Source organism: Pseudonocardia yunnanensis (assembly GCF_039534065.1).
In the GTDB taxonomy this organism is placed as follows: Bacteria; Actinomycetota; Actinomycetes; order Mycobacteriales; family Pseudonocardiaceae; genus Pseudonocardia; species Pseudonocardia yunnanensis.
Genome location: NZ_BAAAUS010000036.1, coordinates 114333 through 170971, shown reverse-complemented (window position 1 = coordinate 170971; position 56639 = coordinate 114333). Strand labels below are relative to the sequence as shown.

The following is a 56639-nucleotide window of genomic DNA, read 5'->3' as shown; positions in this document are numbered from 1 at the left end:
CAAGGAGTTCGACGAGCACTTCTTCGACGGCTGCGAGGTCGTCGTCACGCGCGACATCGTCAACCAGCGGCTCGCCGCCGCGCCCCTGGAGACGCGCGCCGCCGCGGCCGTGTGGGGCGACGACGGGCGCGTCACGCTCTGGGCGTCCACGCAGAACCCGCAGTCCGCCCGCGACGAGATCGCCGGCTGGCTGGGTGTCGACGCAGCGCTGATCCACCTGATCGCTCCGGACGTGGGTGGCGGCTTCGGCGCGAAGATCGGGGCCGACCCCGAGTTCGCGCTGGTGGCGTGGTTCGCGCAGCGTCTGCAGCGCCCCGTGCGCTGGAACGAGACGCGCTCGGAGAACCTCACCGGGATGCTGCAGGGCCGGGCGCAACTGCAGACCATCACGATCGGTGGCAACCGCGACGGCGATGTGCTCGCCTACCGCCTCGACGTGCTGGCCGACGCAGGTGGCTACCCCCGCCTGGGCGTCTTCCTCCCGTTCTTCACTCGCCAGATGGCACCGGGCGTCTACGACATCCCCAAGGTCGAGTCCCGGGCGCGCACGGTCGTGACCACCACGACGTCCACGGGTGCCTACCGGGGCGCCGGTCGTCCCGAGGCCACGGCCGCGATCGAGCGGGCCATGGACCTGTTCGCCGCCGAGATCGGCATGGACCCCGCCGAGGTCCGCAAGCGCAACGTCGTGGCGCCGGACAAGTTCCCGTTCGAGACCAAGGGCGGTGCGATCTACGACAGCGGCGAGTACGCGAAGGCGATCGACCGCGTGCTGGATGGGGCGAACTATGCCGAGCTGCGAGCCGAACAGGCGCGGCGCCGCGAGCGTGGCGACGTCGTCCAGCTCGGCATCGGGGTCTCGGCCTACGTCGAGATCACCGGTGGTGGCGCGTTCGCCGAGGACGCCTCCGTCGAGGTGCACGCGGACGGCACGGTCACGGTCCTGACGGGCACGTCGCCCCACGGTCAGGGCCACGCCACCGCGTGGGCGATGCTCACGAGTGACCGCCTGGGCATCCCGATCGAGAAGATCACGGTCAAGCACGGCGACACCGACCTCATCCCGCGCGGCGCGGGCACCATGGGTTCCCGGAGCCTGCAGACCGGCGGAGTCGCCGTCCACCAGGCGGCGGGCGAGCTCGTGGAGCTGGCGAAGCAGCGGGCCGCCGACGTGCTCGAGGCGAACGTCGACGACCTGGAGGTCGCCGACGGCGCTGTGTCGGTCCGGGGCACGGACACCAGCGTCTCGCTCGCGCGGCTCGCGGAGCGGGAGCAGCTGAGGGTGGACAGCGTGTTCGACAGCGGGGCGCCCACGTTCCCGTTCGGCGCGCACGTCGCCGTCGTGGAGGTGGACGTCGAGTCCGGCAAGGCCGTGGTCGACCGGGTCGTGACGCTCGACGACGCCGGGCCGGTCGTGAACCCCCTGCTCGCCGAGGGCCAGCGCCACGGCGGCATCGCCCAGGGCATCTCCCAGGCGTTGCTGGAAGAGGTCGTCTACGACGAGGACGGCAACCCGCTGACGGCAACCTTCGCCGACTACGCGTTCCCGTCCGCGGCCGAGCTGCCCAGCTTCACGCTGCTGAACATGGAGACGCCGACCACCCTCAACCCGCTCGGGGTGAAGGGCATCGGCGAGGCCGGCACCATCGGCGCCACTCCCGCGGTGCAGAGCGCGGTGGTCGACGCCGTGTCGCACCTGGGCGTCCGCCACATCGACATGCCGACCAGCCCGCTACGGGTCTGGGAGGCGATCAATGCCGCGCGCAGCGAAGGCGGCACGCGCAACGACCGCTCCGGGGGAGCGCAGTGACCACATCGATGAACCAGACCGTCAAGGTCGGAATCACCGTCAACGGCTCGGAGACCACGGCCGACGTCGAGCCGCGGCTGCTGCTCGCGCACTACCTGCGTGACGTGGTCGGGCTCAAAGCCACCAACATCGGGTGCGACACCACCTCCTGCGGCGCGTGCACCGTGCTCGTGGACGGCGAGTCGGTCAAGTCGTGCACCGTGCTCGCGGTGCAGGCCGACGGGCAGTCGGTCACCACGATGGAGGGGCTCTCGGCGAACTCCACCGAGCTGCACCCGGTGCCCGCGGCGTTCCGCGCCGAGCACGGCCTGCAGTGCGGTTTCTGCACGCCCGGCATGGTGATGGCGACGGTTAGCCTGCTGGAGGAGAACCCGAAGCCCACCGAGCGTGAGGTGCGCGAGGGTCTCGAGGGCAACCTCTGCCGGTGCACGGGCTACCACAACATCGTGCGCGCGGTGCTCGCTGCGAGCGGGCAGAACCCCGACGCCGCGCAGACCACCTCCGTCGCTGCGGACGCCGACCAGTCCCCGGCCGGCGGCGTCGAGTCCGCACCGGGCTTCTCCACCGGGAGCGGTGCATGATCCCCGTCGCCTTCAACTACGCCCGCCCCGACTCCCTCGACGGCGCGCTGGCGCTGCTCGCGGAGCACGGGGAGGACGCCACGGTGCTGGCCGGTGGCCACTCGCTGCTGCCCGTGATGAAGCTCCGGCTCGCCGCCCCCGAGGTCGTCATCGACATCGGGCGGCTGCCCGAGCTGCGCTACATCGAGGTGCGGGGCAACGAGGTCGCGATCGGTGCCGGCACCCGGCACCGCGCAGTGGAGTCCTCCGAGGTGCTGGCGGCCGAGGTGCCGCTGCTGGCGGCGGTGGCCCGCACCGTCGGCGACCCGCAGGTGCGCCACCGCGGCACGCTCGGCGGTTCGCTGGCCCACGCCGACCCGGCGTCCGACCTGCCGGCGGCGGTGCTCACGCTCGGCGGCACCATCGTGTTGCGCGGCCCCCAGGGTGAGCGCGAGGTGCCGGCCACCGACTTCTACACCGGGGTGTTCTCCACGGTGAAGGAGCCGGGCGAGCTGATCGTCGAGATCCGGGTGCCCCGCACGGGGAGCGCCGGGTGGGCCTACGAGAAGTTCGTTCGGCGTGCCAACGACTGGGCGATCGTCGGGGTCGCCACGGTGGACGGCCGTGTCGGGCTGGTCAACATGGGCGCCACCCCGCTGCGGGCGACGGCCACGGAGGCCGCTCTCGCGGACGGGGCGTCGATCGAGGACGCCGCCGCACTGGCCGCCGAGGGCACCGAGCCGTCGAGCGACCTGGCTGCCACCGCGGAGTACCGCCGCCACCTGGCCAGGGTCCTCACCCGCCGAGCGCTCACCACGGCTGCTGCCCGCTGACCCGTCCAGGGGACGATCCGCCGTTTCGCGCATGACGTGGGCGAAATGGGGGAACCGGGGGAAATGGGCCTCGAGGAGTCCGCGCCGGCTGGGGATCGGAATGGAGCCTCCCCGGACGGTCGACGGCTCATCGCTGGTCGCTATGCCCTCGGCCGGGTGCTCGGTATCGGGTCCTCGGCCGTGGTGCATCGCGCCTGCGACCTGATGAGCGGCGCCGAGGTGGCGGTCAAGCACTTCCACGCAGGCGCCTCCGCGCACGACCGGCGCCAGCAGCGGCAGGAGATGAGGCTGCTGGCCCGGCTGCGCCACCCCGGCCTGGTCGGGCTGCACGACGGTGGCTATGCGGACGGCAGGCCGTTCGTCGTCACCGACCTCGTCGAGGGGCCGACACTGGCGCAGCGGATCAGCCGGGGCCCGCTGGCACCGGGCGCGGTACAGATGCTCGGCAGGCAGCTCGCCGAGGCGCTCGCCCACGTCCACGACGGCGGGATCATCCACCGTGACGTGAAACCGGCCAACGTCCTGCTCGACGGCCTCCGGCCGCGTCTCGCCGACTTCGGCATCGCCCGCACCGTCGACGCGACCGTGGCGACCGCGAACGGGTGCGTGGTCGGTACCGCTGCATACCTCGCGCCGGAACAGGTCCGCGGGGAGCATGTCGGGCCACCCGCGGACGTCTACGCGCTGGGGCTCGTGCTGCTGGAGGCTCTGACCGGGCGCCGCGAGTACCCCGGCCACGCCGTGGAGTCGGCGACCGCACGGCTGCACCGCTCTCCTGTGGTGCCCTCCGGGCTGCCTCCCGGGTTCGGTGAGCTCCTCGAGGCCATGACGAGGGACGACCCAGCCCGACGGCCTACGGCCGCCCAGGTCGCTGCTGTGCTGGCGGCCGACCCGTTCCTGCGGCCGCGCGGTTCACCGGCGGGTCGGTTGCACGGGCGCCACCGGCAGCAGTCGAGCCGCTGGTGGCAGCGCAGGCCACTGGTGTCCAGGCTCGTGCTCTGCGTTCTCACCGCAGCGGTCGCACTGCTCACCGTGGCATCGACGTCGGCTTCGGACACTCCTGCCGCAGCCGACGCGGAGCAGTCGCACACACCCTCCGGGGCCACGAAGTAGGCCCTCAGCCCACCAGGCCCGCATCCTGAGCTGCTATCGCGGCTTGTACGCGGGAGCGCAGGCCGAGCTTCGTCAGCACCCGCGACACATGTGTCTTCGTGGTCGCCTCCGTGATCACCAGCGCCGCGGCGATCTCGGCGTTCGACATGCCGCGCCCCAGGCACGTCAGCACGTCGGTCTCCCGTGGGGTGAGGTCGCCGAGGCCGGCCGGCGGTTGCGGGCGGCGAGCCGGTGGGGCGAGACGTGCGATGACCCGGCGGGTGACCTCCGGCGCGAGCACCCCGTCGCCCCTGGCGACGGCCCGCACGGCGGCGAGCAGCGACGGCGCGTCGACGGACTTGAGCAGGAACCCGGCCGCCCCGGCGGCGAGCGCGCTGTCGACGTACTCGTCGAGGTCGAAGGTCGTGAGAACGAGAACCTCACACGTCCGGTCCGGCGTCCCAAGGATGCGGCGGGTCGCCTCGATACCGTCGATGCCCGGCATCCTGATGTCCATCAGCACCACGTCGGGCGCGGTCTGCCGGGCCATCGCGACGGCCGCGAGTCCGTCGCCCGCTTCACCGACGACGGTGATGTCCGCTGCGGAGTCGAGGATCATCATCAGCCCGGTGCGGATCGCCGCCTGGTCGTCCGCCACCACCACGCGCACCGTCACCTCGGCACGCCGTCCGGGATCGGCGTGGGCAGCGTCGCGCGCACGCTCCAGGTCCGTCCGCGGGCGCCGGCCTCGACCGTGCCGCCCACCGCGCTCGCGCGTTCACCGAGTCCCAGCAGACCGGTACCGGTACCGCCGGCCGGTGGGGCGTCGGCGACGAGTTCGTTGTGCAGCTCGATCACCAGTTCTCCGTCGTGGTGCAGCAGGGTCATCCGCACGGTGCTGCCCGGTGCGTGCTTGGCCGCGTTCGTCAACGACTCCTGCACGATGCGGTAGGCCGTCTGGTCGACGGCGGCCGGAATCGGCTCGGGTGCCGAGCGTCGGTCGTCCACGTCGATGCGCAGCCCGTTGGCCCGTCCTGCGTCGAGCAGGGCGTCGAGCCGGTCGAGGCCGGCAGGAGAGGTGCGCGGGTCCGCATCGGCCGGGTCGTCGGCCCGCAGCAGGCCGATCATGGTGCGCATCTCGGCGAGCGAGGCGACGCTGTTCTGACGCACCGACGTGAGCACCCGGCGCAGGGTCGCCGGATCCGCATCGGGCAGCGTGAGAGCCGCCTCGGACTGGATCGCGATGGCCGAGAGCTGCCCCGCGATCACGTCGTGCAGGTCGCGGGCCATCCTGGTGCGCTCCGCCGTGACGGCGGCAGCGCGGTCCAGCTCGGCGACGCGGCGGGTCTGCTCGGCACGTTCGCGCTCGGCGACGGCCTGCTCGCGGTGGTGGCGCACCTCGTGGCCCCACAGCACGGGCACCGCCAGCACCAGGCCGAGGTTGAGCACGGTGAGCAGGGCCGCCCGGCCACCTTCGGAGATCAGGCTGGCCAGTCCGAGACCGCCGGCCACGGTCGCCGCGGCGCCCGCCACCATCTGGCTCGTGCGCCTCGTGCTGAACAGGACCGCGCAGTAGATCATGTCGCCTGCCACCAGTACGGACCCGAGCGGGCTGGTCCCGTAGGCCAGCAGCCCGGTGAGCACCGCGGCGCAGGCGACTGTCAGGCCGAGCACCGGCCGCTCGCGCCGCTGCGACTCGCCGAGGCACGCTGCGGCGAGCACAGCCAGCCCCGTCCACAGTGGCTGCGCGGCCTGTCCGGGTTGCACGGACACCGCGACCTCGGGCACGACGAGCAGCAGGAGCGATCCGACCACGAAGTAGGCCACGGCTCTGAGCGCGTCCTGCGCACGCTCCCGCCCCGACAGCCGCACGCGCCCATCTCAGCATGCGGGGTTCACCGTGCGCGTCAATCGAAGGTCGTACGCCCCCGGCCGTGGAGATCGGTCCGAGGGCCGACGACCGGAGCGTCCCCGGCGGGAACCATCTCCCGGCATGGGGGATTTTCTGTCCGACAACCCGTTGGTGCTGCTCATCGGCGCCTGCGAAGTGGGTTTCTGGGTGCTGCTCGCCGCCGGCCTCGCCGCGCGCTATCTGCTGCGGGCCCACCGGCTCAGCACCGTGCTGCTGCTGCTCGTGCCCGTCCTCGACGTCGTGCTGGTGTCGGCGTCACTCGTCGACGTGGCCGGCGGCTCGCCACCCGGCCTCACGCACGGGCTGGCCGCCGTCTACCTCGGGGCCACCGTTGCGTTCGGCCATTCGATGATCCGGTGGGCCGATGCCCGGTTCGCGCACCGCTTCGCCGGAGGACCGACGCCGCCGCGACCACCCCGCTACGGCGCCGCGAAAGTGGCGTACGAGTGGCGGGAGTGGAGCAAGGCCGCGCTGGCCTGGGGGATCGCGCTCGGCGTGATGCTGCTGACGGCGACGGTGGCCGGCACCGGTGTGCCCCAGCCGCTCGAGTGGTCCGCCGACCCGATGTGGGGCTGGGGTAGCCGAATCACGGTGGGCGTGCTGATCTGGTTCGTCGGATGGCCACTGTGGACCACACTCGCCCCGCCGCGTGCCCCGGAGACCACCGATGTCCGCGGCTGAGCCTGCTCCGGCCGGCGGTCGCATCGCCGCGCTGGACATCCTGCGCGGGACCGCGATCCTGGGCACGTTCGCCTCCAACGCTTGGCTTTTCGCCGTTCCGGGTGGCGCGACCGTCTGGTTGACAGGTGGGCTGCTGCCGCAAGACCCCGTGGGGGCAGGCCTTCGGCTGCTGTCCAACGGGAAGTTCCTCGCGTTGCTGACACTGCTGTTCGGCATCGGGATCGAGCTGCAGTACCGGTCCGCGCTACGCCGCGGCATTCCGTGGCCGGGCCGGTACCCGCTGCGGGCGCTGATCCTCTTCGTCGAGGGGGCGCTGCATTACGTCCTCGTGTTCGAGTTCGACGTGCTCATGGGCTACGCGGTGGCCGCGCTGCTGGTGGCGTACCTGATCGGGCGCAGTGACCGGGTGCTCCGGGCGTGGATCGCGGTCGTCGGCACCGTGCTCGCCGTGCTGCTGCTCGGAATCACCGCGCTGCTGCTCGCGGTTACGGACACACCGGGCCCGCCGCCCGTGGCCGACCCCTCGGCCACCGCGAGCTGGACTGCGCAGGTGGCCGCCCGTCTGCAGTTCTTCCTGCTGTTCCGCATCGAGATCCCGCTGATCATCCCGACGGCCACGGTGCTGTTCCTGACCGGAGCGTTGCTGCTGCGTGCGGGTGCGTTGACCGACACCCCTGCGGGCTTGCGAATCCGCCGCCGCCTGATGGTCGCCGGGTTCGGCGTGGCACTCCCGTTGAACGCACTCACGGCGTTCGGCAGCCCGGACTGGTTCCTGGTCGACCGTTATCTGCTGCCGCCGGTGGTGGCGCTCGGCATCCTCGCCCTGGTGACCACCCTCGTGCTGAGGTCGCGGCGCGCGCCAGGGCCGGCCCGGCGAGGACTCGCCGCCGTCGGGCGGACGGCGCTGTCCTGCTACGTGGCGCAGAACGTGCTGGGTGCGTTCATCTGCTACGGCTGGGGCCTCGGCCTCGCAGCCCGTTTCGCCGACGCGCCGTCGTGGTGGGTGGTCGGCTTGTGGGCAACCGTGTGCGCGGTGCTGATGGTGGGCGCATCGCTGTGGCTGCGGCGGTTCGACCGCGGGCCGCTGGAGCTGATCGCGCACCGCGTGCAGCAGATCGGACGCGTGCCCGCGCGGGCCGGGAGCGGGTGAGATCAGTGCACGCCGGCCCGCCAGGCGTCGATGTGGACGGTGGCCCCGTCGATGACGTCGAACGGGGCGGGCCCATCGCTGAGTGGTACGGAGCTCGGATCCGCCGCTCCCGGCAGCACGACGTCGAGCGTCTGCGGGGTCGTCTGGTCCGCCGCGGCGCCGTATCCCTTCCAGAACACGGCGAACGAGGCCGTTCCACCGGGGGCGACGCCCACCCGCTGGGCGGCGACCGGCAGGCCCGGCTGTGCGATGGATGCCGGCTCGACCACGAGTTGGAGCGGCCGACCGCCATGCGTGATGGTGATACTGGCGAACCCATCGAGGTAGCAGGGACGGCGCCCGTGGTGGGTCGCGACGACCGTGACGGCTCGGGAGCCCATGGTCGCGTCCCAGCCGGTGGTGCTCCACGTGAGGTCGCCGGGCGCGCACGGGGTATCGGCCTCGACCGGTGGCGTCGGCGTAGGGACGTTCGATGTGGTCGGCAGTTTCTCGGGAGGGCGCGTGGCCGGCTGCAGCTGCGGCGAGGGCAGCGGGGTCGCGTCCGGTTTCGGCCACGGCACCGCCGTGTACACCACGTGTCCCACGACCGCCACGGCGAGCGCGGCGATCACCGTTGCGGCCCTTCGCTGCACCGGGCCGTACTCGCCCAGGCGCCCGGCCCGCGGCGGCAGGGCCTGATCCAGCAGGACGGCGGCGACGAGGACCCCGGTGTTCGCGATCGCGAACGGCTCCAGCGCGCGGTAGAGAACCGCCGGCAACGCCCCCACCGTGATGGCCACGGCGCTCACCGAGAGCCCGATCGTCCAGTCGGCCCGCACCGACCGGCGGGGTGGTGCGGTCCGGAGTTGGACCCAGACCAGCGCGTGCCCCTGGAGCAGCCAGAAGACGCAGAGCGCAACCGGGAGGGCCTGGACGGCGAAGAACATGGAGACCAGCACGAAGAACCCGAGCACCCCGCCGAACGTCACACCCACGATGGCGGCTGCCCCGGCCCGGCCCCACACCGGCAGTGGATAGGCCGTGGTGGGCTCTGGAGTCCGCGGCAATGCGCGCCAGGTGAGGGCGAGGCCGGCCAGAACGACCACGATGCCGACGCCCACCACCCACCACATCGCCTGCAGCATCGCGGTCGACTCCGGCGTGACGCAGCGGTCGTGGAGGCCGCACTCGGACGGGTCGAACCAGAAGGGGGTGTACCGGGCAGCGATCACGGCGCCGACCAGCATCACCAGCAGCCCGGTGACCGTGACCGTCCAGGCGGTCCGGAGCGGCCGTGCGGTCGTGGCGACATCGATGTCCAGCACGGAAAGGCACTCCTCGTCCCGCGCGGGACGGGGCCGCGCCCGGCGGCACTCTATGGGGCGCAGGGCGGGTGATCTCCGGTCGCCCTCCGTTGCCGCCGGGATGCGTTCCCTTCGTCCGATCCGACCCGGCCGACATTTCTTCGAATGGTTAGGATCATTGCGCGTGACCGGTCGGCACGGTCGGTAGCTTGACGAGGTGGCGCTCGATACCGAAATGGACGACGTCCCCGGTCGCAGCGTGGTACGCAGCGTTTTTGCGCTCTTGCGTGAGTTGCGGGAGGAAACCGGGCCGATCGGCGTGAGCACGCTGGCCCGGCGCACCGGCATGCCCAAGTCCACCGTTCAGCGGCTGCTGGTGCAGATGGCGGCGGAAGGCGCGGTCGAACGCGTGGGCCGGGCCTGGACCGTGGGGCGGTCCCTCGGGCGGCCCGGTCCGGGCTCGCGATCGCTGTCCGGGTTGAGGCACCTCACCCGGCCGCGCCTGCGGAGGATCGCGATGTCCACCGGTGCGTCCACATTCCTCCTCGTCGGTGACGGCGCGGGGCCGGTGACCCTGGACCAGGTCAGCGGCTCGCTGGTGGATCCCGCCATCCCCCCGGAGTGGCAGATGCGGGCTGCTGCGCACCCGGCCTCGGCCGCGTCCCTGGCCCTGACGGTGGGAGGGACGGCCGTCGAGCACGGCTCGGTCGTGCCGGGGTACGAATGTCTCGCCACGGTGTTCCAGCTCGCCTCCGGCAACGCCGGCCTGCTGAGCGCCGCGCTTCCTCTCGGGAGTGGGATCGATCGGCTGGCGAGAACAATGGACCGGGTAGCCGAAACGATCAACGCCGAAGCCGGCCGGCTGGCGAGCGACGGCTGGTGACGATTTCTCGTTCCGCTCAGTGGCACAGCGCCGCTGCGTTTCCGGAGCCGGTCGGCAAGCTGAATAGGTACGGCGCGCCCGATTTCTCGGGAGGAGCCGATCGAACATCGCTTCATCCGGAGGGCTCGGCGCAATGGTTCCTGCAACATCGGTGCACGATTTCATCGTCGTGGGCGGCGGCAGCGCGGGCTGCGTGCTCGCCGCTCGGCTGTCGCAGGACGAGAACTCCCGTGTCCTCCTGCTGGAGGCAGGCGACCGCGTCCCGCTGGAGCGCGCGGCCGTTCCACCCGCGTGGCCGACCTTGCTGGGGTCGTCGATGGACTGGTGCACCAGCACCGTCGAGCTCGACGCCACCGGGGGCCCGATGCCGTGGCCGCGCGGGCGCGGGCTGGGTGGGTCGTCGGCCATCAACGGCATGGTCTTCGCGCGCGGAGTCTCGTCGAGCTACGACGCGTGGGTCGACGCCGGAGCCACGGGATGGGGGTATGCCGACCTGCTCCCGTACTTCATGCGCACCGAGAACGCCGAGGCCCGCGACTCGGAACTGCGGGGCGTCGGCGGTCCGCTGACCGTCGCTCCGGCACGCCCGCCGCATCCGGTGATCGGGGCGCTGCTGGACGGGGCGGCCGAGCGCGGTCACCCGACGGCGATCGACGTCAGCGCAGGCCGGTACGAGGGGTTCGGCCTCGCTGACCTCAACATCGTCGACGGAGTCCGGCAGAGCGCCGCGGACGCCTACCTCACGCCGGTGATCCGGCGGCCCAACCTCGACGTCGTGACCGGCGCGCATGCCTCCCGCGTGATCGTCCAGGATGGACGCTGCGCAGGAGTGGAGTACAGCGTCGGCGCCGACGTCGTCACCGCCGTCTGCACGGAGGAGGTGGTGCTGGCGGCGGGTGTCGTCGGGTCCGCCCAGTTGCTTCTGCTGTCGGGCATCGGACCGCAGGCCCACCTGCGCGACGTCGGGGTCGACGTGGTGCTGGATCTCCCAGGAGTCGGGGCGAACCTGCACGACCATCCGATGTCGAGCGTCGTCTACAGCGCCGGGCGGTCGATGCCGCCTGGTCGGCACAACCACGGCGAGGCGTGCGGTCTGGTGCGCAGTGATGCCGCGTCCGACGTCCTCGATCTGCAGATCCTGTTCGTCGCCTGCCCGTACCACAACCCGACGATGCTCGGGGCCGACGTGGGCTACTCGATCGCGTTCTCGGTGATGGACCCTCGCAGCCGGGGAACGGTGCGACTCGCCTCGGCCGACCCGGCCGCGGCCCCCCTCGTGGACCCTGGCTACTACACCGACGAACGGGACCTGCAGGTGATGGTCACCGGCCTGCGGATCGCACGGGAGATCGGCACGGCGACCGCGCTGGATCCCTGGCGCGGCGAAGAGGCGCTGCCGGGTCCCGGCGTGCACGACGACGACGGCGCCCGCGACTACCTCCGTATGAACCTCCTCCCGTATTTCCACGGCGTAGGGACGTGCCGGATCGGGGCCGTCGTCGACCCGGACCTCACGGTGTACGGCATCGACGGGCTCCGCGTGGCCGACGCGTCGGTGATGCCGTCGATCGTCTCCGCCAACACCCAGGCCACGGTCTACGCCATCGCGGAGCGCGCTGCCGTCCTGCTCGCGGGATGATCCGCCATCCGGTCAGGGGGTGAGGCGGGCCGACCAGGAGCGCGTGACCTCGACGAAGCCGCGGCGCGTGTACCAGTTCCGGGTCCAGTCGTCGGCCGCCACGTCCAGGAAGACCAGGTCGCAGCCCGCCTGCGCCGCGAGAGCCATCCCGGTGCGCAGCAGCGCGTCGCCGTGCCCCTGGCCACGGTGGTCGGGCTCGGTCGAGATCGCGTCGATCAGCGCGGTCCCGCCGTCGATCTTGACGACCGCCGAGGCGACGAACCGCCGACCGGCGGGGACGGCGAGGTGGCGCACGTCGAGCACGGCCTCTTCGAGACGCCGGCCGTCGAGGGCCTCGACGATCCGGGCGGGATCCATCCCGGGCAGGTCCCGCCGCCAGGCGGCATCAGCCAGGGGCCGCAGCTCGGCGGCGTCGACCTGCTCCACGCGGGCGACCGGCTCACCACCCGCGGGCGCCGCCATCCCCACCAGCTCCTGCACCTCCCAGCCACGCGTAGCGAGCTCCGCGGCGGTTTCCGCCAGGTGTGCCCCCGTGAGCAGGACCCAGCGTTCGGCTGCGCCGTCGAGGACGCGCTCGGCGTCGGCGGTGACCTGCGCGGCGTCGGCGCTGCCGCTCACCAGGAGCTGGTTGTGCTCGGGAGACCCCGGCACGGTGGCCGTGCGGACCGCCACCCCGCCCGTCACCGGCACCTCCGTCGTGGCGATCCGGCGCAGCAGCGAAGGCTCGAGCACCGCGTGGCGCCAACCCGGATCGACGGTGCCGAGGACAGGGGCGTCGAACCCGCCGTCGGGACGCGGACGGTAGGGCAGCACGCCGAGCACGGCCGCGGCGGGCACCGGGCCGTAGGCGTGGGGGAAGCGCATCGAGGCAGGGTCGGTCGGAAGCCCCGGTTCGAAGCGGACGGGAACGACGATCCGGTCCGGGTCGAGCACGAGGAGCACCAGGTCGGTGCGGCCCGGGAAGAGCCGCCCGGCGGGCAGGGCAACCTGGTCGGGGGTGGACAGGTGGACGAACCCCACCTCGTCGAGCGAGGGCGGCGCGATGACGCCGGCGGTGAGCGCGGTGCGCCACTCGGCGGGCGTGGCCAGGTGCAGGAGGGGAACGGACACGAAGGCAGCATGCCTCGCCGGTCGCGACGAGGAGCGCCCCGGTCCTGATCGCGGCGTTGACGAACACGAGCCTTGTCATTGGCACCGGGTGCCAATTAACGTGCGGGCCGGATCATCCCGTCGACGGCAGGAGACGCCATGTCCCCCATCGAGCAGTCCGAGTCCGTGACCGAGGAGCCCGTCGTCGAGGAGACCCTCGTCGAAGAGGTGTCGATCGACGGCATGTGCGGTGTCTACTAGCGGCCCGATGTCCACGAGCGACACGGCACGCGCCGGGTTCGATCCCGCCCTGCCCTATCGCTGCAGCCCGCAGGTGGCGGTGCGCCCCGAACCCTTCGGGGCGCTCGTCTACCACTTCGGCACCCGCAAGCTGTCGTTCCTGAAGACCCCGCAGCTCGTCGCCGTCGTGTCCGGCTTGGAGCAGCACGACTCCGTCAACGCCGCGATCGACGCGGCGGCCGTCGAGGAGGCACAGCGCCCGGCGTACCTGCGGGCCCTGGCCGGACTGGCGGCGAACGGCACCATCGAAGAGCGTTCCTAGAGATGGAGTGGCAGTGAAGCTGGTCGATCACTTCCAGTACGGCCTGAACTCGCCGATCTGCCTGACCTGGGAGCTGACGTACGCCTGCAACCTGGCGTGCGTGCATTGCCTGTCCTCATCCGGGCGCCGGGATCCGCGCGAGCTCACCACCGCCGAGGCCAAGGGCGTGATCGACGAGCTGCAGCGGATGCAGGTCTTCTACGTCAACATCGGCGGCGGCGAGCCGACCGTCCGACCGGACTTCTGGGAGCTGCTCGACTACGCGGTCGGCCACGACGTCGGCGTCAAGTTCTCGACCAACGGGATCAAGCTCGACGCGAAGCGGGCGCGGCAGCTCGCGGCCACCGACTACGTCGACGTCCAGATCTCCCTCGACGGCGCCACGGCCGCCGTCAACGACCACGTGCGCGGACCCGGCTCGTACGCCACCGCGATGCGCGCGCTGGAGAACCTCGCCGAGGCCGGCTTCGGCCAACCGAAGATCAGCGTCGTGATGACGCGGGAGAACGTCGACCAGCTCGACGACTTCGCGGCCATCGCCGACAAGTTCGGCGCCCAGCTGCGGATCACGCGGCTGCGGCCGTCGGGACGCGGGGCCGACGTGTGGGACGAGCTGCACCCGACCGCCGAGCAGCAGCACCAGCTCTACCAGTGGCTACTGGCACACGGCGACAACGTGCTCACCGGCGACTCCTTCTTCCACCTCTCCGCCTACGGCGAGGCGCTTCCCGGGCTCAACCTCTGCGGCGCGGGCCGCGTCGTCTGCCTGATCGACCCGGTCGGGGACGTCTACGCGTGCCCGTTCGCGATCCACGAGAACTTCCTCGCGGGCAACGTCCGCTCGCCCGGCGGGTTCCAGCACGTGTGGCGGGAGTCGGAGCTGTTCGCGGAGCTGCGGCAACCACAGACCGGTGGCGCGTGCCGTAGCTGCGGCTTCTACGACTCGTGCCAGGGCGGCTGCATGGCGGCCAAGTTCTTCACCGGCCTGCCCCTCGACGGCCCCGACCCGGAGTGCGTGCGCGGCTTCGGCGAGCAGGCCCTCGCCGCGCGCGACGAGGCCGTTGCCGTCCCGCGGTCCGACGTGGACCACTCGCGCTCCGCCCCGCGGAACTCGCGGCGCCCCGTCCCGGTCACGATCGGGCGCCGTCCTGACAAGGCGTGCGAGACGAGCCCGCTCGCCGGGATGGCCGGTGACGCGTCCGACTCGCGCCTGCGGATCCCGGTCGCGGGGTCCTGAGGAGCCGTCCCCTCGGTGTCCGGCGCGAGCCTCGTCCAGCCGGTCGTCCTGAGGGGACGGACCGCGCCCAGCCGCGTGCTGTTCGGCCCGCACGAGACCAACCTCGCCCGCGACCGCGAGATCTCCGATCGGCACGTCGCCTACTACGCGCGGCGCGCCGCGGGCGGCACCGGTGTGATCGTCACCGAGGTGGCGAGCGTGCACGACTCCGACTGGCCCTACGAGCGCGCGCCACGCGCCGCCGACGCCGTCACTGGATGGGCCGCGGTGGTGGACGCCTGCCGCCCGCACGGCACCCTCGTGCTCGCCGGGCTCGGGCACGCAGGTGCGCAGGGCAGCTCGGCGTACGGGCAGCAGGCGCTGTGGGGGCCCTCGGGCGTCGCCGACGCGGCGAGCCGCGAGGTGCCGATGGAGATGGAGCAGCCCGAGATCGACGAGCTGGTCTCCGGGTTCTCCGCAGCAGCCGTGCTGGCCGCGCAGGCCGGGCTCGACGGCGTCGAGATCAACGCCGGGCAGCACTCGATCCTGCGCCAGTTCCTCTCCGGGCTCACCAACCGGCGCTCGGACGGCTACGGCAAGGACCGCACCCGGCTGTTGTGTGAGGTGCTCGCCGCCGTGCGGTCCGGGCTGGACCGCGACGGGACCGACGACCGCATCCTCGGCCTGCGGCTGTGTGTGGACGAACTGGCCCCATGGGCCGGGATCACGCCGGAGCAGGGCGTGGCGACCGCGCTCGCGGTGGCCGGGGCGATCGACTATCTCGTGGTCGTCCGCGGCTCGGGGATGTCGGTCTTCGCGACGCGGCCCGATCTGCACGTCCCGCCGGGGTTCAACCGCGCGCTCTGCGGCACCGTCCGCTCGGCACTCGGCGCGGCGGTGCCGGTGGTGTTGCAAGGCAGCGTCGTCGACCCCGCGTTCGCCCAGGCGGCGCTCGACGAGGGCGTCGCCGATCTCGTCGAGATGACACGAAGCCAGATCGCCGAACCCGACCTGGTCACGCACGTCCGTGCGGGGACCCCGGAACGCATCCGGCCGTGCACCCTGTCCAATCAGCACTCCGTCGTGCGCGACCCGCGCAACCCGATCGTCTCCGACGAAGCCGAGCCACGGGCCGGTCACGAGACGGAGGACCCGCCGGTCGACTCGCGCACTCGTACGGGCCGGGCGCGGCGCTCCGTGCTCGTCGTGGGGGGTGGGCCGGGCGGCATGGAGGCCGCTCGGATGCTGGCGTTGCGTGGGCACCGCGTGCGGCTGGTGGAGCGCGCCTGCCGGCTCGGCGGGGCACTGGTGCTCGCCGCGGCCGTCGGAGGGCGGGAGCGGATGGGTGTGCTCGTGCCCTGGTGGGAGCGGGAGCTGATCCGCTTGGGCGTCGACGTGGAAACCGGCGTCGAGGCCGACGTCCCGGAGCTGGACGCCGCTGAGCGCGCCGGGACCGGCGTCCTGCTCGCGACCGGTTCCCGGTCCGGACCACGTTCCTATGTCAGCGACGCGCCCGTGCTGTCCGCAGCAGAGTTCGGGGCCGGCGTGCTCGCGGCCGGATCCACGGAGACGGCGCTGGCCGGGCTGCCCGCGGGCGACGTCGTCGTGCACGATCCGATCGGCGACTGGACGGGCGTCGGCGTTGCCGAGCAGGTTGCCGCCGCGGGGCGCCGGGTCGCGATCGTCACCCGGGATGCGGTGGCGGGCGTCCAGCTCTCCCGCACCGGTGATCTGGTGCCCGCCAACACGCGCTTGCAGCGGGCCGGGGTGGCGCGTGAGCTGTACTCGCTGCTGTGCGGCGTGCGTGGTGGCCGTGCGGTGCTGGAGCACGTCTGGACAGGGGAGCGCCGCGAGATCGACTGCGCCGTGGTGATCGACTGCGGGCACCGGCTCCCGGAGGACGGCCTGTGGTCCGCGCATCCCGGTCTGCCCCGCGTCGGCGACTGCATCGCCCCTCGCACCGTGTACGAGGCCGTGCTCGAGGCGCGGCGGGCGGCGGCCGAGTTCGTGACGGTCTGATGCTGTTCTCACCACTGCGACTGGGGCCACTGACCCTGCGCAACCGGATCGTCTTCTGCGCGCACCTCACCAACGCCGCTCGCGACGGACGCCCGACGGCCCGGCATGCCGCCTACTACGCGGCCCGGGCCGCAGGCGGAGCCGGGTTGATCATCACCGAGGAGCACTCCGTCCACCCGGCCGACCGGCCCTACGAGAAGCTGATCGACGGCGCCGATCCCGATGCGATCGACGCTCACCGCGGGATCACCGAGGCGGTTCACGCACACGGCGTGCCGGTGCTGGCGCAGCTCAACCACAACGGCGCCCAGTCCTGCGGCATGTACTCCCGGCTCCCCCTGTGGGCGCCGTCGCCCGTACCGGATCCGATGTTCCGCGAGGTTCCGAAGGCCATCACCGCAGCGGAGATCCAGGAGCTGGTCGCCGGGTACGCACTCACCGCCGGACACTGCGTCGCCGGCGGGTACGACGGTGTGGAGCTGCAGTGCTCGCAGGCGTCGATCCTGCGGCAGTTCCTCTCACCACTCACGAACCTGCGCACCGATCGGTACGGCGGTCAGCCGGCCAACCGGGTGCGGATCGTCCGCGAGGTCGCCGCCGCCGTGCGCGAGGTGATCGGCCCGGATCGGGTGCTCGGGGTCCGCCTGTGCGGCGACGAGGGCATTCCCGGCGGCACCTCGCTCGCCGATGCGGTGGAGACCGCTCGGTTGCTCGATCACGACGGGGTGATCGACTACGTCAACACCTCGGTGGGGGTCGCGACGGCGACGTTGCACCTGGTCGAGCCTCCGATGGGCGTGCCGGCGGGCTACGCGCGGGCCGTCCCGTCCGCGATCCGCGCGGCGGTGTCGGTGCCGGTGATCGGCGTCGGCCGGTTCACCGACCCGGCACAGGCCGAACGCGCGATCCGGGCCGGGGAGTGCGACCTCGTCGGCGTGGTCCGCGGGCAGATCGCCGACCCGGACTTCGCAGGCCGTGCCCGCTCATCTCGCCGGATCCGCAGCTGCACGGGGTGCAACCAGGAGTGCGCGGGGCGGGTCGGGCTCAACATGCGGCTCGGGTGTGTGGTCAACCCGCGCGCGGGCCGTGAGGGCGTTCCGCTCCCGGCGCCTGTGCGGCAGGGGCGGCGGGTGCTCGTGGTCGGTGGCGGGCCGGCGGGGTTGCAGGCTGCGGCGACGGCGGCCGCGCGGGGGCATCGGGTGCTGCTGTGCGAGCGCCTGCCGTGGACCGGCGGGCAGGTGGCCGATGCTGCCTCGGCGCCCGCTCGTGAGGAGTTCGGAGCCCTGGTCGAAGACCTGCTGGACGAGTGCCTGCGGCTCGGTGTTGATGTGCGGACCGGCAAAGAGGTCAACCTGGGCGTGATTGAGCAGCAGGAGCCCGACGTCGTCGTGCTCGCCACGGGCGCCCGGCCGGCGTTGCCGGAGTGGGCCCGCGGGCTCGGCCGCGTCGTCGACGTCCGCGACGTCCTTCGCGGCGCCGCCGAGCCGTCCGGCACCGTCCTGGTCTACGACGAGCTGGGCTTCCATCACGGCACATCGGTGGCCGAGCTACTGGCCGCGCGGGGCTGCGTCGTGGAGATCATGACGCCGGGCATGGTCGTCGGGCAGGATCTCGGGCTCACCCTCGACATGCCCGGATTCCACCGCCGGGCGCGTGGGGCCGGCATCGCGCTCTCCACCGACAGGACGGTCCTCGGCGCCGCTCCGGCCGCGTCCGGCGTCCGATTGACCGTGCTGCACCATCCCGTCGGCGCCGTCTCCGAGACTGCGTACGACTGGGTGGTCTGCGCCGTACCGCCGGCCCCGGAGAACGAGCTCTGGACGGCGCTGCGTGACCATGATGTGCCGGTGCACCGAATCGGAGACTGCGTCGCGCCACGGCGGGCACATGCCGCCGTGCTCGAGGGATACCGGGTGGGGGCCGCGCTGTGAACGTCCGCCTCGGTGAACGCACCTGGACAGAGCTCACGACTGTGCGGCCAACCGTGCTCGTCCCGGTGGGATCGCTGGAGCAACACGGCCCGCACCTGCCGCTGGACACCGACGCTCGCGTGGCGACGGCCGTCGCCCACCGGGCCGCCGACGCGGACCCGTCGCTGTTGGTCGCGCCCGCGGTGGCCTACGGCGCGTCGGGCGAGCACGAAGGCTTTCCGGGCACCCTGTCGATCGGGCACGAGGCGCTGAACGCGGTGCTCGTCGAGCTGGGCCGATCGGCCGGTCCCTGGGTGCGGCGGCTGGTCTTCGTCAACGGGCACGGCGGCAACTTCCCGACCGTGTCCGAGGCCGTTCTCCGCCTGCGGGACGAGGGTCGGGACATGGCGTGGTTCGGCTGCGGCGTGCCGGACGGGGACGCGCACGCCGGGCGCACCGAGACGTCGATCCTGCTCGCGCTGGAGCCCACGCTCGTGCGGGAGGACCTGGCGGAGGCAGGCAACACGGCGCCGTTGGCCGAGCTGCTCCCGATCCTGCGCCGCGACGGGATCGCAGCCGCCAGCCCGAATGGTGTTCTCGGAGACCCGGCCGGTGCGTCCCGGGAAGAGGGCGAGCGCCTCCTCGCCGAGATGGGTACGGCACTGCGGGACCGCCTCTCCCGCTGGACTCTCGACCGCCGTGGGCGCCTGGCGTGAGCCAAGGGCTACTCGCAGGCGTCCCGCGTCAGGAGGTGCGGGCCACCAGGAGGGGGACGAGTTGTTCCTCCACCGACAGCGAGCCGTGCTGGCCGGGCAGCCGGGAGATCACCGGCTCGGCGACCGACCTGATCACGGCCGTTGTGCCACGCGCCGCGGCGACGACGTCGCCGATGCGGCCGCGCAGCTGTGGCACGACCTCCCCGAACCAGCCTTCCGCCGCGGCCTGGTCGCCCGGCACCACCCAGGCGTTGTCCCCCAGCACCGAGCGCCAGGTGGCCAGCACGTCCTCCATCGCCCCGGGCCGGACGTAGACGTGCCGGGAGCGCGCGTCGCCGCCGAGCAGCAGCACTCCCTCCTGCAGCACGGGGTCGGTGTCGGCGTCGAAGATCCGGTCGACGGCGACCATGCCGTGGTCGCCGGTCACCACGAGCGCGGCGTCGCTCGGCAGGTGCTCGGCGATCAGCGCGGCCAACCGGTCGACCTGGCTGAGCTGCAGCCGCCACGCCAACGTGCCCGGTCCGTGCAGGTGCCCGAGGAGGTCGAGGTCGGCGTGGTAGCCGTAGCAGAGCCGCCTGCCCGCTCCGGTGAGCCCGGCGATGATCTCTGCGGCGAGGTCGCCGAGGGCGTACGTGCCCCGGAAGTCGCCGCCCCGCAGCGCTGCCCGGGTGAGGCCGGATCCGCCGAACTCCTGTTTGGACACGACGGTGACGGCGACGCCGGCGGCTGCGGCACGCTCCAGCGCGGTCGGGGCTGCCTGCACCTGCTCGGGTGGGAGCAGTTCGCGCATGTCGATCGGGCCGTCCGCACCCTGGGTCGTCCAGCGCAGCGTGTCGAGCAGTTCACCGTCGTCGGCGCGGAAGGAGATGCCGACCATCCCGTGTGCCCCCGGCGGCAGCCCCGTGCCGAGCGAGGTGAGGCTGATCGACGTGCTCGACGGGAAGCCGACGGTGAGCGGCCCCGCGTCGGGCAGGCTCGCGAGGAACGGTGCGTCCGCCGCGTGCTCGCGCAGCAGCTCGGTGCCCAGGCCGTCGACGAGCAGCAGGGCCGCTGCTCGGACCGGCTCGAACGCCAGCGCCGGAGGTCCACCCGGCACTCCGAGGGCCGAGAGGATCGCGGGAAGCACCTCCGCCAGCGAGCGGTGGCCGTAGTCGGGCAGGACCGGGACGCTCATCGGAGTGAGCCTGCCACCGCGGCCGCCGCTGCGCCGCGAACGGTGAGATGCCTCTCCGGATGATGATGTCGCTTCGCGCCGCAGAGCCCTACGGTGACGGGGTGCTCGACGTCGGCGTGGCAGGAGTTTCCGGCCGGCGGAGGCCTTCGTGACGGCCACGGGCCCGGCGGAGAGTGCGCTGCCGCTCGGGTTCGGGGTGGCGCTGGACCGCCGGGTCCGCACCCTCGACGACGGCGCGGTGCTGATCGGTGGTGCACCGCCCCGGCTGCTGCGGCTCTCCGACACCGGGAGGCGCCTGCTCGCGAACGGGCGGTGCACGGTGACGGGCCGGGAGTCGGGCGCTCTCGTCCGCAGACTGCTCGACGCGGGGATCGCGCACCCGGTGGCCGAACCGGCGTCCGCCGTGCCGGCCGTGGCGGAGGTGACGGTCGTGGTGCCCGTGCGGGACCGGGCGCCCGAACTGGCGCGCCTGCTCGCCGCGCTTCCGGACGGGCTGGGCGGCCTGGTGGTGGTGGACGACGGCTCGACGAACGAGGGCGCGGTCCGGGCCGTGGCCGAGGCGGGCGGCGCCACCGTCCTGCGGCATCCCTCGGCCCGCGGCCCGGCTGCGGCACGGAACGCGGGCCTCGCGGTCGCGACCACCCCTTTCGTCGCGTTCCTCGACTCGGACGTCGTACCCCGGCCCGGCTGGCTGGCGCCGCTCCTCGCGTGTTTCGCCGATCCCGCAGTCGGCCTCGCGGCACCGAGGATCGTCGCTCTGCCCCCGGTCGAGCCGCTGCCGCCGGTCGGCGGGCTACTGGCCGCGTACGAGGCTGTGCGGTCCTCGTTGGATCTCGGGCCCGACCCTGCGCTGGTCGTGCCGCGCTCGAGAGTGGCGTACGTGCCGAGCGCTGCCCTGCTCGTGCGCCGCAGCGCGGTCGGCGCCGGATTCGACGAGCGGATGCAGGTAGCCGAGGACGTCGACCTGGTGTTGCGCCTGCACGAGGCGGGCTGGCGGCTGCGCTACGAGCCGAGCGCCCGCGTCGCGCACGATCACCGGACGACCTTCGGCGCGTGGTGGCTGCGCAAGGCGTACTACGGCACCGGGGCCGCGCCCCTCGCGATGCGGCACCGCGGTTCGGTGCCGCCGATGGTGCTGAGCCCCTTGTCGGCAGCTGTCGGGGCGTTGACGCTGGTCGGAACCCCACGGGCGGCGGCGGCAGCGGTGGTGGTGAGTGCGGTCGCGGCCGAGCGGCTCTCGCGGAAGCTGCCGGTTCGCCGGCCCCGCCAGGCCGCGGCGCGTCTCGTTGCAGCGGGAGTGGTGGGCGCGGTCGCGCAGACGGCCGACGCCGTGACGCGCCACTACTGGCCGGTGTCGCTCGCGGCGTGCCTGCTGTCCCGCCGTGCGCGCCGCACGGTGCTGGCCGTCGCGGTGACCGAGGGTGTTCTGGACTGGTGGCGCCATCGCGGTCGCGACCCCGCGGCCCGGCCGGGGCTGCTCGGGCACCTGCTGGCCCACCGGCTCGACGACCTCGCCTACGGCTCGGGTCTGTGGTGGGGTGCACTGCGCCACCACACTGTGGAACCGCTGCGACCGGTCGGAACCGGGCTCGCAACGGACCGGGCGTCGGCAAATCGACGTGCCGCGGAGACGGCCGTCCGTCAGGGCTAATCCGAAAGGGTGATTAGCGGGCCTTTTTGGATCCGCTCTTGCGGAACTATTTGCAGACTGTCTCCGCTTTCGCGGTGCCGTCGCACGAGTGCGCTGAGGTTCACCCCACGGTCACCCAGGGGTAGGTATACCGGTGCGAAGGGGATCGGTTGCACCGTCGGATCAACAGCGGTGTGATGTGCTCGCCGCCACAACGGGGTGGCGGCCCGGATGGTGGTGCGACCACCTCGGCCGGCCCTCCGGGAAGACATGCTGGCGCGATACGACACCGTGGTCGCGGTTGAGGAGAAGACTCATGGCACAGGTCCGGGTCACCGTCGACGGCGTCCAGTACGCCGACGACGTCGAGCCCCGCACATTACTGGTTCATTACCTCAGGGAGCGCCTCGGCAAGACCGGCACGCTCGTCGGTTGCGACACCAGCAACTGCGGTGCCTGCACCGTCCACCTGAACGGGCAGAGCGTGAAGTCCTGCTCCGTGCTCGCTGTTCAGGTCGACGGCGCCGAGGTCACGACGATCGAAGGAATCGCGCGTGACGGCAAGCTGCACCCCGTGCAGGAGGCCTTCAACGAGTGCCACGCGCTGCAGTGCGGCTACTGCACCCCGGGCATGATCATGCAGTCGATCGACCTGCTCGGGGACAACCCCGACCCCAACGAGCGAGAGGTCCGGGAGGGCATCGAGGGCAACCTCTGCCGCTGCACCGGGTACCAGAACATCGTTCGCGCGGTGCAGAGCGCCGCGGAGAAGATGAAGCCGGGTGTCCAGGCCGACGTGCAGTCGCCGGTGTCCGTGGCCGGAGGGGGCGACTAAATGACCGCGACCGCCGAACCCACCGTCGAGTTCGGAAAGGCCAGAACGCGCAAGGAGGACGCCCGCCTCATCACGGGCCGCAGCCGATACACCGACGCGATCACGCCGGCGGGCACGCTGCACATCTCGGTCGTCCGCTCGCCGCTGGCGCACGCCACGATCACGGGCATCGACAAGACCGCGGCCGAGCAGGCCCCGGGTGTCGTGGGCGTCTACACGGCGGCCGACCTGGGTCTCGAGCAGGTCGGCCTGCCCTGTGCGTGGCCGATCACGCCGGATATGAAGGCACCCCAGCGGCCCGTGCTCGCCACCGGCACCGTGCACTTCGCCGGTGAGGGTGTGGCCGTCGTCGTCGCCCGCAGCGCCGCCGAGGCCCGTGATGCAGCCGACCTCGTCGATATCGAGTACGAGCCGCTCGAGCCCGTGCTCGACATGGAGGCAGCGCTCGCCGAGGGGGCCACGCTCGTCCACCCCGACCTGGGCACGAACGAGAACGCCACCTGGGTGTTCGACTCGGGCGAGGCCGGCACCGGCGCGAGCGTCGCCGACGCGATCTCGGCCGCGGAGGCCGATCCCGACCAGGTGGTCGTGCGCCGCCGGTTCATCCAGCAGCGCCTCATCCCGGCGTTCATGGAGCCGCGGTCGGCGGTGTGCGACCCGACCGGCGAACAGCTCACCATCTACGCCGCCACGCAGGTTCCGCACATCCTCCGGACGATGACCACGGTCACGCTGGGTGTACCGGAGAGCAAGCTGCGGGTCATCGCCCCCGATGTGGGCGGTGGCTTCGGCGGCAAGATCGGCGTGCTGCCCGAGGAGATGCTCGTCGTCGCCCTCGCACAGAAGCTCCGCAAGCCCGTCAAGTGGAGCGAGACGCGCTCGGAGTCACTGCTCGCGGCCCACCACGGCCGCGACCAGATCCAGGACATCACGATCACGGCCAAGAAGGACGGCACCGTCACCGGCCTGGACGTGAAGCTACTGGCCGACATGGGTGCCTATCTCGGCCTGGTCGGTCCGGGTGTGCCGATCCTCGGCGCGTTCATGTTCAACGCGATCTACAAGATCCCGGCCTACAAGTTCAGCTGCACCAACGTCTTCACCACGAAGACGCTGACCGACGCCTACCGCGGCGCCGGGCGGCCGGAGGCCACGTTCGCCATCGAGCGGATCATGGACGAGCTCGCTGTCGAGCTCGGCCGCGACCCGATGGAGCTGCGCGAGCAGAACTGGATCAAGCACGAGGAGTTCCCGTTCACCACGGTGTGCGGGCTCACCTACGACTCGGGCAACTACGAGCAGGCCACGCAGCAGGCGATGGAGCTGTTCGACTACGCAGGCCTGCGTCGCGAGCAGGAGGAGCGGCGGCGCTCGGGCGACCCCGTGCAGCTCGGGATCGGCATCTCGACGTTCACCGAGATGTGCGGTCTCGCCCCTTCGCGGGTGCTCGGTTCGCTGTCCTACGGTGCGGGTGGCTGGGAGGCCGCAAGCATCCGGATGCTCGCCACCGGCAAGGTCGAGGTGATCACCGGCGCCTCGGGGCACGGCCAGGGCCACGAGACGGCGTTCAGCCAGATCGTCGCCGACCAGCTGGGCGTGCCCTTCGAGGACGTCGAGGTCCTGCACGGCGACACGCAGATCTCGCCCAAGGGTCTCGACACCTACGGCTCGCGCTCACTGGTGGTCGGCGGCATCGCGATCGTGAAGGCCGCCGACAAGGTCATCGCCAAGGCCAAGAAGCTCGCGGCGCATCTGCTCGAGGCGTCCGAGGACGACATCGAGTTCGCGAGCGGCAACTTCACGGTCCGGGGCACGGACAAGGGCAAGTCGATCCAGGAGATCGCGTTCGCCGCGTTCATGGCGCACGACTATCCGGAGGACATGGAGCCCTCGCTCGACTCCGACGCCGTGTACGACCCGGAGAACTTCTCGTTCCCGCACGGCACGCACCTCGCGGCGATCGAGATCGACACCGAGACCGGGCACGTCGACCTGCGCAAGTACGTCTGCGTGGACGACATCGGCAATGTGGTCAACCCTCTCATCGTCGAAGGTCAGGTGCACGGCGGCCTCGCCCAGGGCATCGCGCAGGCCCTGTTCGAGGAGGCCAACTACGACGAGGAAGGCACGCTGGTCAACGGCACGTTCGTCGACTACACGCTGCCGTCGGCGGCCGATCTGCCGAGCTTCGACACCCGCGTGGTGAGCACTCCGGCCACGTCGAACCCGCTCGGCGTCAAGGGCGTCGGCGAGGCAGGCACCATCGCCTCGACGCCCGCGATCGTCAACGGCGTGCTCGACGCGCTGCGCCCCCTCGGCGTCAGCGACATCGGGATGCCGTGCACGTCGCAGCGCGTGTGGCGGGCCATCCAGGACGCAAAGGGGCGTTCCACCCAGGAGACCCCGATCGACACCCACTCACCGGGTGCCGGTCTGGGCTCGATCGACCCGAACAACCCTCAGGGAGAGGTCCAGTGATCCCGTCCAAGTTCGACTACGTAAAGCCGTCGTCGGTGGCCGATGCCATCACGGCGCTGCGGGACGGCGGGGACGACGCGAAGATCCTCGCGGGCGGCCAGAGCCTGATCCCGGTGCTGCGGTTGCGGCTCGCCGCGCCCTCGGTGCTCATCGACCTGGGCGGCATTCCGGAACTGCGTGGCGTCCGCGAGGACGGCGACCGGATCGCGATCGGTGCGATGACGTCCTACTACGACGTCATCCGGGACGACCTGGTGAAGCAGCACGTCACGCTGCTCGCCCAGGCCACGGAGACGGTGGCGGACAACCAGGTGCGTCACCGGGGCACGCTCGGCGGCTCGCTGGCCCACGCCGACCCTGCCGGTGACCTGGGTGCGGTGGCGCTGGCGCTCGACGCGGAGATGGTGATCGCCGGAGCGGACGGTACGCGCACCGTGCCGGCGAGTGAGTTCTTTCTCGACTACTTCACCACGGCGATCGGTGAGACCGAGATCCTCACCGAGATCCGCTTCCCGAAGTACACCGGCTGGGGAAGCCACTACGAGAAGTTCAACCGCACCGCGCAGGCGTGGTCGATGGTCGCCATCGCGGCGGCCATTCGAGTGGAGGGTGGCTCCATTGCGGAGGCCCGAGTCGGGCTGACCAACATGGGCACCACGCCGATCCGTGCCACTGGCGTCGAGCAGGCGCTCGTCGGTCAGCCGGCCACCGCCGATGCCGTGCGCGCCGCAGCCGAGCACGTCACGGAGGGCACAGCCGCACCGAGTGACGCGGACGCGGCTGCGGACTACCGTGAGCATCTGGCCAAGGTGCTCACCGGCCGCGCGGTTCTGGCGGCCGCGGGCTGACGTTCGTCGATAAACCGTGGACGCCTGCTCCGACCACAGGGGCAGGCGTCCACGGCTTTTACGCCCCTCGGCGATCGACCAGGGGTCCGAGGAGGAGATAGCTCATGCAGTTGGAGAACAAATTCACGATCGAAGCGCCGATCGAGAAGGCGTGGGAGGCCTTGAACACGCCGGAGACCGTGGCTCCGTGTTTCCCGGGCGCCACTCTCCAGGAATACGAGGGTGACTCGTTCACCGGCACCGTGAAGGTGAAGCTCGGGCCCATCTCGCTGACGTACAAGGGCAAGGGCACCTACGTGAAGCGCGACGACGACAAGCACGAGGTCGTCATCGAGGCGAACGGCCGCGACTCGCGCGGCAACGGCACGGCGAAGGCCACCGTCACCGGCACGATGACGGCCGACGGGCCGGACCGCACGGCCGTCACGATGGTCACCGACATGACGATCACCGGCCGGCCCGCGCAGTTCGGCCGCGGTGTCATCTCGGACGTGGCCGACAAGATCATCGGTCAGTTCTCGGCATGCGTCGCCAGCAAGCTCGCCCCGGAGCAGGCCACAGGGGCGGCCACGCAGTCGTCCGCCGGCGCCGAGACCGCCGCCGGCGGGGGCAGCACCAACGGGTCCGGCGCGCCGGCCACGGCCACGGCCACCGCTGCCAAGGGCCCGGTTCTGGCGTCCGCCCCCAGCACGCCCGCGCCGGCGAGCGTCCCGAGGGTCGCGGCGCCGTCGATGCGCAGCGAAGTGGATGCGATCGACCTGCTCGACACCGCGGGTGCCCCGGTGCTCAAGCGGTTGGCCCCGGTGGCGGGTGGCCTCCTGCTGCTGCTGATCATCTTCCTGATCAAGCGCAGCCGCTCCAGCTGACGAAGCCGCCCGAGAGCCACGTTCCGCCCCACGGCGTGAACGTGGCTCTCGGGTGTCGGGCCGGGGATCGGTCAGCGGTGGCCACTCCGGTCGTCCCTGCCCCGGTCGTCGCCGCCCCGGTCGTCGTCGGCGTCGACTCGCGTGATCGCGCCGGTCGTCGCGTCCACGCGGACGTCGTGCTCGCCCGTCCGGTCCAGGATCTCGACCTTCCACTCCAGCCGGCCGTGCTCGACCTCCTGTTCGATCTTGGTGACCCTCCCGGCGCCCACGTGCGCCAGGGCGATCGCGGCGGCCTCGTCGCGGGAGAGCTCACCGAGGCGGCTGGATCCCGCCGGCGTCGTGATCGGGACCGTTGTGGGAACCGTCGTGGTGCTGCTCCCGTCCTGGACGGCGACGGGCCGTGGGGTGGCCGTCGTGCTCGTGTCGTTCGTGGCGGCGGTGGCGATCGCGGTACCGCCGATCAGCAGTGCGGCGACTGTGGCGGTCGTGGCGATCACGGTGCGGGGCGTGGGCATTTCTGCTCCTCCAGGTCGTTTGTCCGTCGACCTGGACACTGCCGATCATCGGGCTAGCGCCACGCTGCAAGAGTCCTAAGCGCGCCTTAGGCCGGAGTGTCCGGGCCACCGAGATCGACCACGACCTCGAGCCCACCGTCGGCGGAGCCGCCCAGCTCGAGCCGGCCACCCGCCTGCTCGGCGCTACGGCGGGCGATGTCGAGCCCGAGGCCCGTCGATCCGGCGCCGCTGGCTCCGCGCCGGACGGCTGCCCCGTCGGACAGGCCCGGTCCGGCGTCGGAGACCACGAGTCGGGCTCCGCCCTCCGGCCGCGGGGCGAGGCGCACCATGAACGACGTGCCGTCCGGAGTGTGGGCGAAGACGTTGCCCAGCAGCGCGTCCACGCAGGCCGCGAGGTCCGCGGCGCCCAGCGCCACCGGCAGCGGTCCCGGCGCGATGTCGACCACCGTTTCCCGGTCGGTGTCCTCGGCCAGCACCGCCCAGAACTCGACGCGCTCGCGCACCACTGCTGAGGCGTCGCTGCCGGCGCGTCCCGCGCCCGGGCCGGTGCCGCGTCGCCTGGCCTGTTCGATCGCCTGGGTGACCGCCCGCTGTACCGCGTCGACGCCCGCGCCGATCCGGGCCGCGTCGCCCTGCCCGGAGAGCGCCTCGGCGTCCAGACGCAACGCGGTGAGCGGCGTGCGGACGCGGTGGGCGAGGTCGGCCACGGTCTCGCGCTCCTCGCGCAGCAGGTCCGTGATGCGGCCGGCGAGTCCGTTGAGTGACTCGGCGACCACCCCGAGCTCGCCGGGCGCGCCGCTGTCGGCGCGGGCGTCCAGCTCGCCGGTGGCGAGACGATGCGACACCGCTGCGAGATCCGTGGTGGACCGAACCAATGAGCGGGCGAGGCTGTCGGCGACCGCCAGGCTGAGCCCGAGCAGGCCGACGCCGAGCGCTCCCAGCATCAGCCATGCCCCGGGAACGCCACGGCCGAGCTCGGCATCCGGCACGAACGAGCGGATCACTCCGGCGCCGCCTGCCTGGTCGCGCACCGCGAAGACGATCTCCCGGCCGCCGTCCACCTGCGCAGAGCTGCTGGTGCCGAGCGCCCCCAGCTCGACGAGAGGAGTCCGATCGGCGGCCGAACCGAGGACGGTGGCGTCGGCGAGGAACACGGTGACGGCGTCGGGCGAGCTGACATCGAGTTGCTGGACGGCGAGCGCGAGGGTGGCCCGGTCGGTGGTGCCCACGAGCGAGCTGAGCGACTGGGCCTCGACGGTGGCGGCCTGCACCGCCCGGTCGGCGGCGACGGTACGCAGCAACAGGGCGAGCGGCACGAGGAAGGCGATGAGGACCAGCGACGTCGTCGCCCCGACGAGGACCAGGATGCGGCGGCGCACGTCTGCTCTCCTCAGCCCTGCGGTGCAGAGATCCGCACCCCGACGCCGCGCACGGCGTGCAGGTAGCGCGGCTCCTGTGCGGTCTCCCCGAGCTTGCGGCGCAGCCAGGAGAGGTGGACGTCGACGGTCTTGTCGGCGCCGCCGTAGGGGAGCCGCCAGACCTCGGTGAGCAGCTCGCGCTTGCTGACGACCTGGCCGGAGCGGGCGGCGAGGTAGTGCAGGAGCTCGAACTCGCGAGGTGTCAGGTCCAGCGCGGCGCCGTCGAGGCTCGCCTCCCGCGACCGCGGGTCGACCCGCAGCCCGCCCACCACCACGGTCGGGTCCGCGACGGTGTCCCCGCTGCGGCGGAGTACGGCCCGGATGCGGGCGTCGAGCTGCGCAGCGCTGAACGGCTTGACCAGGTAGTCGTCGGCGCCCGCGTCGAGCACGGCCACGATCTCGGCCTCGTCGTCGCGGGCGGTCGCCACGATCACCGGCACACGGCTCGCCCCGCGCAACATCCGGAGCATCGTGGTGCCGTCGAGGTCGGGAAGGCCGAGATCGAGCACGACGAGGTCGGGCCGGTTCGTCACGGCCGACTCGAGCCCGGGGAGCGCCGCGGCGGCGGAGTCGACGGCGTGACCCCGCTCGGTCAGTCCGCGGATCAGCGCGCCACGGATAGCCGGGTCGTCCTCGATGAGAAGCACCTGGGCCACCTGCCGAACCGTAGGACAACGGAGATCGTTCCACGCGAAATCTGTGACAGGGCGGCCTTGCGATAGTGCGGCCTTAGGAGTGTCTTAACGCCCGTCACGACAGGCTGGGCGGATGTCGACGCCCCGACGCACGCACCCGGCTCTCGTCGCCCTCGCCTGGGCGGCGGCCGTGGTCGTCGCGACGCTCGTGGGGATGAGCGCGGTCGGCGCGATCGGCACCGGCATCCTCGGGGGCGGGCAGCAGCCGCTCACACCCGCCGAGGTCGACCAGGCCCTTGCCGTGGCCCGCTCGGCGCCGAACCCGCCGGTCGCTGCGCCACCACCGGTATCCCCTGCACCCCCCTCGCCTGCGGCCGCCGACGTCGTCGCGAGCCCCGGCGGCACGATCGTCGCGCGATGTGCGGGCGACGTCGTCGAGATCGTCTCTGTGAGCCCGGCGCAGGGCTTCCGGCTCCACGACGAGCGGGAGGGCGCCCGCGTCAGGTTCGAGTCCGAGGAGGAGAAGGTGGAGGTACGGCTCCGCTGCGAGAGCGGCCGTCCGGTGGGTGCGGTGCGGCTCGACGACTGATCGGTCGGCGAAATCCGGTGGTCGCAGGGAGTCGAGTCCTGCACTGTGACGCCGTGCCAGCACTGACCGACGAGCAGGTCGACCGTTTCGTCAACGACGGCTTCGTGCACGTCGAGGGCGCGTTCCCGCGTGAGCTGGCCGATGCGGGCCGGGAGCTGCTGTGGAAGGCCACCGGCTGCGACCCCCAGGACAGTGCCACGTGGACGCGGCCCGTGATCAGGCTGGGCAACTTCGCCCAGGAGCCGTTCCGCGCCGCCGCGAACACACCGCGCCTGCATGCGGCGTTCGACCAGCTGGTGGGGGCCGGGCGCTGGTTTCCGCAGGGGAGCCTCGGTACCTTTCCCGTCCGGTTCCCGCACCCGGACCCGCCGGGCGACGACGGGTGGCACGTTGAAGGGAGCTTCCCGAACGACGGCGGCGGCTACCAGCTGAACATCCGGTCACGCGGCCGCGCGTTGCTGATGCTGTTCCTGTTCTCCGACGTCGGCCCCGACGACGCCCCCACCCGGGTCCGCACCGGTTCTCACCACGATGCCGCCCGGCTGCTCGCACCCTACGGCGACGAGGGGGCCGAGTTCTTCGCCTTCGCGCGCGAGGCGGTGCCGGCCACCGAGCACCGGCCCGAGGTCGCGGCCACCGGGGCGGCGGGCGACGTCTATCTCTGCCACCCGTTCCTCGTGCACTCCGCGCAGCCCCACCGCGGCACGACACCGCGGTTCATGGCCCAGCCGCCCCTCCTGCCGAGGGGCGAACTCGATCTCGAGCGCCCGGCGTCACCCGTGGAACGGGCCGTGCACCACGCGCTGGCGTGATCGTCAGGCCAGGCCCGAGACACGGAGCGTGATGTTGAGCCTGCCCGCGGCGAGCCCGATGTCGGGCACGTCGAACGCGGGGAGCAGCTTCGGCACGCCGTGGTAGGCCAGCCTGCTCTCGTCGCCGAAGACGATCAGGTCGCCGGAATGCAGCTCGACGTCGGTCCACGGCCGACCGCGGTTCTCCGTGTTGCCGAAGCGGAACAGACACGGCGCCCCCATGCTGAACGACACGACGGGCTCGAGCGACTCCTCGTCGCTGTCGCGGTGCAGCCCCATCTTCGCGCCGGCGTCGTAGTGGTTGATCAGCGCGATATCGGGCCGGTAGCCGCCGGCGCGATCCGGGTCGCCGTAGGCCGCGGCGAGGGCATCACGGCCGAGGTCGCCGAGCCAGTCGGGGAACGGAGTGACCGGAGAGCCGTCCTGGTCGTCGCGGGTGCGGGAGTAGCGGTAGGGATACCAGTGCCAACCCAGGCACACGCTGCGCACCGACATCTGACCGCCGTTCGGCATGACGGCCGCGCGGATGCCGGGACCCTCGCTCGCCCACTCCCGGCACGCCTGGACCAGCTCGCGCTGCCTGTCGAGATCGAGCCAGTCCGGCACGTGCACCGCACCCGGGGCGAGCACCCGCCGCTCGCGGGGAATCAGGCCGGGTATCACGGCTCCAGTGTTCCGGAGCCGCGGTGGCGCGTCAGGGGATCGGGGTGGTGCCGTCCAAAACCCGCGAGTGCGGGACGGGGTGCACGTGATCACATAACGCCATGACGACTGACACGACGGCGACCGACCGCGCCACCCGGTTCCGGCAGCTGCACGAGACCGGTGTGCTGGTGCTGCCGAACGCGTGGGACGCGGCTTCGGCCCGTCTCATCGAGGACGCCGGTGCCCAGGCCATCGCCACCACCAGCGCCGGCGTCGCGTGGAGCCTGGGACACGCCGACGGCAACCACCTTCCCCGCGAGCTTGCCGCCGATGCTGTCCGGCGGATCGTGGGCGTGGTGAGCGTGCCGGTCACCGCCGACATCGAGACGGGCTACGGCGAGACCCCGGCCGAGCTGCGCAGCACGATCGAGGCGATCATCGCGGCGGGCGCGGTCGGGATCAACATCGAGGACGCCGGGGTTCCGCTGCGCGAGACCGGCGAGCAGGCCGGGCGCATCCGCACCGTGCGGGAGGCCGCCGATGCGACAGGCGTGCCGCTGTTCGTCAACGCCCGGATCGACACCTACCTGCGCCAGGTCGGTGATCCGGCGGGCCGCCTGGACGAGACCGTCTCGCGGGCTCGCGCCTACATCAACGCAGGTGCGGACGGGATCTTCGTGCCCGGCCTGCTCGACGTCGAGACGTTGCGCGAGTTGGCAGGCCTGCTCCCGGTCCCGCTGAACGTGATGGCGGGACCGGGGGCCCCTGCGGTCGCGGAACTCGCTGCGCTGGGGGTGCGCCGGGTCAGTGTCGGCACAGCGATCGCGCAGGCGGCGTACGCGACGGCGCGCCGTGGCGCCCGAGAGCTCCTGGACGGCGGTACGTACGACTCGCTGGCCCTGGGCGGTGTCGACTACGGCGAGCTGAACGCTCTGCTGTCCTGATCCGCCGTCACCGCGCGTTGTGGAAGATGATGCCGAGCACGTGCCGCTCGCCGCTGTGCACGGCGCTCACGCCGTGGCGCATCTGCACGCGGTGATAGCCGCGTGAGCCGAGTTTCGGCCGGTTCCGCACCGGGAAGATCACGGCTTCGCCCTGGCGCGGACGCACCACGACCGGCCGGGACTGCTGGCGGGGGCGCTGCTCGACGAACACGCTCTCGCCGCCGGTGAAGTCCTCGTCCGGCCTGCTCAGCATCACCAGGAACTGCAGTGGGAACGTGAGGTCCCCGTAGACGTCCTGGTGTAGGCAGTTGTAGCCGCCGGGGCCGTAGCGCAGCACGAGCGGGGTGGGCCGGTGCTGGCCCAGCGCCGCGCACTCGGCCAGCAGGTCGTCGAGCGTGGTGGGGAACGTGCGCTCGCCGAGGCGCTCGGCCCACCGGTTGGCGATGGTGGCCAGCGGTGGGTAGAGCTGCTCGCGCAGGGTCTGGACCAGCGGCGGGAGCGGGTCGGCGAAGTAGCGGTAGCTTCCCTCGCCGAACGCGTGCCGGGCCATCACGACCGTGCTGCGGAACCGCTCGACCTCGTCGAACATCGCGACCACGCTCGAGCACTGCTGCGGCGACAGCAGCGGCGGGGTGGTGGCGACACCGTCGGCGTCGAGCTGTTCCTCCAGCGCCGACCAGTCCAGGCGGTGCAGGGCACGTTCCGGTGCAGCGGTACTCATGACTCCACTGTCACCGATACCCCGGCCCGTTGCTGGCGGGAAACGGCCACTGGGTCAGGGCAGGATTGCCCGTATGCGGACCGGACCGAACAACGCCCTGACCGACGTGCCCGGCCTTCGGGTCGGGCACGCCTCCCTCGCCGGTCGCGGGGCGCTGAGCGGCACGACGGTCGTGGTGGCGCCGCCCGATGGAGCCGTCGGTGGGGTGGACCTGCGCGGCTGGGCGCCCGGCACACGCGAGACGGATCTCCTGGACCCGGGCCGGATGGTGCAGCGGGTGCACGCCGTCGTGCTCACCGGCGGCAGCGCCTACGGGCTCGCCGCGGTCGACGGCGTGATGGCGCGGCTGGAAGCGGAGGGATACGGGTTCGCGGTGCCCGGCGGGGTGGTGCCGATCGTGCCCGCCGCGGCCATCTGCGACCTGGGGCGCGGCGGTGATCCCGGGGTGCACCCCGACGGGTCGGCCGGCGCCGCCGCATTCGACGCCGCGAGCACCGGGCCGGTCGCCCAGGGGTCGGTCGGAGCGGGTACGGGGGCCGTCGCGGGCGGGCTGAAGGGAGGGGTGGGCACCGCGAGCACGGTGCTCGACGGGGGCGCGGTGGTGGCCGCGCTCGTGGTCGTCGACTCGGCGGGGTCGGGTGTGGACCCGGCCACCGGCACGCTGCGCGGAGCGCGGGCCGGGCTGCCAGGCGAGTTCCCGGACGAGGCCGTGGACGAGGCCGGACGATCCGCGCTGCTCGCCGCCGCGGCATCCCCACCGACGGTGGACCCGGCGACGACGCTCGCGGTGGTGGCCACCGACCTCGCACTGGACAAGGCGGGATGCGCCCGGCTGGCTGCGATGGGCCACGACGGGCTCACCCGCGCGATCCCGGCGGAGCACACGGGCTCCGACGTCGGTGTGGTCTTCGGTCTCTCCACCGCCGTTGGTCCCGCTCCGGGGATGCTGGACCTCTTCGTGCTCCACGCCGCGGCCGCCGACGTGGTGTCGCGGGCCGTCGCGCACGCGCTGCTCGCGGCGTCCACCGTGAGCACGGACTCCGGCTCGTGGCCCGGCTACGGTGATCTTGCGATCCGCGCCGTGTCAGATTGAGACGATGAGCGGAGCGGATCGGCCTAGCGTGCGTGAGCGCCGTCACAGGTGTGGCGGCGCACCGTCGCGAGGAGGAGCCGATGAAGGCGCTCGTCTACCACGGCCCGGGCGAGAAGTCCTGGGAGACCGTTGCGGATCCCAAGCCGATGGACCCCACCGACATCGTCGTGCAGATCGACACCACGACGATCTGCGGGACGGACCTGCACATCCTCAAGGGTGACGTCCCCACCGTCGAGCCGGGCCGCATCCTCGGACACGAGGCCGTGGGCACCGTCGTCGCCGTGGGCACGGCCGTGAGCGGTCTGAAGGTCGACGACCGGGTGATCGTCCCCGCGATCACGTCCTGCGGGCGCTGTGCGTACTGCAAACGCGGCATGCCGAGCCACTGCCAGGCCACCGGCGGCATCGGGTGGATCTTCGGCCACCTCATCGACGGCACGCAGGCCGAGTACGCGCGCGTGCCGTTCGCCGAGACGAGCGTGCACAAGGTGCCCGACGGGGTGACCGACCAACAGGTGCTCTTCCTCACCGACATCCTGCCCACTGGCTACGAGGTGGGCGTCCGCAACGGCCGGGTGAAGCCGGGCGACGTCGTCGTGGTCGTCGGGGCAGGCCCGGTCGGCCTGGCCGCGATCCAGACCGCGGGACTCGCGGGCGCCGCCACGGTGGTGGCCGTGGACGTCGCCGACTCGCGGCTCGAACACGCCGTCCGGTTCGGCGCCGACCACGTCCTCAACTCAGCCGGTGGGAACGTCGAGGAGCTGATCGCCTCGCTCACCGACGACGGGCTGGGTGCCGACGTCGCGATCGAGGCCGTCGGGATCCCGGAGACGTTCGACCTCTGCACCCGCGTGGTCCGGCCCGGCGGCGTCGTCGCCAACATCGGCGTGCACGGCCACCCCACGACGCTGCACCTCGAGGACCTGTGGATCAACAACGTGACCATCACGACCGGGCTCGTCGACGGGACGACCGTGCCCATGCTCATGAAGCTCGTCCGGTCCGGGAAGATCGCCGGCGACCTGTTCGGCACCCACGAGTTCGCGCTCGACGACATGCTGTCGGCCTACGACACCTTCGCCGACGCGGGTGCGAACAACGCGCTCAAGGTGGTGATCAGGAGGTAGCCGTCTTAGCGGACCTGGACCTCGTCGCCGATCTGCAGAGTCTCGAAGAAGGCGACCGCGTCGTCGTGTGAGAGGTGTACGCAGCCGGCGCTCTGCCTCTGCAGGCTTCCCTCGTGGAAAGCGATGCCGCCGGGGGCGAAGAACACCGAGTACGGCATCGGCGCGTTGTTGAACTCCGCGCTGCGGTGGTCCTGTTCCTTGCGCTGCACGGTGAACGTGCCCGGCGGGGTCTCCTGGCCGGGCGCGCCGTGGGTGATCAGGACCGCTCCGCGCACGACCTGCCCGTCCTCGATCAGCCAGGCCTCGTTGTGCGCGAGGTCCACACAGGCCTCGGCGGTGACCGTGCAGGGCGTGCCCGGAACGAGCTCCGCCTCGTCGCCTGCCGGTGTCACGTCGCCTGCCGGAGCGGTGGTCGCCCCTGGTGTGGCGGCCGCCGCCAGGCCGGCCAGGGGCGACGCCGTCAGGCCGATCATCCCGGCGCTGACCGCGCCGGTCAGCGCCACGACGCGACCCGCTCCCGCCCACGGGCGGACCTTCTGCTTGCTGTGCCTACCCATGTGCGCCCACGCCCGCCCTTCACGCTCCCACCCGCCCAACTGGGTGGCGCGGAGGGAGGTGACGGGCGATAAACGTGATCAACATTACAGCGCGTGAACCAGACGATCCCCGATTGCCCCGTAAGGGGGATATCGGACCGGTGATCCGCGGGTGGAGCGGGCTCAGCCCCCGGCAAACGGCGGAAGCACGTCGAGCGTGGCCTTGTCGTGGAGCGGGGTCGACCGGTCGCGCACGGCGACCTCGTCGAGCAGGAAGCTGCAGCGCTCCAGCACCCGGGCCAACTCGCCACCGTGCCGCTCCGCGACGGCGGCGAGCACGCTGTCGACGGTGACGTCGCCGGCCAGCTCCAGCGGTTCCGTCTCCGTGCCTGCGGCCGCCCTGGCCGCGGCGAAGTACCGGACGGTCACGCGGGTCATCGTGGTCGTGCTCATGTCTGCCATCCTCGCTCAGCCACCGATCGCGCTCATCGGGCGGTCCGGCTGAAGGAAGCCGGGGTCGTCGATGCCGTGGCCCGCGAGCTTGCCCCACATGGCGTCGCGCCAGACGTCCGCGATCTCGGCGTCGGTCGAGCCGCCGCGCAGCATCGCCCGCAGGTCGGTCTCGGTGCGCGCGAACAGGCAGGAGCGGATCTGGCCGTCGGCGGTGAGCCTGGTGCGGTCGCAGGCGCCGCAGAACGGACGCGTGACGGACGCGATGACGCCGACCACGGCGGGGCCGCCGTCCACGAGCCAGCGCTCGGCGGGTGCGCCGCCGCGCTCCGTGGGGTCGGGTGTGAGCTCGAAGCCCTCCCGTAGTCGCTGCATGACCTCGCCGGCCGTGACCATTTCCGAGCGCTCCCAGCCGTGCTGGGCGTCCAGCGGCATCTGCTCGATGAAGCGCAGCTCGTACCCGTTGTCGATCGCGAATCGCAGGAGCGGGACGGCCTCGTCGTCGTTCACACCGCGCAACAGCACAGTGTTGATCTTGATCGGGTTGAGTCCGGCCGCACGTGCGCCGGCGAGCCCGTCCAGCACGTCGGAGAGCCGGTCGCGCCGCGTGATGCTGGCGAACCGCTCCTCCTGCAGCGTGTCCATCGAGACGTTCAGGCGGTTGACGCCTGCCGCCGCGAGCGCTTCCGCCCGGCGGGCGAGCCCGACGCCGTTCGTGGTGAGCGAGATGTCCGGGCGCGGTTCCAGAGCTGCCGAGGCGGCGATGATCCCCTCGAGCCCCTTGCGCAGCAGCGGCTCGCCGCCGGTGAACCGCAGCTCCTCGACGCCGAGGTCGCGCACCGCGATGGTGATCAACCGCAACAACTCGTCGTCGGTGAGCTGCTCGGCGCGTGGCATCCAGTCGAGGCCCTCCGCCGGCATGCAGTAAGAGCAGCGGAGGTTGCAGCGGTCGGTCAGTGAGATGCGCAGGTCGGTGGCTACTCTGCCGAACGAGTCGACGAGTCGGGGGTCGGCGGGGCGGGCTGGGTCCCGGGGCGCGGCACGCCGCACCGCGGGGATGCCGAGATCGAGAGCCGTCACAACAAGAGCCTAACCGCCCTGAATGCCGCTTTGCGCGGCGACAAATCGCAGCTCAGAGGTGGTCTCCGCATCTGCGGATGCATACCGCCTCCCTGTTCCGCAGCTGCTGATCCTTTCCCCCTCCTCGGCTATTCAAAAGGAGCGGTGGATCACGCTGCGGAACAAGGAGTCAGCCTGTGGTTCGATCAGGCGTGCCGGGCCAGCTCCTGACGGGCGACGGTGCGCAGGTGCACCTCATCGGGACCGTCGGCAAGGCGCAGGGCCCGCGCCCAGTTGTAGAAGTAGGCGAGCGGCAGGTCGTCGCTCATTCCGGCCCCGCCGTGGATCTGGATGGCCCGGTCGATCACACCGCACGCGATGCGCGGGCACACCACCTTGATCGCCGCGATCTCGGTGGCCGCGCCCTTCGACCCGAACCTGTCGATCAGCCAGGCCGTCTTCAGCACCAGCAGCCGGGCCTGCTCCACCTCGATGCGCGACTGTGCGATCTGCTCGCGGACGACACCCTGGTCGGCCAGCGGCCTGCCGAACGCCACACGAGAGTTCGCCCGGCGAACCATCAGGTCGATGGCTCGCTCGGCCATCCCGATCAGGCGCATGCAGTGGTGGATGCGCCCGGGGCCCAGCCGGGCCTGCGCGATCGTGAAGCCGCCACCCTCCTCGCCGAGCAGGTTGGCCGCCGGCACGCGCACGTCGCGGAACACGAGTTCCGAATGCCCGTGCTGATCCTGGTAGCCGAATGTCGGCAGGTGCCGGACGATCTCCAGCCCGGGGGTGTCGCGGGGAACCAGCACCATCGACTGCTGCCGATGCGCGGCGGCGTCGGGGTCGGTCTTGCCCATCACGATGAAGATCTTGCAGCGCTCGTCGGCCGACCCGGAGATCCACCATTTCCGGCCGGAGATCACGTAGTCGTCGCCGTCGCGTTGAATTCTGGTCTGCACGTTGCGGGCATCCGAGGATGCGACACCGGGCTCGGTCATTGCGAATGCCGACCGGATCTCGCCCTCGAGCAGCGGGGTGAGCCACTCCTGCTTCTGCTCGGGCGTGCCGAACAAGTGCAGCGTCTCCATGTTCCCGGTGTCCGGCGCCTGACAGTTGATGGCCTCGGGGGCGATCACCGGCGACCAGCCGGAGATCTCGGCCACGGGCGCGTACTCGAGGTTCGACAGGCCGGAGACGCTCGGCAGGAACAGGTTCCACAGACCGCGGGCCCGCGCCTCCGTCTTCAGCTTCTCGACGACGGGCGGCAGGTCCCACTCCTGCGGGGTGCCGCGCCGCTCCGCACGGAACGCGTCGTACTCCGCCTCGGCCGGCAGCACCTTCTCGTCGAGAAACGCTCGCATGCGCTTGGTGAAGTCGGCAGCAGCGGCGCTGGGTTCGAAGTCCACGACCTGCACCCAACCACAGCGGAACCCCGACGTGGGCGAAGTCGCATTCGCGGCTTTAGGATCTGCGACGTGCCGCAATTCAGGATCTCCGACGCCGCGCGTCTGCTCGGAGTCAGCGACGACACCGTTCGTCGCTGGGTCGACGCCGGAACACTTCCGGTCCAGCCCGACGCCTCGAACCGCAAGGTCATCGACGGCGCGGCGCTCGCCGCGTTCGCCCGCGAACACGCACACACGCCACCCGACCCCTCCGACGTGCAGAGCTCGGCGCGCAACCGGTTCGTCGGGCTGGTCACGTCGGTGATCACCGACACGGTGATGGCCCAGGTCGAGATGCAGTGCGGGCCGCACCGGGTGGTGTCCCTGATGTCCAGTGAGGCAGTGCGGGAGCTGGGGCTCGAGCCCGGCGCCCTGGCCGTCGCAGTGATCAAGTCGACCACGGTCGTCATCGAGACCCCCGGAGGAAGTTCATGAGAATGCGGATGCTGACCGCCACAGCGGCGGCCGGGCTGGTGCTGCTAGCCGGATGTGGCGGCGGGGCGCCGAGCGACACGAACGCCGGCGGTGCGCCCACGCCGGAGAAGCGCACCCTCACAGTCCTCGCCGCCGCGTCGCTCACCGAGACGTTCGGTGAGCTGGAGAAGCAGTTCGAGACCGACAACCCCGGCGTGGACGTCGTCATGAGCTACGGCGGCTCGTCCGACCTGGCGCAGCAGATCGTCAACGGGGCGCCCGCCGACGTGTTCGCCTCGGCGAGCGACGCCACGATGAAGACGGTCACCGACGCCGGGCTCACCAACGGGGCGCCCACGATCTTCGCCAAGAACGTGCTCGAGATCGCCACCGTGCCGGGCAACCCGAAGGGCATCACGTCCTTCGCCGACCTCGCGAACCCCGACCTCAAGGTCGTCGTCTGCGCCCCGCAGGTTCCCTGCGGTGCCGCTGCCCAGAAGGTCGAGACCTCGACGGGCGTCGACATCAAGCCGGTCAGCGAGGAGACCGACGTCAAGAACGTCCTCGGCAAGGTCACCACCGGCAACGCCGATGCCGGCCTCGTCTACGTCACCGACGTCACGGCGGGCGGATCCCAGGTGCAGGGCGTGAACTTCCCGGAGGCCGAGCAGGCCACCACGAACTACCCGATCGCCACGCTCAAGAACGCCCCGCAGCAGCAGCTCGCGGAGTCGTTCGTGAGCCTGGTGACCGGTGAGCAGGGTCAGAAGGCGCTGCAGGCGGCAGGCTTCGGAACACCGTGACCACAACCCTCGGCGAGACGCCGACCCGACGCCGGCCCGATGACCACGAGATCGGCGTCGGAGTTCCCCGTCTGCTGTGGGTACCCGCCGGGCTGGCCTTCGCGCTGATCGCGCTGCCGGTGCTCGGGCTCGCGATCAAGGCCGACTGGCCGCAGGTGCCGGCGCAGCTGGTCAGCCCCGCCGCGCTCGACGCACTGAGGCTGTCGCTGATCACCGCGTCGATATCGACGTTGCTCTGCATCATGTTCGGTGGCCCGCTCGCCGTGGTGCTGGCGCGCAGCAGGCTGCCCGGCCTGCGACTGCTGCGTTCGGTGGTGCTGCTGCCGCTGGTGCTCCCTCCCGTCGTGGGTGGGTTGGCGTTGCTGTACCTGCTCGGGCGCACCGGGTTCATCGGTCGCGGACTGGATCTCGCGTTCGGCGTGACGATCCCGTTCACCACGACCGCCGTGGTGCTGGCGCAGACGTTCGTGGCGCTGCCGTTCCTCGTCGTCAGCATGGAGGGCGCGCTGCGCACCGCCGGCCGGCGCTACGAGGCGGTGGCGGCCACGCTCGGGGCGTCGCCGGGGCTGGCCTTCCGGCGCGTGACGGTGCCGCTGGTTCTTCCGGGGCTCGCCTCCGGTGCGGTGCTGGCGTTCGCCCGGTGCCTCGGCGAGTTCGGGGCGACAGTGGCCTTCGCCGGGAGCCTTCAGGGCACCACCCAGACGCTGCCGCTGCTGGTCTACCAGTTGCGGGAGACCGACGTGGAAGCAGCGGTGGCGCTGTCGTTGCTGCTGGTCGTGGTGGCCGTCGCGGTGATCGCGGTGGCGGCGCCACGCACCGTCGAAGTCCGGTGAGCGGCCTCGACGCGCGCGTCGTCGTGCGCCGCGCGGCGTTCACCCTCGACGTGGCCCTCCGGGTCGAGTCGGGGGAGGTGCTGGCGGTGCTCGGCCCCAATGGGTCGGGCAAGTCGACGCTGCTCGGAGTGCTGGCCGGCCTGTTGCGCCCGGACGAAGGGCATGTCCGGGTCGGGGACGGGCTGATGACCGACGCGGCATCACATGTGCTCGTGCCGCCCCACCAGCGCGGAGTGGGATTGCTGGCACAGCAGGCCCTCTTGTTCCCGCACCTGACGGCCATCGGAAACGTCGCCTTCGGTCCCCGGGCACACGGCGTGCCGCGCCGCGAGGCCGAGCAGCGGGCCCGCGAGCTCCTCGAAGCGGTCGGTGTGGCGGAGCTCGCCGACCGGCGACCGGCCCGGATGTCCGGTGGCCAGCAGCAGCGCGTGGCGCTGGCGCGCGCCCTGGCGCCGGACCCAGGCCTTCTGCTGCTCGACGAGCCGCTGGCGGCGCTCGACGTCGACGCCACTCCGGCGATGCGCTCGCTGCTGCGCCAGATGCTGCGCGGTGAGCGGGGGAACCGCCCCAAACAGACCGCCGTCCTGGTCACCCACTCCGCGCTCGACGCGCTCGTGCTGGCCGATCACGTCGTGGTGCTGACCCAGGGTCATGTGGTGGAAGAGGGCCCCGTCCGGGACGTGCTCGCCCGCCCGCGCAGCTCGTTCACGGCGCGGATCGCCGGCCTGGACCTCGTGCCGGGCACGGCGTGCCCCGAAGGGCTGCGGACGGCCGACGGCTTGGTCGTGTCGGGCATGTCCGGTCGCGACGGCGAGGTTCCCGTGACCGGCGAACCCGCGGTTGCGGTGTTCCCGCCCTCGGCGGTGGCGGTCTTCGCGGATCGGCCGCACGGCAGCCCGCGCAATGTCCTGCCGGTGCGTCTGGCGGCGATCGAGCCGCGCGGCGACATGGTGCGGCTGCGTGCCAGAGCGATGCCCGGCGGCCCGCACTGGGTGGACGGGCTGGCTGCCGACGTGACGCCCGCGGCGATGGCCGATCTCGCCGTCGAGCCGGGAGCGGAGCTGTGGTTCGCGGTCAAGGCCGCCGAGGTGGCGATCCACGCGGCCAGCTGATCTCCGGTTCCGTTGAACCATCTCGCCCCAAGATCCGTGACTTGTTATAGTTGTTTGCGAACAAGTCTTCAGGAGGGGGAATCATGGCTGGTCAGTTCGGGGGGACGTACCGGCGCGCGATGGTCACGCTCGTGCCGCCCGTGGTAGCCGCTGCGGTCGTGGTGGGCGTGTACGCCGCGCTCGCCCATCGGCTTCCGGATCGGGTGGACGGAGCGGGCGGAGTCGTCGAGGCGATGCCCTGGAGCAGAGTGCTCGCGGAGGGCCTCGTCTGGTCGGTGCTCGCCCTGATCTGGGGAGTCGTCTGGCTGTATGTGCGTCGCAGAGTTCAAGGCGGCCAACGATGGATCGCTGCGACCACGTGGGTCGGGTCGGTTCTGATCGTCGGCTACGTGCTCCAGCTTGTTGTGCGCAACCTGGACCTCGCCGGCCCGCCCGCCCGGCCCGCCCTGTGGTGGACATCGCCGTTCGCTGTCGTGCCCGTGCTGGCGGTCGTAGCACTGGTCTCGTGGTGGGCGATGGGTCCCGATCCGGAGCAGCCCGAAGCGGCAGGGGGCCCTCGGCCGGGTGCGCCTCGCCTCCAGCTCTCCGATGGCGAGCGGGCCCTGTTCGCGCGGACGGTGCTCTCTCGCCGCGGCGTCGCGTCCGCGCTTCTCTGGGCCGTGTTGGCGGTCTGGCAGGCGGTGTTCGGGTCGGGGACCTACATCATCGTCGCGCTCTTCGCGCTCGTGGCGATCATCGCGGCCGCGCAGTCCTGGGCCCGGGTCCTGGTCAACGAGCACGGCGTCCAGGTCATCCAGCCGCTGTTCCGTAGGGTCCTCGTCGGTGCGGAGCTGCGCACCGTCGTCGAAGCGAGGGCGGGCACTCTTGACCCGCGCGCCCTGCCCCGCGCTACGTACGGCGCGTTCCACATGCCGCACGAGTCGGGTTACCGGGCGACGGCGGGTGGAGAGGTGCTGCGGCTGCGGTTGTCCAACGGGCGCGAGTTCATCGTCACCGTGCCCGGCGCGGCCACGGCCGCTGGCCTGGTCAACACCCAGCTCGACCGGCGGCGCGCCACGGCGGGCGACGACCGTTGCTGATCCGCATCGACCCGACGTCCGCCGTACCGCTGGGCGACCAGGTGGCCGCCTCGGTGCGGCGGGCGATCGCCGAGGGGCAGGTGGTGGCGGGGGAGAAGCTGCCGCCGGCCCGGGAGGTCGCCGAGTCGTTGGGAATCAACCTGCACACCGTGCTGCGCGGCTACCAGCGACTACGGGACGAGGGTCTGGTGGATCTGCGCAGGGGTCGCGGCGCCGTGCTCACCTCGGCGGCGACGAGCGGCCAGGCGAGGATCGCCGAACGTGCGGCCGAGCTGGTGGATCTCGCCCGCAGCATGGGCCTCGGTGAGCAGGACGTGTTGGGTCTCGTCCGAAGCGCGTTCCAACAGGGATAGCGATGGGCCGGCGGATCCGTCGAGGGGCCGGATCCGCCGGTCATCCGCTGCTCTGCGTAGTCACGGATGACGCAGTGCAACGCGGCTCCGTCACATCCGTAACTTACGCCCCTATCGTGTCTCTGTTCCCAAACTTGCTGTATCCGTAGCGTCGCTCCACGTGACGCGCCTGCCCTCGTGGATCGCCCCGGTGGCGACTGCACTCGCGCTCCTCGGTGCGTTCGTGAGCCCCGGGAGTGCGGAGGCGCTCGTCGAGTCGCCCCGGACCGTCGAGTACGTGGTGCACACCCGCTCCGCGGCCGACACGGGCGCCGTCGTCGGTGCACTCGGTGTCCGGCCGACGGTCACGTTCGACCAGGCGTTCGCGGGCTTCGCCGCCGGCCTCGATCAGGCCCAGGTCCAACGGCTCGGCGCGCTGCCCGGCGTGGTCGGCTTCGAGGAGGACCGCAGGCTGGACGTGCTCGTGCCGCGGGCCCTCCGAGGGCAGAAGGCGCTCGAAGGCGTCCAGGACAGCCCGCCCAACTGGGGGCTCGACCGCATCGACCAGCGCGGGCTCCCACTCGACGGCCGATTCACCACGCGGGCGACGGGCGCCGGGGTGACGATCTACGTGTTGGACACCGGCATCGACACGACCCATCCCGAGTTCACCGGGAGGGCCACGGTCGGGATGAACTCCGCGGACGACGTCAACGGCGACTGCGACGGCCACGGCACCGTGGTAGCCGGCATCGCCGGCTCCTACCACTACGGGGTGGCCAAGGAGGCGCAGCTGCGCTCGGTCAAGGTGCTCGACTGCAGTGGCTCGGGCTCCTTGTCGTCCCTGCTCGCGGGTATCGACTACGTGGCCAGGGACCACCGGGGCCCGTCCGTCGCGGTGATGTCGTGGAGCTACGGCCAGTCGGATGTGCTCACGTCAGCGGTGACGGAACTCGTCAACCGGGGCGTCTTCGTGGCCTCGTCCGCGGGCAACTCCGGTTCGAACGATTGTGGGTCCGCGCCGCGCGCATCGCGGGGTGTGCTGGTCGTGGCGAACTCGACCATCGACGACGACCGGGGTCCGAGGTCCTCCACGGGAGACTGCGTGGACCTCTACGCCCCGGGTACGGGTATCAGGTCGACCTTCCCCGGCGGCGGCACGGCGTCCTACACCGGCACGTCGATGGCCGCGCCGCACGCCGCCGGGGTGGCGGCCCTCTACAAGCAGACCTACGGTGACGCGCCCAGCAGCACCGTGGAGCAGTGGATCGTGGGCAGCGCGACACCGGGCGTCATCGACGGCGGCGGCGCGGATGGCACCCCGAACCTCCTGCTCTTCACGGGCGGCCTGTGACGAGTCAGGTACCGAGCCTTCAGTACTTGCTCATGACGTGCTTGATCCGGGTGTAGTCCTCGAGCGAGTACCCCGACAGGTCCTTGCCGTAGCCGGACTCCTTGAACCCGCCGTGCGGCATCTCCGCGACCAGCGGGATGTGGCAGTTGACCCAGACGCAGCCGAAGTCCAGGGCACGCGACAGCCGGATCGTGCGGGAGTGGTCGCTCGTCCAGACGCTCGACGCGAGGCCGTAAGGCGTGCCGTTGGCGAACGCGACGGCCTCGTCCTCGTCGGTGAACGTCTGCACCGTGATGACCGGGCCGAAGACCTCGGTCTGCACGATCTCGTCGTCCTGCTGCAGCCCGCTCACCACGGTCGGCGGGTAGAACCAGCCCGGGCCGTCGGCCGGCGCACCACCCGTGAGCACCCGCGCGTGCGAGGGCACCCGGTCGAGCAGACCCGAGACCTTCGAGAGCTGGTCCGGGTTGTTCAGCGGCGGGATGAAGAGGTCCTCGGCGCCGGTCTGCTCGTCACGGGAGAACAGAACGCCGCCGGCCTCGGCGGCCAGTGCCTCCGCGAGCGCGTCGGCCACGTCGGCGTGCGCGATCACGCGGGTGGCCGCGGTGCAGTCCTGACCGGCGTTGAAGAACCCGGCCACGGCGATGTCGGCCGCGGCGGCCTTGACGTCGACGTCGTCGAACACGATGACCGGCGCGTTGCCGCCGAGCTCGAGGTGCACCCGGGCGACGCGGGACGCCGCGGCGGCGGCCACCGACTTGCCTGCCGGGATGCTGCCCGTGATCGCCAGCATGGCCGGGATCGGGTGCTCGCTCATCGCGACACCGGTGGAGCGGTCGCCGCACACGACGTTGAGCACGCCGGGAGGAAGCGCCTCGGAGAACAGCTCACCGAGCCGGACCGTGCTGGCCGGAGTGGTGTCGGACGGCTTGAGCACCATGGTGTTGCCCGCGGCGATCGCCGGGCCGATCTTCCAGATCGCCATCATCATCGGGTAGTTCCACGGCGTGATCGAGCCGATCACCCCGAGCGGTTCCCGACGGATCGACGAGGAATGCCCCTCCATGTACTCGCCCGTGGAGCGGCCCTCGAGGTGCCGGGCGGCACCGGCGAAGAACCGGAGCTGGTCGACCATCGGGCCGATCTCCTCCGACAGCGTCAGCCCGGTGGGCTTGCCCGTGTCGCGCGCCTCGATCTCGACGAGCTCCTCGCCGTGGGCCTGGACCGCGTCGGCCATCGTGAGCAGCGCGTTCATGCGGTCGCTCGGCGTGGTGTCGCGCCAGCCCTCGTCGAACGCGCGCCGGGCGCTGCGGTAGGCCGCGTCGACGTCGGCGGGCCCGGAGAGCGGCGAGGTTGCGTACACCTCACCCGTCTTCGGGTCCGAGATGTCGAGGGTGCGCCCGTCGGCCGCGGGTGCTGGCTTACCGTCGACGATGTTGTGGAACGTCTGCATGACGGGCCCCTCTCACTTCGTGTTGTTCACTTGGTAGCCGCGCTTACTTCGTCGCTGCGCCGGCGGAGTCACCGGACAGCCGGTTGGCCAGGTAGACCGGGAGCACCGAGATCACGACCAGCACCGCGGCCGCGACGTTGACCACCGGCAGCTGGTTGGGACGGAACAGGTTCTGGAAGATCCACAGCGGCAGCGTCTGAATGCCCGGTCCCGCGGTGAACGTCGTGACGATGATCTCGTCGAAGGACAGCGCGAACGCCAGCAGGGCACCGGCAACGATGGCGCCTCGCAGCGCCGGGAAGGTGACGTGTCGCCAGGTGGCCCACGGCGTGGCTCCGAGGTCCATCGAGGCCTCCTCCAGCGTGCCCGCCATCCGCCGCAACCGCGCGGAGGCATTGTTCACCACGATCACGATGCAGAACGTGGCGTGGCCCGCTACCAGCGTGAAGAAGGTGAGGCCGCCCAGAACCTGGGTGAACATCGTGTTCAGTGCAATACCGGTGACGATGCCCGGGAGCGCGATCGGCAGCACCACGAGCAGCGACACGGCGTCGCGGCCGAAGAACTCGTAACGGGTGAGCGCCAGCGACGCGAGGGTGCCGAGGACCACGGCGACGAGCGTGGCCAACAGCGCCACCTCCACCGAGGTGAGCAGGGCCGCGCGCACGCCGTCGTTGGTGGCGGTGACCTGCCACCAGTGCAGGGTGAGGCCCGGCGGCGGCCACGCGAACACCCTGCTCGTCGAGAACGAGTTGAGGATCACCAGCAGTAGCGGCACGTAGACGAACGTCAGGACGCCGGCGGCGGCGGCGCGCAACAGCCAACGGGCCGGGGTGGACAGGATCACGGGTGCCGCCCTCCTAGAGCCGGGACAGGGCGCCGGTGCGCCGGATCGTCAGCAGGTAGGCCGCCATCACGATCAGCGGCAGGATGGCCACGGCTGCGGCGAACGGGAGGTCGACCGAGAACGTCGAGTAGACCATGTTGCCCAGCATCTGATGGGTGCCGCCGACGGTCTGCACCGTGATGTAGTCGCCGAGCGACAACGAGAACGTGAACACCGAGCCGGCGGCGATCGCCGGCGCGAGCAGCGGCAGCATCACGGTGCGGAACGACGTCCACGGGCGGGCGCCGAGATCCGCGGTGGCCTCGAGGAACGAGCCACGCATCGAACTGATCCCTGCGTACACCGGCAGCACCATGTAGGGCAGCCAGAGGTAGGTGAGGGTCACGATCACGGCGATCCAGCCGTAGCCCGGGCTCAGTGAGCCGAGGAGACCGCCCTCCGGCACGAGCAGCATGCGCCACGCGTAGATCTTGACCAGGTACGACGCCCACAGTGGGGTCAGCACGAGTGCCACCAGCACCGGGCGCGAGCGCGGACGTGCCACGAGCGCCATGTAGGCCGCCAGCGGGAGCGCGAGCAGGACGCAGAGCAGCGTGACGCCCGCCGCCACCCCCACCGTGCGCAGAGCGGTGAGCAGGTACTCCGGCGTGGTCAGGACGTCGACGACGTTGTCGGTGGAGAACTCGTACTCGATCCGCCCGGTGAAGCTGTTGGTGCTGAAGAAGGCCGTGGCCAGCAGCAGGGCCAGCGGCGCGATGTACAAGAGGACGAGCCAGACGAGCGCGGGCGTGAGCAGACCGGTGAGGCGAAGGGCCGGTCGACGGTGCAGCACCGCCTGCAGGCGCCGCGACAGGGCGGGCGGCGCCGGGGTGCTTGTCACGCTGGACAAGATCTCCTCCACGATGCGAGGTACGGCCGGGTGTGACCCACCGTGGTGAGTCACACCCGGCCGCGGGTGTCGATCTGTGGTGCTGGCTCAGCTGTTCTGGAGCTCGGTCCAGGCACGGACCCAGTCGTCGTAGCCGATGCACTCCACGTCCCGGCGACCGTCGATGCACTGCTCGATGGGGGTCGTCCAGTAGTAGACGTTGTCCCAGAAGCCCGTCTCCTGCGCGTGGTACTGGGTGCAGTGGTCCGGGTTCTTGGTCAGCGCGCACGACTTCGTGTTGGCCGGGGCCTCACCGAAGTACTCCGCCACCTGCGCGTTCGCCTCGGGGGAGACGATGTGGTTCAGCCACTGGTAGGCGCAGTTGATGTGCTCGGTGTTCTTCTTGACCATCCACGTGTCCGACCAGCCGGTCGCTCCCTCGACGGGCTTCGTGGTGCCCACCGTGGTGGCGTCGGTGTTGGCCAGGTTCGCGGTGAGCTGCCAGCCCATCCCCTCCGACAGGGTGCCGGAAGCGAGGCCCTGGCCCTGCTTCACGTAGTCGCCCCAGTACTCGCCCAGCATCGGCTTCTGCTGGCGCAGCAGCGCGATCGCGGCGTCGAACTGCGTCTGGTCGAGAGCGTAGGGGTTCTTGATCCCCAGCTCCGGCCGCTTCGCCATCAGGTAGACAGCGGCGTCGGCGATGTAGATCGCGTCGCCGTAGGCGCTGAGCTTGCCGGCCGCAGGCGAGCCGGGCTCCCACATGTCCGACCACGACGTGGGCGGGGTGGGGTGCGTGGCGAGGTTGTAGAGCAGCAGGTTCGCCCCACGGCCGTGCGGGATGCCGTAGGTCTTCCCGGCGACGGTGTTCCAGGGCTTGTTCTTCAGGTCGGGCAGGATGTCCGCGTAGTTGGGGACCAGGTCGGTGTTGACCGGCTGCACGCGGTCGCCGTAGACGAGTCGCAGCGACGCGTCACCGGACGCCGAGACCACGTCGTACTCGCCCGAGGAGAACAGCTGCACGGCCTCGGCCGAGGTGGCGAACGTCTTGACCGTCACCTGGCAACCGGTGGCCTGCTCGAACGGGGTGACCCAGTCGACGGCCGGGTCGGTCGTCCCGTCCTCGGCATAGCCCGGCCACGCGAGCACGGACAGCGCCCCCTCGCCCTGTCCGACGGGACCGGCGTAGGCGGTGGCCTCCGGCGGGGAGTCGTCCAGAACCGGAGCAGTGTCCTCACTGCTGCCGCACGCGGCGAGTGCCAGCCCGAGGGCTCCGACCAGCGCGACTGTACGCAGCGCTGTCTGACATCTCATATGGATCTCTCTCTCCCGTTCTCTCAGCAGCGCGGTCGGGCGACGGCGCGCCTCGTTATCCCCCGGGGCACACTCCCCCGAGGTGGCTCACATGAGACGGATCTCGTGCTCCGGCTTCCACGAGAGCCGGACTGCCTGGCCGCGGCTGAGCGGCTGCCCGTCCGCGCCACCGTTGAGCAGTAGCGCGGACAGCACCCCACCGGCTTCGAGGGCGACGACGCAACGTGTGGTGGCCCCGGTGTAGACGAGCTCTTCGACGACTCCGTCAGCGCTCGTCCGATCTGGGACGGCCGGGGTGTCGGCGGCGGCGACGTTGATCTTCTCCGGCCGGATGCTCCAGCTGCCATCACGACCGAGCACCGACTCGGCGGCCTCCCCGGCCAGCACGTTCGAGGTGCCGACGAACCCGGCGACGAACGACGACGTCGGGCGCTCGTAGACCTCCTGCGGGGACCCGGCCTGCGCCACGCGACCTTCCGAGAAGACGATCGTGCGGTCGGCCAGGGTCAATGCCTCGTCCTGGTCGTGCGTGACGAACACGAACGTGATGCCGGAAGAGCGCTGGATCTCCTTGAGCTCGATCTGCATCTGCTCGCGCAGCTTCAGGTCGAGCGCGCCGAGCGGCTCGTCGAGCAGCAGGACCGCGGGCCGGTCGACCAGCGCGCGGGCCAGCGCGACCCGCTGGCGCTGCCCGCCGGAGAGCGCCGTGGGGTTGCGGTCCTCCAGCCCCTCCAGGCGCACGGTGGCCAGCGCGGCGAGCGCGCGCTCCCGGCGCTCGGCACGCGGGACACGTGCGATCCGCAGGGGGTACTCGACGTTCCGCAGTACCGACAGGTGCGGGAACAGCGCGTAGTCCTGGAACACGGTGTGCACATCGCGGTCGAACGGCGGAGCCGCCGTGACGTCGCGATCACGCAGCAGCACCGTGCCGGCCGTGGGCTGCTCGAAGCCGGCGATCAAGCGCAGAACTGTGGTCTTCCCCGAGCCCGACGGGCCTAGCAGCGTGACGAACTCACCCTCGGCGATGTCGAGGTCCAGGTCGTGGACCGCGACCACTCCACCTGAGAACTCCTTGCGGACACCGCGCAGGGAGATCGCCGGAATCTCGCCGGTGTGCTGCTGCGGCGTGACCGGGACGGATCGAGCAACAGACGGCACGCACCCCTCCGAGTGATATTCGAGGATAACCTATGAGTTTATATGTTTTGAGTCAAATGCTGTGCCAGCCTGGCCTCTCCGCCGCACAGAGGAGATGGGACGGGTGCGCAGGGACAGGCCAACGCCGACGGTGGGAGGTAAAGCTGGGGTCTTCGCCCCCCTCGAGGTCAGTAAGCGCGCCGACGCGGTAGTGCGTCGGCTGTCGGAGGGTATCCGCCTCGGTCTGCTGGTCCCCGACGAGCACCTGCCCAGCGAGAGTGACCTCGCAGAATCCTTCGGGGTCTCCCCGGTGACCATTCGTGAAGCGCTCACGACGCTGCGCGAACAAGGTCTGGTCGTCACCCGCCGGGGCCGGAGGGGCGGCAGCTTCGTTCGGGACGTCCGTGGCGGGGCATCCGAGCTCCTCCATGACCGGTTGCGCGAGGTGAGCCCGTCGGAGCTGCGTGACCTGGCAGACCACTACGTGGCGATCAGCGGCACCAGCGCCCTGCTCGCGGCCTACCGCGCCGGTGAGCAGGAGGTGGCGTTGATCACTGCCACTGTTTCGGACCTGGAGTGCGCCACCCACGCCGCCGAGCGGCGTCGGGCCGAGTCTCGCTTCCAGGTGGAGCTGGCGGCCGCAGCGCAGTCACCCCGCCTCACCCGCGCGACGATCACCCTGCAGTCCGAGGTGGCGCCCCTGTTGTGGCTCGCCACCGCCAGCGGCGCCGACCGCGCCGAGGTGCTGCGGCGCCACCGCGAGATCCTCGCCGCCGTGGTCGCGGGGGACGGCACGCGCGCCCGATCCCACGCCGCTGCCCACGTCTACGCTGCGCTGACCAGGGCCATTGCGCTTCAGCTCACCCTCATGGCGGAGGGCGAGGACGACAGCGCACCCGGCAGGGCGGCGGCCGAGGAACGCGCCTGGTGACGACGCGGACAGCCCCTGTTCAGGCGCTGGTCGACCAGGTCCCGTAGCTGTGCGACAGCGCGTTGCTGCCGTCGGCCGGCTTGCATCGCGCCCCGGTCGCGGCTGCACGCCGGTACCGCGCCGATCTCGGGTGGTCGCCTCGGTCCTGAGGATGCCCGGTACGCCACTGGTCGGCTCCGGGCTCGTGGTCCAGCAGGGTGGGAGCGAACGGCCCCCGGGCTCGTGGCCGGGCCGGCGCGGACATGACTGCGCCATGGGTGGAACGGGCGTGCGAAAACGCTGAACTGCACCGGCGCCCGGGGATCCGATAGGCGCTGTGGTCGCATTTCAATTCCGGTCGACAGTTCTCCCCGGGGAGATTCTCGGCAGGCCTTCTGTGACCCTCCCGGAATCGGCAACAGTCGCATTCGTAGAATATTTCTACGAACTGAACTCGGTAAATCTCCCTAGTGCCAGGGCAAGCCCTTACTCATCGTGTCAATACTTAGTGACACGTCGTCGGGTGGGTTGTTTCCGGTGATCATCGGACTTTCGGTCTCGGTATCGGCGCCGGAGGCGTCGACCGTATGCCGAGCGATGGGGCCTCAGTCTCCTCGCTCGACAGGGTTGGCTCGGCGGCCGCCTCGCGTCACCTGGCGGCGGGCCGGAGGCGCTCTGCTGAACGGACGCGATCACGATCCGCTGTTCGGTTCAGCCCTGTTCGGCTGATTAGACCAAGACGCACGCTTGTTCCGATTGATCTGCACGAGAGGATGATCCGTTCTGGTCGATATGACTGCTCGCCTCCTGTAGGAACGCCCAGCGGCGCTGTGGCCGCCGGTCCGTCGGCGGGACTGTCCTTGCTTCGGGGCGCGGTGACGGAGGGGCGTGTGTCGGAGTCGGGCGATCGACGAACGGCGCCACGCCGGCCGAGTCGGCGCCCGACGCGTCCGCAGTGCTCTTCTCGCCGAGATCGGCGTGGCCGCGATCAACCTCGGCGAACCCCGGTATGCCGCACACAGACGTGCCTGGTGGCCGCCATCGGTCACCAGGTGGCGCTCGGGGTGCCCCTCGTCCGACCCGAGGGCTGTGGGCGGGCGGGTCGCCCCGCGCTCAGAACGGTGGTGGCTCGTCGTCGGTTGCCGTGGTGGTGCGGGGTTCGGTGAGTGGTGGTGGGTCGACCCGGTAGGTGTGTCCGCTGGGTGTGGTCCAGATGATCGATCCGTCGACGTACTGGGTGACGCTCCACCCCGGATAGCCCTTCAACCGGTGGTGTGGCCGGCATTTCGGTCCCAGGTTGGCCGCCGAGGTGGGGCCTTCGCCGTTGGCGGGGTCGAAGGGCTGGTTGTGGTCCAGGTCGCACAGGTGTGCGGGGACGCGGCAGCCGGGGTGTTGGCAGTACTGGTGCCGTGCGATGAGGTGTTCGGCCAGGTGTGGTGGTGGTCGGTAGCGGGTGGTGCCGTAGTCGAGCAGGGCGCCGCTGAAGGGGTCGGTGACCAGTCGCCGCCAGACGCTGTCGGGGTCGGCGGCCAGTTCTCGTGCTTGTTCGGCGGGGATGGGGCCGTAGCCGGCGAGTTCGCCGGGTTCGTTGCTGGTTCCGCGCAGGGTGTCGAGCGGGACGGTGACCCGGATCTGGACCGACACCTTGTTGGTCACCGCGGGCACGCCTCCCGCGGGTGCGACCCCGGGAAGCCGGTCCGACCCCGGTGGCGGCGATCCCGGCCGGGAGATCGGGAAGCCGTCGTTCAGGAAGCCGGCCGGACTTGCGGTCGGGGTGGTGTCGGTCGGCGTGCCGGTCGCGGTGCGGGCGGCAGCTGCTTGGGCCTCAGCAGGGCCGGGATCGCTCCGCTTACCGTCAGCGGACCCGATCGCATCCAAGATGGGATCGGTCGGAGCGGTGCCGGTCGCCGCGGCGACCGTCGTGACTGCGGCGGATGTGCCACCGGCTTGCGGGTCGGTCGCTTCCGCGGCGGCGACGCTGTTCTCGGCCGCTTGTTGGCTGGCGTTGCTGCAGAACCCGGTCTCGCGCAACACTAGATCCACCAGGGCATCCGCCCGCCGCGCCGCCATCGGCCGTTCATCGGTGCTGCCGCACCCGCGGGCGTGTTGATCCAGCACGGCGAAGGTGCCCACCGCCTCAGCTGCGGGCAGGGTGGCCGAGAGGGTGGCCATGCCGTCGCGTTCCGGGTAGAGCACCACCCCGCGTTCGCGCTGCTTGCGCTCCCGCCGCCGCAGCGCGGCCTCGCCGTCCACCCGCAGCGCCGCCCGTCGGACCGCGGCACGCAGTTGGCCGTTGGTCTGCCCCGGCGCCCGCGGCAATACCTTCTGCTCCACCACCGCCGCACCAGCCGCGTCCAGATCCGCGCAGCCCTCGGTGATGATCCGCGCCTTGGCCAGCGTGATCGCCCCGGCATGCAAGGCGGCGAACGTGGCCGGGAACTCCTCCACCAACTGTCGGGCCTCACCGACCCGCCACGCCGCGCCACCCGGGGACAGTCGCAGCATCAACGCGACCTCGGCCTGCGCCGACTCCACCGCCTGCGCCGCGTTCAACCCCGCCGCAGGACTGGCCTCGGCGGAGGCGACGAACTGGGAGATCTCCTCGTACTGGCGCGCCTGCGCCCAGGCGATGATTTTCTCCCAACCCCCGATCCGCTCCAGCAGCTCAAACCGATCCGAGGTCGGCCCGGCCTGGGCCAGGAGCATGGTCATGATCCCGTCGGGGGCGTACCCGGACCACGACAGCGGTGCGGTCAGCGGGTCGTCCGCGGTCTCCACACCACCACTCTCGAACATGTGTTCGAGTCTAACTGTGGGCCCCGACAATTCCGGCGCGTCGCTCGAGTGACGGACTAGTTGCGCGGACGGTCGGCAGACCGTTCGATGCAGCCGGAGCTGGGAGGCGAGACGGGGCGCATTTCGATGGCGGCGCTCGCGGATCGGCCGCGGCCCGGCCCAGAGGCACCGACCAGCGCGACGCCAGGACGGCACCCCGGCCCGGGGTCGTCGCCCGCAGCGCCGGTGAGTGGGTCCCCACGTCTCGTCGACGGAGGGGAGGGGGCGTTGGTCACCAACCGCCCCCCGCGCCTGGGGTCCACGCCGTTCGCCGGAGGAGGGGATGCGGGGTGGCGGCCGAACGCCGACCCGCCCGCCGCTCACCGATGTCGACCCGCCCGAGCGTGACCCTCGCGATGTCGGCCCGTGACGTGTCGGCTCCGTGCGAGCATGGATTGATGGATGCCGCTGGACAGCAGCCGTCAGACTCCCGCAAGGACCCCGTCGACGAGCTGAGGGAAGCAGCTGACACCCTGCGTGGGTTCGTGCCGCAGTTTCGCGACGGCCGCCCGGTGAGCGAGTTCGTTCCGCTCGCGATCGGGAAGTTGATCGACGCGGTGGCCGACTCGATCGCCAGGGGTGACGAGGTGCGCGACTCGATCAGCTCGAGCGCGTTGGAGATCGCCCGTCACCTGCACTACTTCCCCTCGGAGCCCTCCGAGCCCTCCGACCAGCCTTAGGGCGTCAGCTCGGTGAAGCCGGTGTAGGGCACCAGCGCGTCCGGGATGCGGACGGAGCCGTCGGCCCGTTGCCCCTGCTCGAGGATCGCGACCAGCGTGCGGCCGACCGGCAGGCCCGAGCCGTTGAGCGTGGCCGCGAAGCCTCGCGCCCCGTCCTTGGCCTTCGTGCGGATGCCGGCCCGGCGCGCCTGGAACGTGCCGAAGTCCGAGACCGACGAGATCTCCCGGTACTTCTGCTGGCCGGGCAGCCACACCTCGATGTCGTAGGTGAACTCGGCGGAGAAACCGATGTCGCCCGCCGCCAGCCTGACCACGCGGTAGGCCAGCCCGAGCCCCTGCATCGCCGCCTCGGCGTGCGAGAGGAGCACCTCCAGCTCGTCGCGCGAGCGCTCGGCCTCCACGATCCGCACCAGCTCGACCTTCGAGAACTCGTGCAGCCGGATGAGCCCGCGGGTGTCGCGCCCGTAGGAGCCGGCCTCCGAGCGGAAGCACGGGGTGTGTGCGGTGTAGGCCAGCGGGAGGTCCTCGACGGCGAGGGTCTCCTTGGCGTGCAGGTTGGTGAGCGGCACCTCGGCGGTGGGGATGAGGTACAGCTCGCGGTCGGCCACGCCGGTCTTGAACAGGTCCTGCTCGAACTTCGGCAGCTGGCCCGTTCCCGTCATCGTGACGCGATTGACGAGGGTGGGCACCGACCACTCGACGTAGCCGTGTCGCTCGGTGTGCAGGTCGAGCAGGTAGCGGGCGATCGCGCGCTCCAGCGCCGCGCCCTTGCCGCGGAGAATCGCGAACCGCGGGCCGGCGAGCTTGGTGGCCCGCGGCAGGTCGAGGATGCCGAGCTTCTCGCCCAGGTCGACGTGGTCGAGCGGGGTGAAGTCGAGCGTCGGCGGCTCACCCCAGGTGCGGACCAGCTCGGCGTCCTCGTCGGACGCGCCGTCGGGCAGGTCGTCGCTGGGCAGGTTGGGCACGCCCAGCAGGAAGTCCTGCAGCTCCGCCTCCAGCTCGCGGTGCTCGTCCTCGGCAGCCGAGACGATGCCCTTCAACTCCCGCGCGCGGCTGACGAGAGCGTCGCGCTCCTGCGGGTCGCCTCCACGTCCGGCGCTCTTCACCGCGGCCGCGACGCGCTTGGACTCCGCCCGTGCCTCGTCGCCGCGCTGGATGGCGGAGTTGCGCCGCGACAGCAACTTCTCCAGGGACGTGACGTCCAGGGCGAAGCCACGCCGTGCGAGCTTGCGGACGGCGTCGGTGGAGGGATCGAGCAGGACTCGCGGGTCATGCATCACCCGAGGGTATCGCCGGGCGCGACCGCATTCCGGAGCGCCTCCTCTACTGGAGGTGGCGGTGCCCATGGTGATCGCAGCAGGATATGCGTCGTGTCACAGAGCAGTGGCACGTGAAGCAGACGAAAGGTCCGTGCCGTGTCCGATGCTGCTCCCGCCATCCCCTCGTATGCCTCCGGCACGTCCGACGTGCCCCTGCTCGGCGACACC

55 protein-coding genes (2 of these 55 cut by a window edge) are annotated in these 56639 nt (G+C 71.5%); 34 read left to right on the top strand and 21 right to left on the bottom strand.

The features are described from left to right. The 4 genes in view from ABD743_RS31220 to ABD743_RS31205 are tightly spaced (at most 45 nt apart) and all read left to right on the top strand, a layout consistent with a single transcriptional unit that may run on beyond the window. A protein-coding gene (locus tag ABD743_RS31220) for a xanthine dehydrogenase family protein molybdopterin-binding subunit (protein ID WP_344726119.1) crosses the window boundary here: on the top strand, nucleotides 1–1810 show its 3' portion. The gene continues 482 nt to the left of window position 1, outside the view; only the last 1810 of its 2292 coding nucleotides appear in the window; its start codon lies off the left edge, out of view; the stop codon is at nucleotides 1808–1810. 8 nt (nucleotides 1811–1818) lie between these two features. Beyond that, nucleotides 1819–2391, top strand: a complete 573-nt coding sequence (locus tag ABD743_RS31215) for a (2Fe-2S)-binding protein (protein WP_344726177.1) — start codon at nucleotides 1819–1821, stop codon at nucleotides 2389–2391. Next, the gene (locus ABD743_RS31210) at nucleotides 2388–3203 is read left to right on the top strand and encodes an FAD binding domain-containing protein (RefSeq protein WP_344726117.1); all 816 of its coding nucleotides are present in this window, start codon (nucleotides 2388–2390) and stop codon (nucleotides 3201–3203) included. Before ABD743_RS31215 ends, ABD743_RS31210 begins: the two co-directional genes overlap by 4 nt. Before the next feature lie 45 nt (nucleotides 3204–3248). Beyond that, a complete protein-coding gene (locus ABD743_RS31205; protein ID WP_344726115.1) occupies nucleotides 3249–4316 on the top strand; it encodes a serine/threonine-protein kinase in 1068 nt (355 codons plus the stop codon). A 4-nt stretch (nucleotides 4317–4320) separates the two neighbouring features. Here ABD743_RS31205 and ABD743_RS31200 read toward each other — a convergent pair whose 3' ends face one another. Together ABD743_RS31200 and ABD743_RS31195 are read right to left on the bottom strand one after the other, a co-directional pair. Further along, nucleotides 4321–4971 (bottom strand): response regulator transcription factor, encoded by a 651-nt coding sequence (locus ABD743_RS31200; protein WP_344726113.1) that lies wholly within the window; start codon nucleotides 4969–4971, stop codon nucleotides 4321–4323. Beyond that, on the bottom strand, nucleotides 4968–6167 hold the full coding sequence (locus ABD743_RS31195; protein WP_344726110.1) for a sensor histidine kinase: 1200 nt from the start codon (nucleotides 6165–6167) through the stop codon (nucleotides 4968–4970). The genes ABD743_RS31200 and ABD743_RS31195 overlap by 4 nt, the downstream gene beginning before the upstream one ends. 121 nt (nucleotides 6168–6288) lie before the next feature. Here ABD743_RS31195 and ABD743_RS31190 point away from each other — a divergent pair, with 121 nt between their 5' ends. Both ABD743_RS31190 and ABD743_RS31185 read left to right on the top strand, forming a co-directional pair. Further along, nucleotides 6289–6888: a hypothetical protein gene (locus ABD743_RS31190; RefSeq protein ID WP_344726108.1), complete on the top strand. Its 600-nt coding sequence runs from the start codon at nucleotides 6289–6291 to the stop codon at nucleotides 6886–6888. Further along, on the top strand, nucleotides 6875–8038 hold the full coding sequence (locus ABD743_RS31185) for a DUF418 domain-containing protein (protein WP_344726106.1): 1164 nt from the start codon (nucleotides 6875–6877) through the stop codon (nucleotides 8036–8038). The genes ABD743_RS31190 and ABD743_RS31185 overlap by 14 nt, the downstream gene beginning before the upstream one ends. Nucleotides 8039–8040: 2 nt before the next feature. On the opposite strand, the gene ABD743_RS31180 is transcribed toward ABD743_RS31185, so the two are convergent. Then, complete coding sequence (locus ABD743_RS31180; RefSeq protein WP_344726104.1) at nucleotides 8041–9342, bottom strand: DUF4232 domain-containing protein; 1302 nt, start codon at nucleotides 9340–9342, stop codon at nucleotides 8041–8043. A 196-nt stretch (nucleotides 9343–9538) separates the two neighbouring features. Between ABD743_RS31180 and ABD743_RS31175 the strand changes: the two genes are divergently transcribed. Both ABD743_RS31175 and ABD743_RS31170 read left to right on the top strand, forming a co-directional pair. Beyond that, nucleotides 9539–10204, top strand: a complete 666-nt coding sequence (locus ABD743_RS31175) for a helix-turn-helix domain-containing protein (protein WP_344726102.1) — start codon at nucleotides 9539–9541, stop codon at nucleotides 10202–10204. A gap of 151 nt (nucleotides 10205–10355) precedes the next feature. After that, a complete protein-coding gene (locus tag ABD743_RS31170; protein ID WP_344726100.1) occupies nucleotides 10356–11843 on the top strand; it encodes a GMC family oxidoreductase in 1488 nt (495 codons plus the stop codon). Nucleotides 11844–11855: 12 nt separating this feature from the next. On the opposite strand, the gene ABD743_RS31165 is transcribed toward ABD743_RS31170, so the two are convergent. After that, nucleotides 11856–12953, bottom strand: a complete 1098-nt coding sequence (locus tag ABD743_RS31165) for a GNAT family N-acetyltransferase (protein WP_344726098.1) — start codon at nucleotides 12951–12953, stop codon at nucleotides 11856–11858. Nucleotides 12954–13091: 138 nt separating this feature from the next. Between ABD743_RS31165 and mftA the strand changes: the two genes are divergently transcribed. Genes mftA through mftE form a run of 6 tightly spaced genes read left to right on the top strand, consistent with a single transcriptional unit; the run spans nucleotide 13092 to nucleotide 19355 of the window. Continuing rightward, nucleotides 13092–13193 (top strand): mycofactocin precursor MftA, encoded by a 102-nt coding sequence (gene mftA, locus ABD743_RS31160; protein ID WP_241040196.1) that lies wholly within the window; start codon nucleotides 13092–13094, stop codon nucleotides 13191–13193. Nucleotides 13194–13200: 7 nt separating this feature from the next. Further along, complete coding sequence (mftB, locus tag ABD743_RS31155; protein WP_344726096.1) at nucleotides 13201–13494, top strand: mycofactocin biosynthesis chaperone MftB; 294 nt, start codon at nucleotides 13201–13203, stop codon at nucleotides 13492–13494. 13 nt (nucleotides 13495–13507) lie between these two features. Further along, nucleotides 13508–14731 (top strand): mycofactocin radical SAM maturase, encoded by a 1224-nt coding sequence (gene mftC, locus ABD743_RS31150; RefSeq protein WP_344726094.1) that lies wholly within the window; start codon nucleotides 13508–13510, stop codon nucleotides 14729–14731. Between the two features lie 15 nt (nucleotides 14732–14746). Then, complete coding sequence (locus tag ABD743_RS31145; protein WP_344726092.1) at nucleotides 14747–16729, top strand: mycofactocin system FadH/OYE family oxidoreductase 1; 1983 nt, start codon at nucleotides 14747–14749, stop codon at nucleotides 16727–16729. Further along, the gene (locus ABD743_RS31140; protein WP_344726090.1) at nucleotides 16729–18660 is read left to right on the top strand and encodes a mycofactocin system FadH/OYE family oxidoreductase 2; all 1932 of its coding nucleotides are present in this window, start codon (nucleotides 16729–16731) and stop codon (nucleotides 18658–18660) included. The genes ABD743_RS31145 and ABD743_RS31140 overlap by 1 nt, the downstream gene beginning before the upstream one ends. Nucleotides 18661–18713: 53 nt before the next feature. Beyond that, complete coding sequence (mftE, locus tag ABD743_RS31135) at nucleotides 18714–19355, top strand: mycofactocin biosynthesis peptidyl-dipeptidase MftE (protein ID WP_379658898.1); 642 nt, start codon at nucleotides 18714–18716, stop codon at nucleotides 19353–19355. Nucleotides 19356–19383: 28 nt separating this feature from the next. Here the strand turns inward: mftE and ABD743_RS31130 are convergent, their stop codons facing one another. Next, nucleotides 19384–20529 (bottom strand): alkaline phosphatase family protein, encoded by a 1146-nt coding sequence (locus ABD743_RS31130; RefSeq protein ID WP_344726086.1) that lies wholly within the window; start codon nucleotides 20527–20529, stop codon nucleotides 19384–19386. A 148-nt stretch (nucleotides 20530–20677) separates the two neighbouring features. Between ABD743_RS31130 and mftF the strand changes: the two genes are divergently transcribed. The 5 genes from mftF (at nucleotide 20678) to ABD743_RS31105 (ending at nucleotide 27186) form a co-directional block, all read left to right on the top strand. After that, nucleotides 20678–22180: a mycofactocin biosynthesis glycosyltransferase MftF gene (gene mftF, locus ABD743_RS31125; RefSeq protein WP_344726084.1), complete on the top strand. Its 1503-nt coding sequence runs from the start codon at nucleotides 20678–20680 to the stop codon at nucleotides 22178–22180. A gap of 295 nt (nucleotides 22181–22475) precedes the next feature. Beyond that, a complete protein-coding gene (locus ABD743_RS31120; protein ID WP_344726082.1) occupies nucleotides 22476–22994 on the top strand; it encodes a (2Fe-2S)-binding protein in 519 nt (172 codons plus the stop codon). Next, nucleotides 22995–25472 carry a xanthine dehydrogenase family protein molybdopterin-binding subunit gene (locus ABD743_RS31115; protein WP_344726081.1) on the top strand — a complete coding sequence of 826 codons (2478 nt, stop codon included), beginning with the start codon at nucleotides 22995–22997 and terminating at the stop codon, nucleotides 25470–25472. It begins immediately after the preceding gene. Beyond that, nucleotides 25469–26320, top strand: a complete 852-nt coding sequence (locus ABD743_RS31110) for an FAD binding domain-containing protein (protein ID WP_344726080.1) — start codon at nucleotides 25469–25471, stop codon at nucleotides 26318–26320. The genes ABD743_RS31115 and ABD743_RS31110 overlap by 4 nt, the downstream gene beginning before the upstream one ends. Before the next feature lie 104 nt (nucleotides 26321–26424). Then, a complete protein-coding gene (locus ABD743_RS31105) occupies nucleotides 26425–27186 on the top strand; it encodes an SRPBCC family protein (protein WP_344726079.1) in 762 nt (253 codons plus the stop codon). Between the two features lie 71 nt (nucleotides 27187–27257). Here the strand turns inward: ABD743_RS31105 and ABD743_RS31100 are convergent, their stop codons facing one another. From ABD743_RS31100 to ABD743_RS31090, 3 genes are all read right to left on the bottom strand, one after another. Then, nucleotides 27258–27701: a PepSY domain-containing protein gene (locus tag ABD743_RS31100; RefSeq protein ID WP_344726078.1), complete on the bottom strand. Its 444-nt coding sequence runs from the start codon at nucleotides 27699–27701 to the stop codon at nucleotides 27258–27260. Between the two features lie 86 nt (nucleotides 27702–27787). Continuing rightward, nucleotides 27788–29080 (bottom strand): sensor histidine kinase, encoded by a 1293-nt coding sequence (locus ABD743_RS31095; RefSeq protein ID WP_344726077.1) that lies wholly within the window; start codon nucleotides 29078–29080, stop codon nucleotides 27788–27790. Between the two features lie 11 nt (nucleotides 29081–29091). Then, nucleotides 29092–29775, bottom strand: coding sequence for a response regulator transcription factor (locus ABD743_RS31090; protein WP_344726075.1), 684 nt, complete (start codon nucleotides 29773–29775; stop codon nucleotides 29092–29094). Nucleotides 29776–29887: 112 nt separating this feature from the next. Between ABD743_RS31090 and ABD743_RS31085 the strand changes: the two genes are divergently transcribed. Together ABD743_RS31085 and ABD743_RS31080 are read left to right on the top strand one after the other, a co-directional pair. After that, a complete protein-coding gene (locus tag ABD743_RS31085; RefSeq protein ID WP_344726073.1) occupies nucleotides 29888–30343 on the top strand; it encodes a hypothetical protein in 456 nt (151 codons plus the stop codon). 53 nt (nucleotides 30344–30396) lie between these two features. Next, nucleotides 30397–31155: a phytanoyl-CoA dioxygenase family protein gene (locus tag ABD743_RS31080; RefSeq protein WP_344726072.1), complete on the top strand. Its 759-nt coding sequence runs from the start codon at nucleotides 30397–30399 to the stop codon at nucleotides 31153–31155. 3 nt (nucleotides 31156–31158) lie between these two features. Here ABD743_RS31080 and ABD743_RS31075 read toward each other — a convergent pair whose 3' ends face one another. Then, a complete protein-coding gene (locus tag ABD743_RS31075; protein ID WP_344726175.1) occupies nucleotides 31159–31815 on the bottom strand; it encodes an alpha-ketoglutarate-dependent dioxygenase AlkB family protein in 657 nt (218 codons plus the stop codon). Between the two features lie 104 nt (nucleotides 31816–31919). Here ABD743_RS31075 and ABD743_RS31070 point away from each other — a divergent pair, with 104 nt between their 5' ends. Next, complete coding sequence (locus ABD743_RS31070; RefSeq protein WP_344726071.1) at nucleotides 31920–32744, top strand: isocitrate lyase/PEP mutase family protein; 825 nt, start codon at nucleotides 31920–31922, stop codon at nucleotides 32742–32744. A 7-nt stretch (nucleotides 32745–32751) separates the two neighbouring features. Here ABD743_RS31070 and ABD743_RS31065 read toward each other — a convergent pair whose 3' ends face one another. Then, on the bottom strand, nucleotides 32752–33465 hold the full coding sequence (locus tag ABD743_RS31065) for a 2OG-Fe(II) oxygenase (RefSeq protein WP_344726070.1): 714 nt from the start codon (nucleotides 33463–33465) through the stop codon (nucleotides 32752–32754). Between the two features lie 73 nt (nucleotides 33466–33538). Here ABD743_RS31065 and ABD743_RS31060 point away from each other — a divergent pair, with 73 nt between their 5' ends. Together ABD743_RS31060 and ABD743_RS31055 are read left to right on the top strand one after the other, a co-directional pair. Then, on the top strand, nucleotides 33539–34558 hold the full coding sequence (locus ABD743_RS31060; RefSeq protein WP_344726069.1) for a P1 family peptidase: 1020 nt from the start codon (nucleotides 33539–33541) through the stop codon (nucleotides 34556–34558). Between the two features lie 32 nt (nucleotides 34559–34590). Then, nucleotides 34591–35688 carry an alcohol dehydrogenase catalytic domain-containing protein gene (locus ABD743_RS31055; RefSeq protein ID WP_344726068.1) on the top strand — a complete coding sequence of 366 codons (1098 nt, stop codon included), beginning with the start codon at nucleotides 34591–34593 and terminating at the stop codon, nucleotides 35686–35688. Nucleotides 35689–35693: 5 nt separating this feature from the next. On the opposite strand, the gene ABD743_RS31050 is transcribed toward ABD743_RS31055, so the two are convergent. From ABD743_RS31050 to ABD743_RS31035, 4 genes are all read right to left on the bottom strand, one after another. Beyond that, the gene (locus ABD743_RS31050) at nucleotides 35694–36245 is read right to left on the bottom strand and encodes a L,D-transpeptidase (RefSeq protein WP_344726067.1); all 552 of its coding nucleotides are present in this window, start codon (nucleotides 36243–36245) and stop codon (nucleotides 35694–35696) included. A gap of 162 nt (nucleotides 36246–36407) precedes the next feature. After that, entirely contained in the window at nucleotides 36408–36677 is a 270-nt protein-coding gene (locus ABD743_RS31045; protein WP_344726065.1) for a MoaD/ThiS family protein, read from the bottom strand. Nucleotides 36678–36692: 15 nt separating this feature from the next. Next, on the bottom strand, nucleotides 36693–37754 hold the full coding sequence (moaA, locus tag ABD743_RS31040; protein ID WP_344726063.1) for a GTP 3',8-cyclase MoaA: 1062 nt from the start codon (nucleotides 37752–37754) through the stop codon (nucleotides 36693–36695). Between the two features lie 185 nt (nucleotides 37755–37939). After that, nucleotides 37940–39145 (bottom strand): acyl-CoA dehydrogenase family protein, encoded by a 1206-nt coding sequence (locus tag ABD743_RS31035; protein WP_344726061.1) that lies wholly within the window; start codon nucleotides 39143–39145, stop codon nucleotides 37940–37942. 69 nt (nucleotides 39146–39214) lie between these two features. On the opposite strand from ABD743_RS31035, the gene ABD743_RS31030 reads away from it, so the two are divergent. From ABD743_RS31030 to ABD743_RS31000, 7 genes are all read left to right on the top strand, one after another. Then, nucleotides 39215–39619: a TOBE domain-containing protein gene (locus tag ABD743_RS31030; RefSeq protein ID WP_344726059.1), complete on the top strand. Its 405-nt coding sequence runs from the start codon at nucleotides 39215–39217 to the stop codon at nucleotides 39617–39619. Between the two features lie 2 nt (nucleotides 39620–39621). After that, nucleotides 39622–40401 (top strand): molybdate ABC transporter substrate-binding protein, encoded by a 780-nt coding sequence (gene modA / locus ABD743_RS31025; RefSeq protein WP_379658907.1) that lies wholly within the window; start codon nucleotides 39622–39624, stop codon nucleotides 40399–40401. Beyond that, a complete protein-coding gene (locus ABD743_RS31020) occupies nucleotides 40398–41234 on the top strand; it encodes an ABC transporter permease (RefSeq protein WP_379658897.1) in 837 nt (278 codons plus the stop codon). The genes modA and ABD743_RS31020 overlap by 4 nt, the downstream gene beginning before the upstream one ends. Next, nucleotides 41231–42346 (top strand): sulfate/molybdate ABC transporter ATP-binding protein, encoded by a 1116-nt coding sequence (locus tag ABD743_RS31015; protein WP_344726055.1) that lies wholly within the window; start codon nucleotides 41231–41233, stop codon nucleotides 42344–42346. The genes ABD743_RS31020 and ABD743_RS31015 overlap by 4 nt, the downstream gene beginning before the upstream one ends. An 83-nt stretch (nucleotides 42347–42429) precedes the next feature. Then, on the top strand, nucleotides 42430–43425 hold the full coding sequence (locus ABD743_RS31010) for a hypothetical protein (protein WP_344726053.1): 996 nt from the start codon (nucleotides 42430–42432) through the stop codon (nucleotides 43423–43425). After that, nucleotides 43419–43778, top strand: a complete 360-nt coding sequence (locus tag ABD743_RS31005; RefSeq protein ID WP_344726051.1) for a GntR family transcriptional regulator — start codon at nucleotides 43419–43421, stop codon at nucleotides 43776–43778. The genes ABD743_RS31010 and ABD743_RS31005 overlap by 7 nt, the downstream gene beginning before the upstream one ends. Nucleotides 43779–43938: 160 nt before the next feature. Further along, a complete protein-coding gene (locus tag ABD743_RS31000) occupies nucleotides 43939–45111 on the top strand; it encodes a S8 family peptidase (protein ID WP_344726049.1) in 1173 nt (390 codons plus the stop codon). Nucleotides 45112–45130: 19 nt separating this feature from the next. On the opposite strand, the gene ABD743_RS30995 is transcribed toward ABD743_RS31000, so the two are convergent. From ABD743_RS30995 to ABD743_RS30975, 5 genes are all read right to left on the bottom strand, one after another. Beyond that, nucleotides 45131–46564, bottom strand: coding sequence for an aminobutyraldehyde dehydrogenase (locus tag ABD743_RS30995; RefSeq protein WP_344726047.1), 1434 nt, complete (start codon nucleotides 46562–46564; stop codon nucleotides 45131–45133). A gap of 43 nt (nucleotides 46565–46607) precedes the next feature. Then, nucleotides 46608–47411: an ABC transporter permease gene (locus ABD743_RS30990; RefSeq protein WP_379658896.1), complete on the bottom strand. Its 804-nt coding sequence runs from the start codon at nucleotides 47409–47411 to the stop codon at nucleotides 46608–46610. A 13-nt stretch (nucleotides 47412–47424) separates the two neighbouring features. After that, nucleotides 47425–48291 carry an ABC transporter permease gene (locus ABD743_RS30985; protein WP_344726045.1) on the bottom strand — a complete coding sequence of 289 codons (867 nt, stop codon included), beginning with the start codon at nucleotides 48289–48291 and terminating at the stop codon, nucleotides 47425–47427. 96 nt (nucleotides 48292–48387) lie between these two features. Further along, the gene (locus tag ABD743_RS30980) at nucleotides 48388–49590 is read right to left on the bottom strand and encodes an extracellular solute-binding protein (protein WP_344726043.1); all 1203 of its coding nucleotides are present in this window, start codon (nucleotides 49588–49590) and stop codon (nucleotides 48388–48390) included. Between the two features lie 87 nt (nucleotides 49591–49677). Further along, complete coding sequence (locus ABD743_RS30975) at nucleotides 49678–50748, bottom strand: ABC transporter ATP-binding protein (protein ID WP_344726041.1); 1071 nt, start codon at nucleotides 50746–50748, stop codon at nucleotides 49678–49680. A 103-nt stretch (nucleotides 50749–50851) separates the two neighbouring features. Between ABD743_RS30975 and ABD743_RS30970 the strand changes: the two genes are divergently transcribed. Continuing rightward, the gene (locus ABD743_RS30970) at nucleotides 50852–51658 is read left to right on the top strand and encodes a FadR/GntR family transcriptional regulator (protein ID WP_344726038.1); all 807 of its coding nucleotides are present in this window, start codon (nucleotides 50852–50854) and stop codon (nucleotides 51656–51658) included. Between the two features lie 1092 nt (nucleotides 51659–52750). On the opposite strand, the gene ABD743_RS30965 is transcribed toward ABD743_RS30970, so the two are convergent. After that, nucleotides 52751–54433, bottom strand: coding sequence for an HNH endonuclease signature motif containing protein (locus ABD743_RS30965; protein ID WP_344726036.1), 1683 nt, complete (start codon nucleotides 54431–54433; stop codon nucleotides 52751–52753). 437 nt (nucleotides 54434–54870) lie between these two features. Between ABD743_RS30965 and ABD743_RS30960 the strand changes: the two genes are divergently transcribed. After that, nucleotides 54871–55152, top strand: coding sequence for a hypothetical protein (locus tag ABD743_RS30960; protein WP_344726034.1), 282 nt, complete (start codon nucleotides 54871–54873; stop codon nucleotides 55150–55152). Here ABD743_RS30960 and serS read toward each other — a convergent pair. Continuing rightward, nucleotides 55149–56429 (bottom strand): serine--tRNA ligase, encoded by a 1281-nt coding sequence (serS, locus tag ABD743_RS30955; RefSeq protein ID WP_344726032.1) that lies wholly within the window; start codon nucleotides 56427–56429, stop codon nucleotides 55149–55151. The two genes, ABD743_RS30960 and serS, sit on opposite strands and share 4 nt — an antisense overlap. A gap of 138 nt (nucleotides 56430–56567) precedes the next feature. On the opposite strand from serS, the gene ABD743_RS30950 reads away from it, so the two are divergent. Continuing rightward, nucleotides 56568–56639: the start of an AMP-binding protein gene (locus ABD743_RS30950; RefSeq protein WP_344726030.1), read on the top strand. It continues 1590 nt past the right edge of the window; 72 of the gene's 1662 nt are visible here — the first part of the coding sequence; its start codon is at nucleotides 56568–56570; its stop codon lies beyond the right edge, outside the window.

Excerpts from the sequence above, each read along its gene's own strand:
- ABD743_RS31115 (WP_344726081.1), top strand. The coding sequence starts at position 22,995 with ATGACCGCGACCGCCGAACCCACCGTCGAGTTCGGAAAGGCCAGAACG.
- ABD743_RS31215 (WP_344726177.1), top strand. The coding sequence starts at position 1,819 with ATGAACCAGACCGTCAAGGTCGGAATCACCGTCAACGGCTCGGAGACC.
- serS (WP_344726032.1), bottom strand. The coding sequence starts at position 56,429 with ATGCATGACCCGCGAGTCCTGCTCGATCCCTCCACCGACGCCGTCCGC.
- ABD743_RS30980 (WP_344726043.1), bottom strand. The coding sequence starts at position 49,590 with ATGAGATGTCAGACAGCGCTGCGTACAGTCGCGCTGGTCGGAGCCCTC.
- ABD743_RS31105 (WP_344726079.1), top strand. The coding sequence starts at position 26,425 with ATGCAGTTGGAGAACAAATTCACGATCGAAGCGCCGATCGAGAAGGCG.
- ABD743_RS31190 (WP_344726108.1), top strand. The coding sequence starts at position 6,289 with ATGGGGGATTTTCTGTCCGACAACCCGTTGGTGCTGCTCATCGGCGCC.
- ABD743_RS31060 (WP_344726069.1), top strand. The coding sequence starts at position 33,539 with ATGCGGACCGGACCGAACAACGCCCTGACCGACGTGCCCGGCCTTCGG.
- ABD743_RS31120 (WP_344726082.1), top strand. The coding sequence starts at position 22,476 with ATGGCACAGGTCCGGGTCACCGTCGACGGCGTCCAGTACGCCGACGAC.
- ABD743_RS31185 (WP_344726106.1), top strand. The coding sequence starts at position 6,875 with ATGTCCGCGGCTGAGCCTGCTCCGGCCGGCGGTCGCATCGCCGCGCTG.
- ABD743_RS31100 (WP_344726078.1), bottom strand. The coding sequence starts at position 27,701 with ATGCCCACGCCCCGCACCGTGATCGCCACGACCGCCACAGTCGCCGCA.
- ABD743_RS30960 (WP_344726034.1), top strand. The coding sequence starts at position 54,871 with ATGGATGCCGCTGGACAGCAGCCGTCAGACTCCCGCAAGGACCCCGTC.
- ABD743_RS31010 (WP_344726053.1), top strand. The coding sequence starts at position 42,430 with ATGGCTGGTCAGTTCGGGGGGACGTACCGGCGCGCGATGGTCACGCTC.
- modA (WP_379658907.1), top strand. The coding sequence starts at position 39,622 with ATGCGGATGCTGACCGCCACAGCGGCGGCCGGGCTGGTGCTGCTAGCC.
- ABD743_RS30965 (WP_344726036.1), bottom strand. The coding sequence starts at position 54,433 with ATGTTCGAGAGTGGTGGTGTGGAGACCGCGGACGACCCGCTGACCGCA.
- ABD743_RS31045 (WP_344726065.1), bottom strand. The coding sequence starts at position 36,677 with ATGAGCACGACCACGATGACCCGCGTGACCGTCCGGTACTTCGCCGCG.
- ABD743_RS31050 (WP_344726067.1), bottom strand. The coding sequence starts at position 36,245 with ATGGGTAGGCACAGCAAGCAGAAGGTCCGCCCGTGGGCGGGAGCGGGT.
- ABD743_RS31085 (WP_344726073.1), top strand. The coding sequence starts at position 29,888 with ATGTCGACGCCCCGACGCACGCACCCGGCTCTCGTCGCCCTCGCCTGG.
- ABD743_RS31065 (WP_344726070.1), bottom strand. The coding sequence starts at position 33,465 with ATGAGTACCGCTGCACCGGAACGTGCCCTGCACCGCCTGGACTGGTCG.
- ABD743_RS31130 (WP_344726086.1), bottom strand. The coding sequence starts at position 20,529 with ATGAGCGTCCCGGTCCTGCCCGACTACGGCCACCGCTCGCTGGCGGAG.
- ABD743_RS31140 (WP_344726090.1), top strand. The coding sequence starts at position 16,729 with ATGCTGTTCTCACCACTGCGACTGGGGCCACTGACCCTGCGCAACCGG.
- mftB (WP_344726096.1), top strand. The coding sequence starts at position 13,201 with ATGTCCACGAGCGACACGGCACGCGCCGGGTTCGATCCCGCCCTGCCC.
- ABD743_RS31210 (WP_344726117.1), top strand. The coding sequence starts at position 2,388 with ATGATCCCCGTCGCCTTCAACTACGCCCGCCCCGACTCCCTCGACGGC.
- ABD743_RS30995 (WP_344726047.1), bottom strand. The coding sequence starts at position 46,564 with ATGCAGACGTTCCACAACATCGTCGACGGTAAGCCAGCACCCGCGGCC.
- ABD743_RS31205 (WP_344726115.1), top strand. The coding sequence starts at position 3,249 with ATGGGGGAACCGGGGGAAATGGGCCTCGAGGAGTCCGCGCCGGCTGGG.
- mftA (WP_241040196.1), top strand. The coding sequence starts at position 13,092 with ATGTCCCCCATCGAGCAGTCCGAGTCCGTGACCGAGGAGCCCGTCGTC.
- ABD743_RS31070 (WP_344726071.1), top strand. The coding sequence starts at position 31,920 with ATGACGACTGACACGACGGCGACCGACCGCGCCACCCGGTTCCGGCAG.